The following is a 51925-nucleotide window of genomic DNA, read 5'->3' as shown; positions in this document are numbered from 1 at the left end:
CGCGACCGGCCTGGCGGTGTGCGCGGCGCTGGTGCTGCTGTCGGTGCGGCCGGTGCCCACGGGAACGGGCGCACCCGCGCGCCAGGTGGTGGTGGAGATGCCCACGCCGTCGACGGCGCCGCGACAGCTGTCACCGCGTGAGCAGGTGCAGGCGGCCGTGGTGGCTTCGGCGGATCTGCGCGCGGTCCCGGCCAATCTGTCCCCGGCACTGGACGCGATCGCGAAACCGGAGGCGTTCGTCAACGGCTGCGTGCTCTCCTGGCCGGACGTGCAGCAGCCCGAGTGCGCGTCGGGTGATCCGGCGTCACCGGTCGGGGTCGCACTCGTCGGTGACTCCCACGCGGCGATGTGGCAGCCCGGCATCGAAGACATTGCCAGGGAGCGGCATTGGCGGTTGTCGACCATGAGCAAGGTGACGTGCCCGCTGATGGAGTTGCCGATCAGCAGCCCCTATCTGGGCCGCGAGTTCACCGAGTGCGTGCAGTGGCGCCGGGACACTGTGCGCCGGCTGGAGCGGGAGCGTCCGCAGGTCATCGTGGTCGACATGTCACGGCGCTACGGCGCTGACTTCGGCTTCGTCGCCTACGACCCGGTGTGGCTCGACGCACTGACGCGGCTGGTGTCGCGGTTGCGGGCAACCGGTGCACAGGTGCTGGTGCTCGGACCGGTGCCCGACCCGAACGGCACGGTGCCGACGTGTCTGTCCGGGCACATGAACGACGTCGTCGCGTGCTCGCCCGACCGGCCGAAGGCCCTGAACGATGCGGGAATCGGGGCCGAGGCGGCGGCCGTCGCGGCGGGCGGCGGGTCCTACGCGGCGCTGTCGGACCTGTTCTGCACGGCCGAGCGCTGCCCGGTGATCGTCGGTGACACGCTGGTCTACCGCGACGACAACCACATCACGTCGGAGTACGCGACGGTGCTGGGGCCCCTGGTGGCCGGGATGGTGGAGCACCTGCTGGGCTGACGGCCGGCAGTCGAATGGAGAAAGCCCCGGAGCCATTTCGGCTCCGGGGCTTCGTCTGGGGGGTGCGGTCAGCTCGCCGCCTTGGCGTCCTTGCCGGCCTTGCTGTCTTTGTCGTCGGCCTTGTCTCCGCCGAGCGCCTTCTTCACATCGTCGCCCGCCCTCTTGATGCCTGTGCCGACCTTCTTCGCGGTGTCGTGGACGCCTTTCTGCGCGCCCTTCACCGTGTCGTTGATCTGCTTGCGGCCGTCTTTCGCGATGCGGTCGAGTTCGCTTCGAGCGCTCTTGAAATTCTTGTCCGTCTGCTCGAGGGCATCCTTTGCAGCCTTGCCAAACGGAATCTTGGTTCCATCATCGCCGTTCTGGAGATCCGCGCCCTCGTCGAGCAGGTCCTCGCCGCCTTCGTCGTCGGAGGCGGTGGGCAGATTCGGTGCCGCGTCGGTGGTCACAGCCTGCTTCATGCCGGGGTCGGCCGCGGCGACGGTTGTCTCCGGCTCGGCCAATGTGCTCGGTTGCAGGATGTCCGCGTCGGCTGTCGCTTCGTCATCGGCCGGCAGTTGCGCGGCGCCCGGCAGACCTTCCGATAGTTCTCGGATGATGTTGGTCACCTGCAGCGCGAAGTTCGAGGATCCGTCCGCGTACGACCCGATGTTCTCGTTCAAGAACTCGGTGATCAGTGCACCCAGCGGTGCCGCCGTGGCGTTGAAGACCGGGTTCACGAGTGCATCGATCGCGAGCTGTGGGCTGGGAACGTTCAGAACCCCGGTCACGCTGGTCAATTGGGTAGGTACGTTCAGGCCCGCGTTGAGCACGAGCGGAGGGATGACACCGTCCGGGGACTGTTGGTCCGGAGCAGTCCCGACCTGCAAATGGGGCAGCAGACCCACGCCGAACAGCGACGGCCCGGAGAATCCGAACCCGGTCGTGCCCGCGTTCACCCTGCCGAGGGAGTACACGATCGGTAGCACGCCGAACGGAGTCGTCAGCAGGCCGACGGTCTGCCCGCTGTTGTAGTTGATCCCGTTGGTGCCGAAATAGGTCGAGTTGAGTGTGTTGAGGCTGGTGTAACTCGTGCCTAGCAGGGGCATTGCGAACGACTGCAGATTCGTGCCGAGCAGCGTGGACACGCCCGTGGCGGTCGGGAACACCACGCCCGGAGTGGCGACCGTGCCGAAGGAGGCGAGCCCTAGAGGCAGGGTCAGACCGGCGCCGGCCAACGGCACCGCCACAACCGTTTCGGGCACCTCGATGCCGAGCACGTCCAGCGCACCGACGGCAAGTGTCGGCATGGTCGCCAGATAGCCGAACGAGCCTCCTAGCGGGAGCGTGTAATTGCCGGTTGCGGTCGGCAACCATGCCGTCACGGAGGGGGTTTCGAGGACGTCGAGGGGCGTGAGTATTCCCGCGATGGTCGCTCTGAGAGCAGCGGGCAACGGCTGCCCCAAGAGGGTCGTCTGGTCGAGAATCTCGGCGACGAGCGCGCTTCCTGTGAGCCCATCCAACTGGGCGAAGATGTTCGTGACGTTGCTCGAACCGTCGATGCCGAGCACCGGCCACAGGAAGGACGAGGTGAAGCTCGTCGTCTGAACCGTCAGGCCGAGCGCGTCGATGACGTCGTCCAACGTGGGCACGCTCAACAGCGGATTACCAGCGACTACGTCGAGCAGGCCGTCGACCACGGCGAGAACGCCGGCCGTCTCCAGCAGCAGAGGCGCCAGCGCACCGAGCCCGAGGTCGCCGGGGAGGTTGAGCGCTGCCGCCAGATCTGTGGCGGCATTCGGGGGCAGACCGGGGATCGCACCCAGATTCGGTACCGTTCCGACCGCATTCAGCACGAGGGACAGCGTCTCCACCAGGCTCGCCAGCGAGTTGACCTCGACCTGGTCCACGTCGGCATCGACGGACGGCAGCACGCCACCGGTGAGCGCCGCGAGCGGATTCAGCACAGCTCCGAGGGCGTTCGTGAAGTTCGCCTGGGTGTACAGGAGGTTGTTCAGGCTGTCCGAGCTGTTCTCGATGATCTGCGTGTAGTTGGGGCTGGCCGCCAACGAGACGGGGATGGTGACCGATCGATCGGTGTCGGGAGGCGGCGGTGCCATGCCCACCGTGAGGGCCGCCGACGTGACTGTCGCCGCCCCCGCCGCCGCGAACTTCTTTGCAGATCCGCTGCGCTTGCGATGCTTCGACTTCTTCGTCGTCGCGGCCATATGACAGTCCTCTCGACCGTTCTCAGGTTGCTCTCAGGCACCATAACAGGGCTTACGAGATCTGCGACACATTGCTGAAAAATTGTCGTCGCCATCAACAACAAACCGGCGGAGGGCCCCTACCGGCCGCCGGACGGGCGTCCCCGCTGTTCAGCCGCTGATTCGCGAGCGGGGCGGCCCCGGTGAGCAAATCTCGGACCCGAGACTGGCTAAGTTGCTGATCTCGACTGACGGCGTCGCTCACGACGTCGGTAGCCCGTGCGAACGCAAACATCTCCGGCATCAAGGCCACCCGGCTGTCATCGCAGCACGTCACCACATTCGGAAGCACTTCTGGCACTTGATGCAACAACGAAATCCGTCGTTAGCTGCAACCCCGCAGGATTCCGGCGAGCACCGCCTCGGTCTGGGCCGCATAACCGCCGCCGAACAGCACGACATGCGCGAGCAGCGGGTACAGCTGGTGCAGTCCGACGCGGTCGCGCCACCCGGCGCGCAGCGGATGCACGCCGTGGTACCCGGCGATCACGTCGTCGAGATGCGGACAGCCGAACAACGCCAACATCGCCAGATCGGTCTCCCGGTGGCCGCCGTGCGCGGCCGGATCGATCAGCACCACGCCGTCCGGCGTCCACATCACGTTGCCGCTCCACAGGTCACCGTGCAGACGCGCCGGCCGGTCGTCGTCGTCGAACCGCCCGGCCCGACACACGTCGGCCACGCCCTCGATCGCGGCGCGGCCCTCGGCGCTCATCCGCGGCGCCGCCGCCTCGGCCATCGGCCGCAGCCGCTCGAGGGCGTAGAACTCGCCCCAGGAATCATGGCCGGTCAGCGACATCGGCAGCGGACCGCTCAGCGGACCGAAGAAGCCGCCGCCTCGCCAACCCTGCGGGCCCGCGCCGAACGCGTCGGCTCCGGCATCGTGTGTCACCGCCAGTGCCGCACCGAACTCCCGCGCCGCCGCCCGCGCCGGCGCCGCCGTCACCAGGCGCTCCAGCGTCAACGACGTCGCGTCGTGGGACACCACCCGTGCGCAGCGGGCACCGCCTGCGGCGGCCAGCCACCGCAGACCTGCCGCCTCGAGGGCGAAGAAGCCATCGGGCGCCGCGGCGTTGCGTTTGACGAAGTCCGTCATCGCCGCCGCCGGCGCGGCACGCCGGCGATCAGTCCGATGATTCGATCCCGCACCGGCACCGGCACATTCGACATGAAGGCGACCTGCAGCCTCGGCCCGACACCGACGATGTAGCGGGCCTTCGGCCGCCGTGCCGTCAGTGCCCGCTCGACGACGGCGGCGACCTTCGCGGCCGGGACCGTCATCCTGCGCGCGGCGGGGACGAATTTCTTCATCCCCGCGATGTGGCCGGCGTACAACGCGGCGAACTCGGCGGACAGTCCCGCCTCGGTGTCGGTCACCATGGTGTCCGCCAGCCGCCACATGTCGGTGTCGGTCTGCGCCGGTTCCACGACGGCGACCGCGACGCCCCACGGCCGCAGCTCGACCCGCAGCGCGTCCGCGGCGCCTTCGAGCGCGAACTTGGAGGCGCTGTATGCGCCCAGCATCGGTACCGAGAGCCGCCCGTTGACACTCGAGACGAAGACCACCCGGCCCTGCGAGGCGCGCAGCTTCGGCAACACCGCTCGCGTGACGGCGAGCTGACCGAACACGTTGACCTCGAACTGTTCTCGCCACGCCGCCGGATGGATCGCCTCGACCGGCCCTGCGACGACGATGCCCGCGTTGTTCACCACCGCGTCCAATCGCGCAGGCAGCGCGCCGGCCAGCGCCGCAATCTGGGCCTCGTCGGTGACGTCGAGCAGCACCGCCGACACCCGATCGATCGCCGCCACCGCCTCGGCGTCCGCCGCGGTCCGCACGCCCGCGACGACGTCCCAGCCCGCCGCCGCCAGGTGCGCCACGAGTTGGCGGCCGATACCTCTCGAGGCCCCGGTGATCAGTACGGTCGGCATCGCCTGACCCTAGTGGCCTGCGGCGGGCGCGCGGCGGTGACGCAGGACGGCCGTCACCACCAGCACCACCACACCGACGAAGCTCAGGCCCGCCCCGGCGATCGCGCCGAAGACCCCACCGATGAACCCGCCGACGCCGACGTCGTCCCCGACCCCGAAGGAATCCGAGGGCAGTCCGGTGCAGGTGATCCGGTACTCGCCGGCATCCTGCGCGGTCACCGTGAAGATCGCCTCCCAGTCGTTGAGGGTCAGCGAGCCGTCGAAGCGCTCCATCCGCACGGAGTTACCCGGCCGGTTGGCGACGTCGCAGTTGACGTCGTGCGCCCCCGCCCCGCCGCTGTCGACGAACACCACCCTGGTGGCGCCCGCATCCATCTGCACCACGACGGCGTCACCGCTGGAGAAGGTGTCCGAGTCGCCGGGCGCCTTCCCGATCACGTCGACGATCATCGCCACGGCCACCGCAGCCCCGACCAGGCCGAGGAGCACCAGCACCGCACCGACCAGATACCAGGCCTTCCTCGGCGGGCGCTTGCCCGGTGGCGGCGGATGGAACCCGGGGGCCGGGCTCCACGGCTGTTCCGGGTGACTACCGGCGGGCGCCTGCGGGTATCCGAACTGAGCCGGATTCGGCCGGGGCGGCGGCACATTGGGGCCGGCGCCGGAGTTCCAGGCGGACGGATCATTCGACACTGACGGCTCCCCTCGATGCATGTCCCGCGATGACCCTAACCGTCCGCATCGGGCCCGAACCTGAAGATCGCCGCCGCGCCCGCCACGACCAGTGCCGCAAGGGCGATCACCGGCGCCACCGTCACCAGGGTCAGCGTCGCCCCCACCACCGCTCCCCCGCACATCGTCAACACCACCGCGTACCGAAGCTTCTCCCGCTCACCGGTGCCACCGGCCAGTCTGCTGTCGAAGCCGAGCCCGACGATCGTCGACGTCAGCACCGTGGTGCTGAGTTCCTGGATGCCGAACAACCGGGCCGTGGCGTTCTGGCTGCCGAACACCACCGCGAGGCCGGCGATCAGGACGAGTTTCCCGCCGTCGTGATACTCGAGGACACCGGTGCCCGCGAGCACCGAAAGGATGAGCAGAGCAACGACTTCCACGCCGAGCGCCACCGTCAGCCAGCGACGCACCGCACTGTCGAGGTGACGCGCCAGCCGGCCACCGACGACGGTGCCGGCCACGAAGCTCACGAACGCCACGATCGCCGCGGTCAGGTCCACCCCGGAATCGGGGACGAACCAGAAGCCCAGGAAGATGACGTTGCCGGTCATGTTGGCAACGAACACATGGCCGAGCACCAGGACGCTGACCGCGTCGACCAGTCCGGTGGCGAACGTCAACAGCAGGAGCGCGGCGACCGTCGCCCGCTGCGAGACAGGTGACGCGACGGCCATGGCGCCCAACCTCTGTCGGGCTAGATCTGAGGTGTCAGATCCAGCTTGGTGACGGCGTTCATCCGGGTGATCATCCAGTGCGCATCCTGGCGCTCCAGGGTGAGGCGGTAGGACAGGTACCGCAGCGACGGGATGTTCTTGCTCACCGGACTCGTCGACACCGAGTTGGTGTACACCAGCGCGGTCGCCTCCGTCGGGGTCAGCGTCTCCACCGCCGCGCCCATCACCTCGGTGGTGTTGGTGACCTGCGCCTGCTTGTTGGTGGCCACGATCGCGTCGATGTAGCGGCGGTACTCCGACGCGAATTCACCTGTGAGGTAACGCGACGACCGGTCCGGCAACGTCTCCATGTCGTCCGGCGTGTAGGTCCACAGCGTGGTGACCGCCTCGGTCGCGGTGCGGGCGATGTCGACCTTGATGTCCACCGACGCGCGGTCGGCCAGATAGGGCTGCAGCTGCGATGCCGCGAACGCCGTGGCGCCGACGAACAGTACGCCGGCAGCGGCGGCCGCCGCGATCAGCCGACGCCCGGCCGGCCGGTGCGGCACCAGGATCGGTTCCGGCTCGGGTTCCCGGGGCGCCTCGTCAGCATCGTCGGCTGCTGCCTCATCAGCGTCCTCGTCAGCGTTCTCGTCAGTGTCCTCGTCGCGCTCCTCGTCGGCATCGTCGTCGGACACACCGGCGGCCTCCTCCGCGGCCTCCTCGTCCGGCTCGACGGGATAGACCGGGCCCGTGGCGGCGGCCGGTTCGCCGGTCGCGACGGGCGGTTCAGCCGGCGGCGCGTCGGGCTCGGCGGCCACCCGCGTGCGCCGCGACTTCCCGACCGGGGTGCGCGGCGCAGCGGAATCTTCGGATTCCGTTGTGTCGACGGCGGTTTCGCCGGTGGACGGGTCCGTCTTGCGGCCACGGCCGAACGGCCACCACCGTCGTCGTCCCGTCGGCCCGGTGTCCGCCACGGTCTGCGTGCCGGTGTCGACGTCGCCGTCCCGGTCGGGATCCGTGGTCAGATCACCTGGATCAGGTTGCTGATCTTCCACTCTTGTCCTTCCTGGGATGCGGTCGCCACCCACCGGCTGCCGCTCTCGATCGTCGACTTGCCGTCCGGCGACTTGGTGCTGATCTTGGTGGCCACGAGGACGTCGGCGCTGCCGTCGGTGTTCCAGCGTTGCACGCCGGCCTCCAGCACCGAGCCCGTCGTGGGTTCGCCGCGGGCGACCTGGATGACGATCTCGTTGAGCTTCTGGCGGAACGTCTTGGCGAACTCGCCGGTGCCCTGGGCCAGGATGCGGTCCGCGTAGGCGTTGGCGTTGAAGGGATCGAGCGTCGTGTACGACGTCATGAAGCTGCGCACGTAGCCCAGCGCCGCGGCGTCATCGGTCTGCGCGCGGTGGCTCCGCTCGTGACTGACCAGCATCAGCGTGCTCGCCGTGATCGCTGCCGCGACGAGCAGCGTGGCGATCGCCGCCACGATCGGCAGCCCCCACCGGATCGGCGGCTTCGGTTCGATGCGGAAGAAGTAGTCGGGCTCCCCCGACTCCACCTTGCGCCGGGGACTCACTGGGTCGCCCCGTTGATGAGTGGCCGTTTGAGCACCGCGAGGTTGGACACCCGCCACTGGCCGCCCGACTTCTCGAAGTCGACCCGCAGGGTGGCGGTGATGAACTTCAGGTCCTTCGGGTCGGTGCCCCGCTGGCCCTGCATCGCGAGCAGCATCGCCGCCCGGTCCTTGGTCACGCCGGGGAGCACCGCGCTGCTGACGGCCCAGTACTCGTTGGTGCTGGCACCGGACTTCTTTGCCGCGTCCTGCTGCTCGGTGAGCTGCGCGCGGTACGAGTCGGTGGCCAGGCCCTGCGCCCTGGCGAAGTCGTCGGCCATGGTGTCCAGGCCGTAGCTCAGCATCTGCTCGACGATCCGCGGGCCCTGCTCGGCGATCTGCTGGTGCGCCTGGTCGACGGCCCGCTCCTGGCGGTACACCACGAGGTAGCTCAGTCCGACGGCGAGTGCGCAGACCACCACGGCGGCCAGCAGCACCTTTCCCGCGGTGCGGCGGACGTCGCGTTCGGGGCGATCGGACACCCGGACCTCGGTGCCCGTCAGCAGGTCGGCGAAGGTGCGGTTCCTGCCGTCCCACAGCGGCCACAACCAGCCGACCAGCAGCGCGGCCGTGTCCAGCAGGTGCGCGAGGTCGCGCACCAGCAGCCGCCACACCCCCGCGGCGGTGCCGTCCCGGCGTACGACGCGGATACCTGCCACCGCGCGCCCGACCGACCAGCCCGTCGTCGCGGGCAGCAGCCAGCGGTTGGCCATCGTCGCCAGCACCGCCGCGGCTCCGGCGACGGTGAAGACCCAGAACAGCCATCCCGTCTCGAGGGCGGTGAACGCGCACAGCGCCATCGTCGCCGCCACCGCGACCCCCGGCAGCACGTCCAGCGCGATCGCCGCCGCCCGCGCCTGCCACGACGCCGGCCTGCCGTCGGGAGTGCCGGCGGCGGTCGCTTCGTGCGGTGGGGCGTCGAGGACAGCCGTCACGATGCGACCGTGTCGAGCTTGGCCACCTTGTACGTGCCGTCGTCGGGGGCCATCTGCACACGCAGCCGGTAACCCTGCTCCTGATCGGAGGCCTCTGAGTTGGTCACCTTGGTCCGCACCGCGACGAGCACGTTGATCGAACCGTCGTCGTTGTGCTTCTCCACCGCGGCCCGGATGTCGGACACCTGCACCGCGACGTTCGCCGCCCGGTAGGCGTCGACGAGCATTCCGCCGTAGAGACCCGCCTGCACGGCGAAGTCCCCGGTCGAACACTCCAGGATCTTCGCCTGACTTGCGCTCATCGCGGCGGCGTCGGGCGCATGGGTGGCCGCCACGCACTCCTTGGCCGACTGCAGCGCGGTGGCCTCGTTGCGCGCCAGCGTCCGGCTCTCGTCGTTCGACCGGAGCGTGAGGTAGCCGCCGACGCCCGCGCCGACCGCCAGTACCACCAGCGCCGCGCAGATCCCGCCCACCCAGCCGCGGCCGAGCCGCGTCGGGCGACGATCGTCCACGGGGGTGGGCGGTGCCGTCTCCGCATCGACGGCTGCCTGGTCAGGGCCGTCCGCGGTGGTGTCTTCGATGGGTTCTTCGGTTGTCGTCTCGGTTGATACTGCTAACGACTCGTCCGGCGTTTGGTCAGCATCGGTGGGGTTCAGCTGGCGGGTGCCAGCATCTCCTTCCATCCGTCGTCTCCTGGGTTATTCGAGTTGCTGACGTTGTACCTGACGCCGTCAGGTCCGACCACCTCACCGCTGGACGGGTTGTACACCGCGGCACCGGGAGGTCCTGCTGCCGGAGTGTAGACGCAGGGGTTGGGCTGCTGTCCACTGCACTCGACGCGCCCCTGTCCGGGCGGGCTGATCGGATCGCTGATCGGCGCAGGTGGCGTCGGCAGCTGGTCGGCGGGCAGCGGGTTCATCCCGTTGTTGATCGACGGCGCCGGGATGACGCCCGGGCGGCCCGGGTGCACGGGCTGGTCGCATCGAGCGGCAGGCGCCGGGCAGCTGAGGATCTGGTTCGGGTCGCCGTACCACGGGTTGGTGCCCAGCGGCACGTACGGTTCGTCGCTGCGGCACTCCCGAGGCGTCGCGGCTCGCTTGCCCGGGACGTCGGCACACGGATAATTACGTGCGCCACGAACGGCGTTGGCCTGGAAGTCCTTCGGGATCTTGCAGTACGTGCCCGACGGCAGCGGCGCTGTCGACGTGTCGGCAGGCGATCGCCACTCCGAAGCCGGCAGGAAGCCGGTCAGACACCCCGGTGGCTGGTTGATCGACAGGCCGAAGTGCAGCAGGGCCTCACCCTCGAGGATGGTGCCTGCCTGGGCAATCGCCGCGCCCTGAGGCAGCACCACCAGCCCCTGCTCCAGGCCTTTGTTGTAGCGCTTGAGCATGTCGATGACGACGGCGAGGTTCGCGAGCGTCTGCGGCAGGGACTCGCGGACGTCGCCGAACACCGACTCGAGCTGCTGGGCGGTCGGCGCCGCCTGCTGCAGGCCGCTGCGCAGCGCCGCGTCCTGCTCAGCCGACTGCGCGGCCAGAGTGTTCAGGTTGCGCGACCACTGGGCGATGTTGTCTCGGGACTGCGCCTGGCTCTCCAGGATCGGCGCCGAGTTGGCGATGATGTCGTTCACCGGGTCGAGGTTGTCCTTGAAGCCCTGGGCGATGTTCGTCGTCGAGTCGACCAACCGTTGCAGCGCCGGGCCGAGTCCACCGACCGCCTCCGACGTCTCCGTCAGCAGCGAGTCGATCTTCTCTTTGGGCAGCACCTGAAGGCCGTTGTTCGCGGCGTCCAGGGCGGGGCCGACCTCACTGGGAACCGTGCTGTCGGTGATGGTCTGACCGTCGGCGAAGAACTGGTTCGACTCCCCTGCGGGCACCAGGTCCAGGTACTGCTCGCCGATCGCCGAGACCGAGTGCACGTTGGCCACTGTGTCGCGCGGGATTTTGTACCGGTTGTCGATGCTCATCGTCGCCCTGGCGCCGTCCTCGGTGGGCTCGACGGCGGTCACCTTGCCGATCGTGGTGCCGCGGTAGGTGACGTTCGCCGTCGAGTACAGCCCGCCCGACCGTGGCAGGTCGGCGTGCAGCGTGTACTGCCCGATGCCGGCCAGGCTCGGAATGCGCAGGTAATACCAGCCCAACGCCACCAATGCGAGCAGCGTCAGGATGGCGAAGAGCACCAACTGGATCTTGATGAAGCGAGTTAGCACAGCTCACTCACCCCTTTCGACCAGTGGTCCGTTCGGCGCGTTGTGCGCGTTCGGCGTGAACCGCACATCCGGGATCATCGTCGCCGGGTCGCGGCCCCATGACTGCTCGAGTGCGCGCAGCATGCCCGATACACCCGTACCCGTGAGGAAGCCGTTGTCGACCGCCGACAGCGTCAGGTCGACCAGCAGCGACACGTTGATGTAGTCACCGCGCACCACCTTCGGAACGTTGTCGATGCTGAACGGCGCGGTGAGCATCAGCTTCAGCGCTCCGATCAGGTACGGAGCCGACTTGGCGAGCTGCTTGAGCGGCCGCTGCAGGTTGTTCAGGTTGGTGTTCAGCGGATCACTGGCCTGACCGAGGTACGTGTCGGCCGCGCTGCTGATCCGGCCGACCGCCTGCACGGCGTCGGCGAACAGGTCCCTGGTGTCCGCGAAGTGCTGGATAAGCGGCGGGAACTCGGTGAGCACCCGGTCCAGCGTCTCGTTGCGGCTCGCGACGATGTTCAACAGCCGGTTGGTCGAGTCGATCGCCCTCGTCAGGTCCTCGCGCTGCTGGTTCAGCTCGTCGGTGAACACGTCGAGCCGGTTGAGGAACTCACGGATCTGATCGCCGCGACCGGTCAACACATTGTTGATCTCGGTCTGGATCACCTCGAGGTTCGGGATACCGCCGCCGGTGAGGATGTTGCCGATGCTGGCCAGCACGCGCTCGGTGGTGGGGAACGCCGAGGCGTTGCGGAGCTCGATGGTGTCGCCGCTGCGCAGCTCACCCTGCGGGTCCTCCGGCGCTGCCAGCTCCACGTGCTGCGAACCCAGCAGGCTGGTCTGGCCGATCTTCGCCGTCGCGTTGCGTGGAAGCTTGACGTCGGACTGGACCTTCAGCGTCAGCGTCGCGACCCAGTTCTTCAGCTCGATCGCCTGCACGCTGCCGACGTAGACGTCGGCCACCCGGACGCGACTGTTCACGTTGAGCGCCAGGGTGTCCGGCATCTGCACGTAGATCGTCATGCTGTCCCCGCTGGAGCCGGGACCACTGGGCAGCGGCACATTGGCGATGCCCTTCCACGACCCGCAGGACGTGAGCATCACAGCCGCGACGGCCAGCGCAGCCGTGCGGAATGCGACGCGGCGGGCCGAAACGGACCGACCCGGGAATCGCATACTGCGCATCCTCATCGCTTTCACTTATCCACCTGCCTCGGCGGGTAGGGGCGGACCGGCCGGTGCGGCCGGGGCGGGGCCGGGTGCCGGTCCCGCTGCGGGACCCGACATCGGCGACGGACCACCCGGATCACCCGGGATCACACCCGGCGCGGGGGCCGGCGGCGGGCCTGGCTGCGGGTACCACGGCGGCGGCAGCGGCTGGTTCTCCTGGTAGGCGTTCGGCGGCCCCGGCAGCTTGCCGTTCGCGCCGACACCGAAGGCGGGCGGCGCGGTAGGCGGTGGAATGTCAGGCCCACCGAGCAGTGCGGCCAGTGAGTCCGGCGTCAGCATGTTCGCGGTGAAGGGCTGCACGTCGACACCCTGCATCCCGGGCGCCACGACCCAACCGGGCTCGTGGTTGCCGTGCGAGAACAAGGTGTCGCGGGAGAAGATGCCGGGCACCGTCGTGTCCTTGTAGCCGGGCGGCGGCTGCAGCCGCGGCTCGGAGTAGGCGACCATCTTCGGCAGCGTCATCGCCGTGTTCACCTGGTTCAGGCCGAACGGCGGGGAGTTGAACTTGATCGCGTCGAGGATCGGTGCGAGGTATTGCGCGCACAGCTCGGCCGACTCCTGGTAACCCAGGCGGCTGCCCGCCTGGATCGCACTGCAAATGAACTGCATGGGGTTGGCCATGTTGTTGATCACCGGCAGACCCACGATGCCGCCGTTGACCGGCGAGCTGATGTTGACGATGTTCGCGCCGAGGTTCGGGAGCACGTGCAGACCGGTCTCGAGCCCGTCGAGCGGCTCCGGCTGCAGGATCGCGTTCGTCGCCTCGGCGAGGTTGTTCACGTCATGGGTCAGCACCTCGGCGTTCTCGTCGAGGAAGCCGCGGGTGGTGGATAGCAGCTGGTTCAGGTCCTGCAGCGCGTTGGCCAGTTCCCTGTCGGTGTTGGTGAACGCGTTCGTGAACTGCGCCAGGTCGTCGTTGAGCGCGACGAACTGCTGGTCGCTCTGATAAAGCGCGTTCACGAACATGGCTAGGCTCTTGACAATGCTGAAGAAGTCGTCGCGCCCTTCGTTGAGTGTGGTCAGCGCCTCCGACAGGCTGTTGAGCGTGGTGTTGATCTGCTTGCCCTTGCCCGCGAGGCCGTCGGCGAAGGATTCGATGACCTCACCGAACGGGCCCTTCGGGTCCTCCTTCGATGGACCGAGGTCGGTCAGGATCTTGTCGAGCGAGTCACGCAGTTCGTCCCACTCGACGGGCACCTGCGTCCGGTTGAGCGGGATGACCGCCCCGTCCTCCATCACGTCACCCCCGGTGTAAGCCGGGGTGAGCTGGATGGTGCGTGACGCGACCAGGCTCGGGTTCAGGATCGAGGCCGACGCGTCCTTCGGCACCTTGTACTTCGACTCGTAGGTGAAGGTGACCTTCATCTTGTCGCCGTCGGGGTCGATCGAGTCGATCCTGCCGACCTGGACACCCATGATCTGGACCTTGTCGCCGGGATACAGCGCCAGGGTGTCGGTGAAGTAGGCGGTGACGGTGTTGGTGGTCAGCTTCTTGTAGAGCTGCCAGCCCACGAACGCGGCCACCAACGCCACGATCACCAGAAGCGTTCCGATGATGACCGTGGCTCGGGACATCGCCGGCAACTTCATGTTGCGGATGTTGAAGATCGTCGACATCTGTCAGGCCCCCGTCATTCTTGTGCTCCGGGCGGGAGGAAGGGCGGGTTACCGGGCAGCGGCGCCGTGTTGACGGGCGGCAACTGCTGGCCGGGTCCCGGCGGTGGCGGCGGACCGTTCAGCGCAGGAGGCAGCGGCGACGTGCCGTCACCCTGCAGCGAACCGGGCGCGATGTACGGGTCGGCCGGACCAGTCGTCGGCGGGGCCAAGCGGGCTCCGGGCGGACCGGGCGCGAAGGGGCCTGGCGGTTCACCCGGGACCCCCGGCGAGAACTGACCGGGGAAGGCAGCGCCCGGCACCCCCGGCGCCGGAGCGGGGCCGTTCGGGTTCGGGTCCGACGTCGCCACGTTCGGCGGTCCGTAATTCGGGCCGTACGGGTTGTCCCCGAACGGTCCGACCGTCAGATCGGCACACGGCAGCGGGTTGCCCGGCGTGGGCAGGCCGTCGGCCGGCGGCGTGTACGAGCACGGGCTGCCCTTGACCACTGCGGGTCCAGGGAACTCCGGGGTGCCCTGCAGCGTCGCGGGCGCCGGCGGTGGAGCGCCGTTGTCCTGACGCTGGCCGTTCGGGTCCGGGAACTGGTAGGCGGGCAGGCCGGCGTCGCGCCAGAACTTCTGCGGATCGATGCCGCGCTTCTGGAAGGCGGCGTCCACCCACGGCTGCAGGATCCAGAACGGGGCCAGGTTGACCAGCATCACCTTGAAGTACGGACCGGACGCGAAGCCCTCGGCCAGCGATGCGGTGAACTTGCTCAGTGTGGTCAGCACGTCGACCAGGTCGAACTTGCGCTCCACCAGGATGTCGCTGATGGTGCGGAGCTGCTCGAGCACCTTGTTCAGGTTCGGGTTGTCGTCGATGAAGCCCTTCACCTGCTCGGAGAACGCCGACACCCGCTCCAGCAGCATGCTGACGGCGTACTGGCGCTCGTTGATCGCCCCCAGCAACGTCTGCGCGTTCACCAGCAGCTGGTTGACCTGCTCGCTGCGCGATCCGAGCACGCCGGCGATCTTGTTGGCGTTGGCCAGCAGTTCCTTGAGCTGGTCGTCGCGCTTGCCGAGGGTGTCGGAGAACCGGGCCACCCCGTCGAGTGCGGCACTCAGGTGCGGGTAGGTCTGGTCGATCGTCTCCGACAGCACGTTCAGCGACCGCTTCACCGTGTCGGTGTCCCAGCCGGACGCCGCCTTCGTGACGTCGAAGAACGCGTCGTACACCTGGTACGGCGTGGTGGTCTGTCCGAGCGGGAGGACGCCGTTGACCTGTAGCGCCTTCGAGCCGCGGGGAATGATCTCCAGGTTCTTGCGGCCCAGGATGGTGTCGGTGCGGATGGCGGCGCGGCTGTCGCTGCCGATCTCCACGCCGCCGAGGGTGTAGCCGATGCGGATCTTGTCGCCGTCGATCTCGGTCCTTTTGACCTCGCCGACGTCCACGCCGGCGATGCGGACCTTGTCACCGGGGGTCAGACCCGCGGTGTCGGTGAACTGCGCGTAGTACACCGGCTGCGCGAAGAGCATCGGCACGCTGGCGAAGCTCTGCCCGACCCCGATGACCAGGACCAGGATGACCATGCCCATCAGGCCGTTGCGGACCCGGTTGCTTCCTTCGAGCGTCCTCATTGCGGCGTGCACCTACCCGACGGCTGCGACCAGACCTTGACCGTGCGCACCGGGCCACCGGGCTGCAGGCCGTTGAGCTTGAGGGTCACGTCGCACGCATAGAAGTTGAAGAAGTCGCCGTAGACGCCGCCCGCGCGGCCGAGGATCTTCAACGCGTTCGGCAGCCGGACCAGGATGTCATTGAGCTGCTCCTTGTCATCGATCAGCGGCTGCTGGGTGGCCTCGAGATAACCGACGGTGTCCTGCAGCAGCGGCCGGTTGTCGGCCAGCAGGTCGGCGACCGTGCCCGCGGCGTCGCTGATGTCGCCGACCGACGTGGCGATCGGATCGGCGCGGTTCTTCAGGCCGGTAATGAGCTTCTCGAAGTTCACCAGCGTCTCGTCGAACTGCTTCTGGTGCTTGACCGTGGTGTCGAGGACCGTGTTGAGGTTTCGGATGACCTCGCCGATCGCCTGGTCGCGGTCGGCCAGCGCCGACGTCAGAGACGCCGTCTGGTCGAGGATGTCGTTGATGGTGCCGCCCTGTCCCTGGAAGATCGTGATGATCGATTGGGCGATGTTGTTGACCTTGTCCGGGTCGAGCGCCCGGAACAGCGGCCGGAATCCGCCGACCAGCGCGTCGAGGTCCAGTGCCGGTTCAGTCCGCTCGATCGGGATCGTGCCGCCCGACGGCATCCGCCGGTCGCTGTCGCCGCGCTTGAGCTCCAGGTACCGGTCACCGATCAGGTTTAGGTAGCGGACCGAGGCGGTGGAACCCTCGAACAGCGGCAGCGAGCGGTCGACGGCGAAGGCCACCTCGACGCGGCTGCCCTCGTCGATGATCTTGACGTCCTTGACCTTGCCGACCTCGACGCCGGAGGCCCGGACGAACTGGCCGGGGCGCAGGCCGCTGGCGTTGGAGAAGATCGCCGTGTATCCCGAGGTGCGGTCGAACCGCATCTGCCCGAACACCACGATGATGATCGCGGTGAACAGCAGCAGCACCAGGGAGAAGGCGCCCAGCTTGATGGCGGTACCGGTGATTTTCATGGGTTGATCGTGTTCTCCCCGATCTGGCGTCCCCAGACGTACTCGATGGCGATGGGCTGGCCGAGCTCAATGTGGTTGTAGGGAGCGATGGAGGCACCGGTGTCCATCACCAGGTACGGCGCGGGCCACAGGTCGCGGGTGACCGGCTGCCAGCAGCCCGGCCTGCCCTCGGGGCCGCCCTTGGCGTTCACCCGCGGCAGGTTGTCCGGGTACACGTAGGGGTTGCCGGCGCCGAGCACCTCGGAGTGGGTCTGCAGGGAGTAGCCGTTGCCGCCGAGCGAGGCGGCGATCTTCGGCTCGACGTCGTGGAAGTTGCGGATGGTGCAGAACAGCGCCGGGCTGTACTCGTCGAGGATCTCGCTCGTCGGGACCAGGTCCTCCGCGCCGCGCACCAGGTACGGGCCGCCGCGCTCGAAGACCTCGCCGCCGGTGTTGCCGAACCCGACCGCGGCCATCAGCGCCGCATCGAGGTTGCCGCGCTCTTGATTGAGCGTGCGCGCGGTGGTCACCGCGTTCTCCAGCCCGTCGAACAGGTCGGGCGACGCGTCGGCGTACACCTCACCCAGGTCGGCCAACCCTCGGACGTCGCGCCGGATCTCGGGCATCTGCGGGTTGATCTCGGCCAGGATCTCGTTGCCGTTGATCACCGACTCACCGAAGCGGTCGCCGAGCCCTTGGAGCGCCTCGGCCGCCGCGGTCAGCGTCTGGTTCAGCTTGATCGGGTCGACCTGCTGGGCGACGTCGACCACGGTCTCGAACAGCGTGTTGAACTCGGTGGTCACCTTCGTCACGTCGATCACGTCGGAGCTGCTGATCCGCTGCTTCGACGGATTCTCCGGCGTCGAGAACGACACGTACTTGTTGCCGAACACGGTGGTCGCGGAGATGTCGGCGTTGACGTTCTGCGGGATCAGGTCGATGTACTTGGGCTCGACCTCGAGCAGGATCTTGGCGCGGGGTTCCTCGCCGACGCTCTCGGCCTCGACCTCGGCGACCCGGCCGATCTCGACGCCGTTGTAGGTCACCTTGTTACCGGGGTCGAGGTTGAGGCCGGCGCGCGAGGACATCATGGTGAGCTGCTCGCGGGGGGCGAAGTCACCGCGGAACTGGAACCAGACCAGCGTGACCACCACCGCGGCGATCAGCACCAGCACCAGGCCGGCGAGCTTGTACGGCGGTGTCTTGGGCGTGTTGATGGGAGCGGTCATGGCTACACCGTCAGGTTGAAGTTCGGGTCGGTGCCGTACAGCGCCAACGAAGCAAACAGGACCACCAGCACGATCGCGATCAGGGAGGCCCGCATGGACCGGCCGACCGCCTCTCCGACGCCCACCGGGCCGCCGCTGGCGAAGTAGCCGTAGTAGCAGTGGTTCAGCATGACGATCACCGAGATGATGATCGCCTGCACGAACGACCACATCACGTCGTCCGGCCGCAGGAAGGTGCGGAAGTAGTGCTCGTAGGTGCCGGTCGACTGGCCGTAGAACAACGTCGTGGTGATCTGCGCGGACAGGAAGCTCATGATGATCGCCATCGCGTACAGCGGGATGATCACCACGAAGCCGGCCATGATCCGGGTGGACACCAGGTAGGAGATGGACTTGATGCCCATCACCTCGAGGGCGTCGATCTCCTCGGCGATGCGCATGGCGCCCAGTTCGGCGGTGGCGCCCGCGCCCACGGTCGCGGCCAGTGCCTGGCCGGACACCACGGGTGCGGCGATGCGGACGTTGACCAGTGCGGCGAAGAACCCGGTGAACGCCTCGACGCCGATGTTGCCGAGCGACGCGAAACCCTGGATGGCGATCAGCGAGCCGCCGGACAGGGTCACGAAACCGACGATCGCCACCGTTCCGCCGATCACGGCCATCGCGCCGGTGCCCATGCCGATCTCGGCGATCAGGCGCAGCATCTCCTTGCGGTAGAACCGCAGCGCGTGACCGATGGAGCCGACCGAGGTGACGACGAACCACGCGACGTGCCCGATGCTGTCGAGTCCGCGCGCCGGTGCGCTGGCGATCTTCTCGGCCCGGGCGACGCCCCGCGGGAAGCGCTGCCGCAGAACGGTTCCGGTCTCCGAATGTCCCTGAGTCTTGGTGGCCATGTCAGCGCCCCGTTCCAAAACGCACGCCGATGGTGGTCATCACGACGTTGACGGCGAAGAGGGCGATCACGCAGAGCACCAGCGTCTCGTTGACGGCCGTGCCCACGCCCTTGGCGCCGCCGGACACCGTGAGTCCGCGGTAGCAGCCCACCAGACCGGCGATCAGGCCGAAGGTAAGCGCCTTGACGATCGAGATGAGCACCTCGGGCAGTCCGGTGACCAGCGTCAGCGTCGACACGTAGGCGCCCGCCGAGATGTTCTGGATGTACACGCCGAAGATGAAGCCGCCCACCAGGCCGATGGTGATGACGGCGCCGTTGAGCAGGAACGCCACGAAGGTCGAGGCGAGCACCCGGGGCACGACGAGCCGGTGGATCGGGTCGATGCCGAGGACCTCGAGGGCGTCGATCTCCTCGCGGATGGTGCGGGCGCCGATGTCGGCGCAGATGGCCGTGGAACCCGCGCCCGCGACCACCAGCACGGTCACCAGCGGCCCGAGCTGCGTGACGGCGCCGAGCGCGGCGCCGGCACCCGAGATGTCCGCGGCGCCGAACTCGGCCAGCAGGATGTTCAGCGTGAAGATGATGAGCACGGTCAGCGGGATGGCGACCGCGATGGTGGGCAGGAACGCCACCCGCATCAGGAACCAGCCCTGCAGGACGAACTCGCGTCCCTGGAACGGCGTCTTGAAGGTTGCCCGGGCGGTGAGCACGCACATGCGGACGAAGCCGCCGACCGCTTCCAGAACCGGCCTGGCCTGGTCACGTACGTAACCCGTCAGACTGCCGGAACTGGCCGTCACCAGTGCACTCCCACGACGGAACCCGCTTCGTCATGGCGCAACGGCAATTCCTGTCGCACGCCCCCTCCTTGTCCCGTCCCCGCACGTGTGACGTCGATCTCCCTACCCAACGGTAGTAAGCAAGACCACCGGACTGTACCCGATGAATTCCTGGTCGCGGACCGCATCGGCCGGATTGAGCCTTCAACTGTTAGCAAACGCATCACCTTTGGCTAGCTCTCTCCAGAGGCGGCAGAAACTGTTGTCGCAGAAGAACTTTCGCCCGCGTCAGTAGATTGCTGGCCGGCGAACCGGGCGCGCAGTTCTGTCTTGAGCACTTTGCCGGCGGGGTTGCGAGGGAGCGCGTCGACGATCTCCAGGGCCTTCGGGTGCTTGTAACGCGCCAGCCGTTCGGTGAGGAAACCGTCGAGATCCGCGAGCGTGGGACCCTGCTCGGTCACCGCCGCCCCGACCGCCACGATGGCCACCGGCACCTCACCCCACTTCTCGTGTGCCCGCCCGATCACGGCCACCTCGGCGATGGCGGGGTGGGCGGCGAGCGCGTTCTCCACCTCGGCGCAGTAGATGTTCTCGCCGCCGGAGATGATCATGTCCTTCTTGCGGTCGACCACCCAGATGTAGCCCTCGTCGTCCTGGCGCACGAGATCGCCGGAGTGGAACCAGCCGCCCTCGAACGCCTCGGCGGTGGCCTTCGGGTTGTTCCAGTAGCCGGCCATCAGGGTCGGCGCGCGGTAGACGATCTCACCCACCTGCCCGGTCGGGACGTCGTTCATGTCCTCGTCGACCACGCGGGCGGCGACGGTGGGGATCACCTTGCCGACCGAACCGAGCTTGCGCAGCGCGTCCTGCGCCAGCAGCATGCACGTCACCGGCGACATCTCGGTCTGACCGAAAGCCGCGTAGATCTGGGTGCCCGGGAACATCTCTGACATGTCGCGCAGGAGAGTATCCGACGCCGGGGCGGCTCCCCAGGACAGCACCCGCAGCTTCACCGTCCGTGGCCTGGACCGCTGTTCGGCGCACACCGCCTGCCACTGGGCGGGCACCAGGAAGATGGACGTGACCTTCTCCGCCGCGAGCACGTCGAGCAGCGCGCCGGGATCGAAGGCGCCCAGCGGGTAGATCACGGTCGGCAGGCCGAGCAGCAGGCCGCTGCTCATGTTTCCCACCCCGGCGATGTGGAACAGCGGGACACCGATGAAGCCGACGTCGTTGTTGATGTCCGGGCTGACCGTGAAGAGGTTGGTCATCGCCTGGCCGGTGATGTTGTTGTGGGTCAGCACCGCGCCCTTCGGCCTGCCCGTGGTGCCCGAGGTGTACATGATCAGGGCGGGTGAATCGTTGGGGATGTCGACCGGCGCAGGCGGATCACCGGCGTCGTCGAGCAGGTCGTCGTAGCCGAGCACGGTGTCGGCGTCGGTGCTGCCGCCCGCCACGATCACCGTCGTCAGTGTCGGGTCGAGGTCGCGCACCGCGGTGGCGACCGGAGCGAGCACCGATTCGGTGACGACGACGCGGGCCTGGCAGTCGCCGACCAGGAACGCGATCTCGGGCGGCGTCATCCGGAAGTTGACCGGCACGGCGATCGCGCCGAGCTTGTTGGCCGCGAGCACCGACTCCATGAACTCGGTGCGGTTGAGCATCAGCACCAGCACCCGGTCGCCGAACCCGATGCCGCGGCGGCCGAGTGCGCCCGCGAGTGCGGTCACCCGCCGATCGAGCTCACTCCACGTCGTCGTGTGACCGAGGAACCGCAGCGCGGTCCCCTCCGGCTGCATGGCCGCATGCCGGGAGAGCTGGTTGACCCAGTTCTGCCGGCGGGCCAGATAGGGCTGCTCGGTGAGGGCGGGATGGTCGAGCTGGTTCAACGGCGGTGCTCCGGGGATCGTGGGTTGCGCACGGCTGATATTTGATCAAACATGGTGTAGCCCCGGTCACACTATGGCCTCGGTGGCTCGGGGACAACCCCATGCCAGACGGACACTCCCGCCATGGAGACCGACGTGAACGCACCTGCGACACCCCGGCTCGCGCCGACGCGACGGGTCCGCCGCGAACAACTCTCCGACGAGGTGGCCGCCCACCTGCGGTACGCGATCATGTCCGGTTCGCTGCGTCCTGGCGTGTTCATCCGGCTCGACGAGACGGCCGCTTCGCTGGGCGTCAGCATCACCCCGGTGCGCGAGGCGCTGCGGACGTTGCGGGGTGAGGGCATGGTGCAGCTGGAACCGCACCGCGGCCACGTGGTCGTCCCGCTCAGCCGTGCCGACGTCGAAGACATCTTCTGGCTGCAGTCCACGATCGCCAAGGAACTCGCGGCGAGTGCGGCGGCGCGCATCACCGACGCGCAGATCGACGAGCTGGACAGGCTCAACGACGCGCTGGCCTCGGCGGTCGACGAGCGCGAGCCCGAGCGGGTGGCGCAGGCCGTCTTCGACTTCCACCGGACGCTCAACCGGTCGACCGGACGGATCAAGCTGGCGTGGTTCCTGCTTCATGCGGCCCGCAATCTGCCGCCGCTGTTCTACGCCAACGACCCGCAGTGGGGCGAGCGGGCGGTGGCCAACCACCGGGCGGTGACCGCGGCGCTGCGCCGGCGCGACGCCGAGACCGTCGTGCGCCTGACCGACGCGCAGTTCACCGACGGCGCCCGGCGGCTGATGGCGCGGCTTGAGGAGATCGGGCTGTGGAGCTGAGCTGAGTCAGGCCGAGAGCTGCTCGGCGCGCGCCTTGAGGTTGTCGGCGAGGTAGTCGATGGTGTCGCCGATCGCCTTCTTCACCATCGGCTTCGGGATGGCGAGCTTGGTCTCCACGTCGAGGTCGACGGTGAGCAGCGACGTCGGCCCCATCGGCACCACGGAGAACTTCTGCTCCTGCTTGTCGAAGTGGTCGCCCTGCTGCAGCATCGTGAAGATCTCGTTCTCGCCGGGGTAGTAGACGGCGGTGATGAACGTGCCCGCCTGGCCCTGCACCTCGACGTCGAGGCGGAGCTGGCTCGGCCGCCCGTCGTCGTAGCGGGCCAGGATCCAGCAGCCCTTGATCTCGGGATTCCACTCGGGGTACTTCTCGAAGTCGCGGACGATCCCCAGGATCGCCTCAGCGGGGGCCGACACCTCGACGGTCTTGCTCACCAGCGGCATCGGGCGAGCATAGCGAGCGTCAGTCCGACGGCACGCGAGCAGTTTCGAGCAGATCCCGGATCGGATCGGGGATCGGGATCGGGCGGCGTGCCTCGCGGTCGACGTAGACGTGCACCCAGTGCCCGACGGCCGCGACCGGCACGTCGCCGCCCGCCGCGGGGAACAGCGAGAGCCGGTAGGTGACGCTGCTGGTGCCGATCCTCGTGACGGCCAGGCCGACGGTCAGCGGGTCGGGGAACTTGAGCTCCGCGAAGTACTGGCAGCCCGACTCGGCGACCACGCCCAGCCACGGCGCCTCGAGCGGATCGACCCCGATCGTGGTGGTGATCCACGCGTTGATCGCGGTGTCGAACAGCGCGTAGTACACCGCGTTGTTGAGGTGGCCGAACATGTCGTTGTCGGTCCAGCGGGTCAGCACCGGCCAGTGCACCGGGAAGTCGCGACTGGTGAGGTCGGTCGGCATGGGTAGCAGTCTCGCAGTCGGGCAGTCTGGTGGACATGACAGTGCGCATCCGCGGCGCGGTGCTCGAGGAGATCGGGCGTCCGAGGCCCTACACCGAGTCGACCCCACTGACCATCAGCGACCTCGACCTCGCGCCGCCGGGCCCCGACGAGCTGCTCATCGGCATCGAGGCCGCCGGGCTCTGCCACTCCGACCTGTCCGTGGTCGACGGGAACCGGGTGCGACCGGTGCCGATGCTGCTCGGTCACGAGGCGGCCGGTGTGGTGGAGCAGGTCGGTCCCGGCGGCTCGGACCTCGCCGTCGGCCAGCGGGTGGTGATGACGTTCCTGCCTCGCTGCGGACACTGCCCAGCCTGCGCGACCGACGGCCTCACCCCGTGCGAGCCGGGCAGCGCCGCCAACGCCGCGGGCACGCTGATGCACGGTGACATCCGGCTGAGCCGCGACGGCCGGCCGGTGCACCACCATCTCGGTGTCTCCGGCTTCGCCACCCACGCCGTCGTCGACCGGCACTCGGTGGTCCCCGTCGATGCCGACGTCCCGCCGGTCGTCGCGTCGCTGCTGGGCTGCGCCGTGCTCACCGGCGGCGGCGCCGTGCTGAACGTGGGACGGCCGCAGCCCGGCCAGACCGTCGCCGTGGTCGGCCTCGGCGGAGTGGGCATGGCCGCGGTGATCACCGCACTGGCCCACGACGACGTCCGCGTGGTCGGCATCGACCAACTCGACGACAAGCTGGACCGGGCCCGCGCAATGGGAATCCACGAGGCCTACACCCCTGAGCAGGCCGCCGAGCAGAACCTCAAGGCGACGGTGGTGGTCGAGGCGGTCGGCCACCCCGCTGCGCTGGAGACCGCGGTCGCGCTGACCGCGCCGGGCGGCCGCACCGTGACCGTCGGCCTGCCGCGGCCAGACGCGCGGATCACGTTGTCGCCGTTGGGGTTCGTCGCCGAGGGCAGGTCGCTCATCGGCAGCTACCTGGGTTCGGCGGTGCCCGCCCGCGACATCCCGGTGTTCGTCGACCTGTGGCGTTCGGGGCGGCTGCCGGTGGAGTCACTGGTGTCGTCCACCATCACCCTCGACGAGATCAACTCCGGCATGGACCGTCTCGCCGAGGGCGAAGCGGTGCGTCAGGTGATCAGTTTCGGCTAGCGCCCGCGCCGACCGGCGCCTTCGTCGCGATGCCCTCGCGGCGGAGTGCGTCCACGATCAGTGAGCGCAGCCTGCGGCTCACCTCGAACTGCTTGCCCGGCAGCGTGCGCGCCACCATCTGCAGGTTGACGGTGTCGAGTTCCATGCTCTCGACGCCCATCAGCGCGGGCTCGTCGAGCAGCAGGTCCGGGAGGCCGTCGTCCTTCATCGCGGCGCCCGAGACGTTGCGGAGCACCTCGTTGACGTGGTTGAGGTCCGCCGACGCCGGCACCGGGACGTCGACGACCGCGCGCGCCCAGTCCTTGGACAGGTTCAGCGCCTTGACGATCTGACCGTTGGGCACGGTGTACATCTCGCCGTCGGCTGTGCGCAGCTTCGTCACCCGCAGGGTGACGTCCTCGACCGTGCCCTGCGCGGTCCCGCCGCCGTTCACGGTGAGCTCCACCAGATCACCGAAGCCGTACTGCTTCTCGGTGATGACGAAGAAGCCGGAGAGGAGGTCCTGGACGATGCGCTGGGCGCCGAAACCGAGCGCCGCGCCGAGCACCGCGGCCGGCGCCACCAGCGATCCGACCGGAAGGCCCATCTGGTTGGCGATGTCGACCGCGACCATCACGTAGAGCACGGCGATCGCCACCGACGAGATCACCGAGGCGAGCGCCTGCCGGTGTTTGACGCTCTCCGAGCGCACCACGGCGTCGCTGTCGTCGATCCGGCTCAACCGGTTGCTGATCCGCTTTGCGACGTAGCGGATGACCCGGGTTGCGATCACCACGAACACCAGGACCAGCAGGATGTGCAGGCCCTTAGTGGCCAGCCAGTGGCCGAGGCTGTTCTGCCAGAAGCCGTGCCAGTGGTCGCCGAACGCCGCGAGGTTGCGGATGTCCGGGGTGTCGATGTCTGAGATGTCGATGTCTGAAGTCATCGCCCGGAAGCCTTCCCTCTGCCCGCGGGGGGCCAAACACCGCGACGCGGACCTGTTACCCGGCCCACACAACATGTATGATGAGTTGGCAACTCGTCATATGTCTACGCCTCCAGGAGTTCCTGATGTCCGACCGCATCCGCCACCTCACGCTCTCCCACGTCGTCCTGCCGCTCGACAACCCGGTCAGCGACGCCAAGGTGCTCACCGGGCGGCAGAAGCCGCTCACCGAGACCGTGCTGCTGTTCGTCGAGGTCGTCACCGAGGACGGCCACGAGGGCATGGGATTCAGCTATTCGAAGCGGGCGGGCGGCCGGGCGCAGTACGCCCACCTGGCCGAGATCGCCGACACCGCGCTCGGCCAGGACCCGTCCGACATCGACCGCATCTACCAGTCGCTGCTGTGGGCGGGCGCGTCGGTGGGCCGCTCGGGCGTCGCCACCCAGGCGATCGCGGCGCTCGACGTCGCGCTGTGGGACCTCAAGGCGCGCCGGGCCGGCCTGCCGCTGGCCAAGCTGCTCGGTGCGCACCGCGATTCCTGCCGGGTGTACAACACCTCCGGCGGCTTCCTGCAGGCCTCGGTCGACGAGATCAAGGAGAAGGCCACCGCGTCGCTCGAATCGGGCATCGGCGGCATCAAGATCAAGGTCGGTCAGCCCGACTGGCAGACCGACCTCGACCGGGTGGCCACCATGCGCGAACACCTCGGTGACGCCCCGCTGATGGTGGACGCCAACCAGCAGTGGGACCGGGCCCGCGCCCGCCGGATGTGCCGTGAGCTCGAGCGCTTCGACCTGATCTGGATCGAGGAGCCGCTGGACGCCTGGGACGCCGTCGGTCACGCCGACCTCAGCCACACCTTCGACACCCCGATCGCCACCGGCGAGATGCTCACCTCGGTGCCCGAGCACCTGGCGCTGCTCGACGCCGGGTACCGCGGCATCGTGCAGCCCGACGCCCCTCGGATCGGCGGCATCACGCCGTTCCTGCGCTTCGCGACGCTGGCCTCCCAGGCCGGGCTGGCCCTGGCGCCGCACTACGCGATGGAGATCCACCTGCACCTGGCCGCGGCGTACCCCACCGAGCCGTGGGTCGAGCACTTCGAATGGCTCAACCCGCTGTTCGACGAGCGCATCGAGATCCGCGACGGCCGGATGTGGCTGCCGGAGCGGCCCGGCCTCGGCTTCACCCTGAGCGACCGGATGCGGGCGCTGACCAAGGAGTCCGCGTCGTTCGGTACGCGATGATCTATCCGTGACGACGACATTGGCGGCCGGGGTGGTCGCCGGGCTGAAGGACAAGATCTTCACCGGCGCCCTCCTGCCCGGCCACAAGCTGCCCTCCGAAGCCGAGCTGATCGAGGAGTTCGGGGTGTCGCGCACGGTGGTTCGTGAGGCCGTCACCCGGCTGCGTGCCGAGGGTCTGGTCGAAACATTCCAGGGCCGTGGGTCGTTCGTGCTCGCCGTGCCCGAGCCCACGTCGTTCACCGTCGAGTCCGCAGCACTGCGCACCCACCGCGACGTGCTCGACATGGTGGACTTCCGGCTCGGCGTGGAGTCCGAGACGGCCGCACTGGCCGCCGCCCGCATCGACGACGCAGGCCGCGAGACCATCCGGTCGGCGCTGGCGGCCTTCGTCGCGGCTGCGCCCGAGGACGCCGTCGAGGCCGACTTCCGCTTCCACCGGGCCGTCGCGGCGGTCAGCGCGAACCGCTTCTGCCTGGAACTGCTCGACTCACTGGGCCCGATGATGATCATGCTGCCGCGCACCCGGCTCGGCGCCGAGTACTCGATCACCGACGCCGGCCATGCCGCGCGGGTGCAGCGCGAGCACGACGACATCGCGGCCGCGGTGCTGGCCGGCGAACCCGACACCGCCCGCGCCGCGATGCGGCTGCACCTGGGCAACACCCGAAGGCGGCTGGCCGCCGGACGGTAGCTCAGACGCCCACTTTGTCTGCGGGATGCGCGGATTCGACCTTGGCCTTCCGCGCCGACATCAGGTGCCGGATCACGGGCAGCGCGATCAGCAGGATGAAGATGGCCAGGATCACCCCGGAGATGGGCCGGGTGAAGAAGCCCGTCGCGTCGCCGCCGAAGATGAGCAGCGAACGGCGCGTGCTGGATTCGATGATGGATCCGAGCACGAACGCCAGCACCATCGGGCCTGGATCGAAGCCGGCCTTCTTCATCAGGTAGCCGATCACGCCGAAGGCCACCATCAGGTAGATGTCGAAGACCGAGTTGTTGATCGTGTAGACGCCGAGGATGGTGATGAGCGCGGTGATCGGCGCCAGGATCGCCGGGCGCACCCGCAGGATCCGCACGAAGAGCCCGACCAGCGGGATCGACAGGATCAACAGCAGGATGTTGCCGATGTACATCGAGTTGATGACGCCCCAGAACACGTCGGGGTGCTCGGTGACGAGCTGCGGGCCGGGCGAGACGCCGAGGATCAGCAAGGCGCCGAACAGCATCGCCATCGTCGCGTTGGCCGGCAGACCGATGGTCAGCAGTGGGATGAACGACGACGTCGCCGCCGCGTTGTTCGCGGTCTCGGGTGCGGCCACGCCTTCGATCGCGCCGCGACCGAACCGCTCGGGGGTCTTGGAGCGGCGCTTCTCCGTGGCATAGGCCACGATCGAGGACAACACCGCACCGCCGCCGGGCAGCACGCCCAGCACGAAGCCGATGATCGACCCGCGGCCGATGGCACCCGAGGACTGCTTGAGCTCCGCTTTCGACGGCCAGACGTTGCCGACCTTGGTCGGTGGCTGCACCTTGCGGTGACGTTGCTCGAGGTTGTAGAGGATCTCGCCGACACCGAACAGGCCCATGGCGACCACCACGAAGTCGATGCCGTCGGCGAGCTGCAGGCTGTCGAACGTGAAACGACTTGCGCCGCTGAAGCTGTCACGGCCGACGGTGGCCAGCAGCAGGCCGATCGTGCCCGCGATCAGTGCCTTGAGCTTGTTGCCGCTGCCGATCGTCGCGACGAGCAGGACGCCGAGCAGGGCGAGCGCCGCGTACTCCGGCGGCCCGAAATCCAGCGCGACGCTGGCGACCACCGGGGCCAGCAGGGTCAGGCCGACGATCGAGATGGTCGCGCCGACAAAGGATCCGATGGCCGCGATGCCCAGCGCGGTGCCTGCCTTGCCCTGTTTCGCCAGCGCGAACCCGTCGAACACGGTGACCACCGAGGACGCCTCACCGGGCAGCCGGAGCAGCACCGAGGTGATGGTGCCGCCGTACTGGGCGCCGTAGTAGATGCCGGCCAGCATGATGATCGCCGACACCGGGTCGATGGTGTAGGTGATCGGCAGCAGGATGGCGATCGTCGCCGCGGGGCCAAGGCCCGGCAGCACGCCGATGATCATCCCGATCAGCACGCCCGCCAGGCAGTACAGCAGGTTCTTCGGCTCGACGACGAGGGCGAACCCGTCGAGAAACGCGGTGAAGTCCATGGATTCGGTCGATTCTCAGAAGTTGATCAGGTGCGGCAACGGAATTCGCAGCCCGTAGAGGAACAGGAAGTAGAAGACGGTCACCGTCACCACACTGATCACCACGGTGTTGCGCCAGCTCTCCCCGCCGAGGAAGCGCAGCCAGATGACCGAAAGCACCAGCGCGGGGATCTCGAAGCCGGTGAGCGGCAACAGCAGACCGAACGCGACGAAGGTGACGATGCCCGCCACCGGCAGCCAGCTGCTGCGGGTGAACGCCTCGCTGTCGCCGAGGCCGCGGCCCACCACGAGCAGGATCGCCGACAGCACCGCGATCACGATGCTGACGAGGAACGGCCACAGGCCCGGACCCGGCTCGGCCGGCGATCCGAGTCCGTACCCCCAGGCCAGCACAGCACCGCCGACCCCGATCGCGATCCCGACCAGTGCGCCGACGGTCTGGTAGAGCGGACCGCCCTGCGGCGGGCGGTCCTCCTCCAGCTCGTGGGCGACCTCGGCCTCGATCTCGGCGAGGATGTCGCGGGTGTGCGGGTGATCGGGGTGCGGCGCCTCGACGGCGCCGCCGTCCTCGGCCGGTCCCTTGGCGGTGGAGTTCACGGGCTAGCCCTCGTTGCGGAGATTGATGTCGTACTGCTCGACCAGGTCGGCGTAGCGCTGCTGATCCTCCTTGAGCTGGGCGAGCACCTCGTCACCGGAGAGCTCCATCGGAGTCAGGCTGTTCTGCTTGTTGAAGTCCTTGTAGGCCTCGGTCTCGAAGGTGGCCTTCATGCCTTCGACGAGCTTGTCGCGGACGTCCTGCGGCGTCTCCTTGGGCACCGTCATGAACCGGTACTGCGTCACCTCGACGTCGAGGCCCTGCTCCTTGGCGGTCGGCACCTCGGGCAGGTACTCGATCCGGTCGGGCCCGAACACCGCCAGCGGGGTCAGCTTGCCGGACTGGATGTTCTCGATCGCCTCGCCGACCTGGATGCTCGCCACGTCGACCTGGTTGCCGAGCACCGCGGCCAGCGCCGGGGCGCCGCCGTCGAAGGGGACGGCCTGGGCATTGACGTTGGAGGTCTTGAACAGCAGCGCGGCCGACAGCTGGGCGCCGGTGCCGACGCCGGTGGTGCCGTAGCGGATGGTCTTGGTGGCCCGCTTGATGTCGTCGAGGTTGCGCAGGCCGCTCTGCGGGTTGGTGACCAGGACGTAGTCGTCGCGCGAGACGCCCTGCACGACGTCGAAGTCGTCGATCTTGGTGACCTCGTCGGGCGCCACCGCGAGCGGGGTGATGGTGAACAGCGAGGCGTTCTGGATGGCGATCTTCGAGCCGTCCGGCGTGGCCTTGGCGACCTCGGCGGCCGCGAGCGCGCCGTTGGCGCCCTCCCGGTTGATGACGGGGAAGGACGCGCCGAGGTCGTCGGACAGGCCCTTGGAGATGGCGCGGCTGATCAGGTCGCTGGAGCCGCCGGCCGAGGCGCCGACGTACATCTCGACGGTGCCCGACGGCCAGGAGTCCCCGGATCCACCGCCGGTCGAACTCTGCACACCGCTGCACGCGGTGAGCAGCAGGCCGGCGGCGGCGGTGACGGCCACACCGGCGCGGCGGGCGCGGCGGGTGCGGGAAGCGGTGGTGAGCGGCATGGCTATCACTCCTGTGTGATCTGTGGTCGACGCCGACGGTGAGTGTGGTCGCCGTCACGTACAAGGTAGAAACAATCAGTGATACCTGTCCAACGCCTTTCTGGCATCGTTTGATACTTTGCGTGCATGACAGTGACGTTGGACCAGGTCCGCTGCTTCATTGCGGTGGCTGAGGAGCTGCATTTCGGTCGCGCGGCGGACCGGCTGGCGATGACGCAGCCCCCGCTGAGCCGGCAGATCCAGAAACTCGAGCGCGCCGTCGGCGCGGGCCTGCTCGACCGGGACAACCGCCGGGTGCTGCTCACCCCGGCGGGCGCCGCGTTCCTGGAGGACTGCTACCGGATGCTCAACACGCTCGACGCGGCGACCGCGCACGCGCAGCGGGTGGAGCGCGGTTCGGCGGGCACGCTGCACCTCGGCTTCACCGCGGTGTCGGCGATCGCCATCCTCGGCCCGCTGCTCAACCTGCTGGGCAGCGAGCTGCCCGACATCGAGGTGGTGCTGCACGAGCGGGTGACCGGCGCCCAGGTCGACGGCATCCGCCGCGGTGAACTCGACCTGGGGCTGGCGCGGCCGCCGTTCGACACCGCGCTGCTCGCCTCACAGATCGTGGCGCGCGAACCGCTGCGCGCGGTGGTCCCCGTCGGCCATCCCCTCGCCGCGATCACGCGGCCACTGGAACCGCAGGACTTCGACGGCCTGCCGGTGATCAGCTACCACCCCATCCAGGCGCGCTACTTCCACGAGCTGACCGTGCGGTTCCTGTTCAACGGCCACCCCCGCATCACGCAGCGGGTGCAGCAGATCCTCACGGCGGTGCTGCTGGTGGCCGCGGGCGAGGGGGTGGCGCTCGTGCCGGCCAGCGCCACCGCGCTGAAGGTCGACGGCGTGGTCTACCGGGCGCTCACCGACGTATTCGGCGGTCACCCCGACAGCGATCCGGCCCGGCCGGTGGAACTGCACGCGATCTACCCGCGGCAGGGCCTGACGCCGCTGCTGCGGGAGGTGCTGCGGCTGGTGGCGCGCTCGGCCGAGCATCTCGACGAGTTGTTCGGCGCGCACTAGAACCAGCGACGGGAGCCTTGCGTCAGCCGGCGGCCAGTCCGAGCACCCGCTCGGCGTTGCCCGAGGCGATCTTGCGGAGGTCGGCCACCGCGACCGGTGCGGTCCGGAGCAGTTCGGCGCCCGCGGTGTTCGCACGGTAGGGGTAGTCCACCGAGTACAGCACCCGGTCGACGCCCATGACGTCGAGCGCACACCGCAGCGGCGGCGGGGTGAAGTAACCGCTCGTCGTCACCACGAAGTGGTCGAGGAAGTACTCCGCCACCGGCCGCTGCAGACCGGTGACCGCCGGGGACAACCCGTCCTGCGCACGGATCAACGAGAACGGCAGGTTCTCGCCCATGTGGCCGACGATGAAGCGGAGCCCGGGAAAGCGGTCGAAGACGCCGGCCAGGATCAGCCGCAGGCAGTGCATGCCCAGCTCCGCATGCCATCCCCACGCCGCCGTCGACAGGAAGTAGGCGCTGCGTTCGGGGAGCCCGCCGAAGTAGGCCTGCTGGACGGCGGGCGGCGGCGGTGTCGGGTGCAGGTACAGCGGCACGTCGAGGTGTTGCGCGGCTTCGAAGATCGGGGTGAAGCGCGGGTCGTCGAGGAAGGCGCCGCCCTCGGTGCCGTTCAGGAAACCGCCCACGCAGGCGAGTTCGCGCACGCCACGCTCCAATTCGGTCGCCGCGGCGTCCGCGTCCTTGAGCGCGAGGCTCGCGAACATGGCCAGCCGCCCGGGGTGGCGCCGGGTCGCGGCGAACGCCGCGTCGTTGGCGTCGCGGACCAGCGCGGTCGCATCCGCAGGCGCCAGCGACTCCTGCCCGCCCGCGGCCAGCGACATGACCTGCAGGTCGACTCCCCCGGCGTCCATCGCGCTAAACCGGCCGTCGTCCAGGTCGAGCAGCCGGCCCTCCAGCACGTCGGACCGCGCGACGTCCGGGGTGAACGCCGCAGTGGCAGCAAGGAACTCGGGCGTCGTGAAGTGCTCCTCGAGGGTGATCACGCGAAGCTCGGTGTGTCCGTCGCCGACGGGTGAGGCGGGTATCCGCAGCGTCATCAGGCGCGCACCCCGGCGGCGAGGGTCAGCGCCCTGACCACGCTGTGCCGCCCCAGGTCGACCTTGAACGCGTTCTGCGTCAGCGGCTGCGCGCCGTCCATCGCGACCGCGGCGGCGGCGTGGAACGCCTCGTCGCCGGGCGGATGCCCGATCAGACTCTGCTCGGCCGCGTGCAGCCGCCACGGTGTGGCGGCCACCGCACCGAGCGCGAGCGCGGCCGCGGTGATCACACCGTCGGTGACGTGCAGTCCGGCCGCCACGGACACCAGCGCGAACGCGTAGCTGTGCCGGTCGCGCACCTTCAGATACCAGGAGTGGTCGGCGAAGTCCGAGGGCGGCAGTTCGATACCGAGGATGAGTTCGCCCGGCAGTAGCACGTTGTCGACGTCCGGTGTGCTGCCCGGCAGGGCGAAGAAGCCGTCGAGCGGAATGGAGCGCCTGCCCTGCGGGGACTGGACGTGCACCGTTGCATCGAGGATCGCCAGTGCGACGGCCATGTCCGACGGATGGATCGCGACGCAGTGGTCGCTCGCGCCGAAGATGGCGTGCTCGCGGTGGAAGCCGTGCCGTGCGGCGCATCCGCTGCCGGGATCGCGCTTGTTGCACGACGTGAACGTCGTCTGCATGAAATACGGACACCGGGTGCGCTGCAACAGGTTCCCACCCGCGGTCGCCATGTTGCGCAGCTGTGTGGTGGCGCCGCTGAGGATCGCATGGGACAGCACCGGATAGCGGGTGCGGATCAGGGGATGGTTGGCGATCGCGCTGTTGGTCACGCCCGCGTCGATGAACACTCCGCCCCCGGCGGTGGGGGCGATCGTCGTCAGGCCGAGCCGCCGCAGATCGACCAGCGAGTCCGGTTCCTCGACCCCGCCCTTCATCAGGTCCAGCAGATTGGTGCCGCCGGCGAGGTACTTCGCGCCCGGCGCCGCACCGGCGGCGAGGGCGTCGTCGACGCTTGCGGCGTGCCGGAACGCGAAGGTCCTCATGCGGTCTCCCGCGCGACGGCTTCGATGGCGGCGACGATGTTGGCGTAGGCGCCGCACCGGCAGATGTTGCCCGCCATACGTTCCCGGATCTCCTCGGTGGTCAGTGGCAGCCGGCCGTTGACGACGTCGTCGCGGCTGCACTCGAAGGACGCGGTGCTCAGATCGCCGCGGGCGTGCTCGGCGAGCATCGCGTGTGCCGACGAGATCTGCCCGGGAGTGCAGTAGCCGCACTGGAATCCGTCGCAGTTCAGGAAGGACCGCTGAAGCGGATGCGGCTCCTCCCCGTCGGCGATGCCCTCGATGGTGAGGACGTCCGAGCCGTCGATCGACGCGGCGAGGGTCAGGCAGCTCAGCACCCGCTCACCGTCGACGGCCACGGTGCACGCGCCGCAGAGCCCGTGGTCGCAGCCCTTCTTGGTGCCGGTCATGTGCAGGCGCTCGCGGAGCAGGTCGAGCAGCGTGGTGCGGACGTCGGCTGCGACCCGGTGGTGCTTGCCGTTGATGCGGAGTTCCACCGCATGGTCGGTGCTCATCGCGTCTCCTGGGCGGTGGGAGGTGAATAGGGCGTCATCAGGTCCTCGAGGGTGATCGGCAGGTCGCGCAGCCGCTTCCCGGTGGCGTGGGAGACGGCGCCCGCGATCGCGGCCGGGACCCCGCAGGTACCGATCTCGCCGATCCCGCGCACCCCGATCGGGTCGAGCCCGAAGTCGGTGCTGTCGACGAACGAGATGTCGAACTCGGGCCGGTCGGCATGCGTGGGCAGGTAGTACTCGCCGATCATCTGCGCGGTGTCGGCGTCGTAGGGCACCTTTTCGAGCAGCGCCATGCCGAGGCCGAATGTGATGCCGCCCATCACCTGGTTGCGCGCGAGCTTCGGATTGAGCACGCGGCCGCAGTCCATCACCGCGACCCACCGGGTGACGGTCGCGCGGCCGATCTGCTCGTCGACCTCCACCTCGCAGAAGTGGGCGCCGAATGACTGGAAGGCGCTGCCGCTCTGGTCACCGGCGTCGCTGTCGGCGGTGAAGCTGAGCTGATCGGCGAGCCCGCTCAGGTCGACGCCCGCCGGGTCGGCGTGCGCGCCGGCGAGTTCGCCGAGCCGCCGTTTCCACTCGGTGGCCGCCGCATGGACGGCCGATCCGACCGTCGCGGTGGTCTGCGAGGCGCCGCTGTACGGGGCGGCGGGAAAGTCGGAGTCGCCGGAGTCGAAGGCGACCCGCGACAGTGGAAGCCCGGTGACGTCGGCAGCCACCTGCGTCATGACGGTCCGCACCCCGTTGCCGACTTCGTGTGTGGCCGAGGCGAACCGGACGGTCCCATCCACGGCGGTGACCACCCGGCAGCCCGCAGGCATGCGCCGGCCCGGATACGTCGCCGTCGCCATCCCCCAGCCGACCTGAACACCGTTGCGTCTCAGCGCCCGCGGCGTGAGGGGCCGTCCGTCCCAGCCGAAGCGCCGCGCGCCGATGCGGTAGCAGTCGAGGAGGTGCTTGCCCGACCAGGGCTTGCCGCTCGCCTGGTCGTCGGCCGCGTGGTTGCGTATCCGCATCTCCAGCGGATCGATCTCCAGCCGGTGGGCGAGTTCGTCGATCGCCGACTCGAGGGCGAACAGGCCGGGCGCCTCACCCGGGCCGCGCATGAAGCACGGGGTCGGTGCGTTGACCCGGGCGGTGCGGTGCGACACCTCGAGGTGGGGCGAGGAGTAGAGAAACCGGGTCGACAATCCGGCGGGCTCGCAGAAGTGCGCGACGGTGGACGTCTCGGTCAGCGTGTGGTGTTCGGTGCCGAGGAGGTGGCCCTCGCCGTCGGCGACGAGGACGAGGTCCTGGACGGTGCGGGGCCGGTGCCCGGTGGAGGAGAACATCTGATCGCGCGTCAGGACCAGCTTGACCGGCCGCCCCACCTCGCGGGCGGCGACCGCACACAGGACCACGTGCATCCACAGGAAGCTCTTGGACCCGAACGCGCCGCCGACCAGCGGGGATAGCACCCGCACCCGCTCCTCGGGGATGCCGAGGTAGGCCGCCAGTGCCGTCCGCTCGCCGGCGATCCACCGCGTGCTGTCGTGCACCGTCAGCTGATCTCCGGACCAGGATGCGACGGTGGCGGACAACTCGATCGGGTAGTGGGCATTGAGCGGCGTCGTGTATCGGGACGCCACCCGGTGGGCGCCGTCGGCCGGCGGCTCGCCGCGGCGGTCCTGCAGCTTCTCCTCCGAGAGCTTCACGAAGTGGTCGGGCCGGTAGCTCCCGTGCCGGACGGGGCCGTCCTGCCCGTCCGGTGCGGGTGGGACGTCGCGGGCGTCCAGTTGGGCAGGCAACCGCTCGTAGTCGAGATCGAACAGCGCTGCCGCGGCGGTGGCGTTCTCGAGCGTGTCGGCCACGACCAGCGCCATGTGCTGCCCGACGTGCTGCACGGTCAGGTCCGAAAGCGGTGGACGCCGCTCCAGCGGCAGGTCCCAGGACAGTTCCTCGGGCACCGTTCCCAGCTCCGGGCAGTTCAGCGGTGTCAGGACGTGCAGCACCCCCTGGGCCGCCGACGCGCGGTCGGCGCTCGCGCGCATCGATTCCCCGGTGACCCGGCCGTGCGGGATCTCCGACTGGACGAGCACGGCGTGCACCTGCCCCGGCAGCGCGACGTCGGCGGTGTAAAGCGCTGCGCCGGTGACCTTCTCGCCGCCTTCGACGCGATTGACCGACCGGTCCGTCCGATCCACGGTCGCCGTCATGTCGTCATGGTCCTTTCGCAGGGTGCGCCTCCAGCGTGCATGCCGTGGCGGTGCGCCGTCATCAGTCGGATGACTGATGGGCGCGGCGGGCGAACCACGCACACTGGTGACGAGTCCGAGAGCCAGGGGGAGGACGGACGTGACGGCGAACCCGCACCGCCTGAGCCTCGACCGCACCGTCGCGCGGTTCCTGGAGTCGGTCGAAGGCCGGATCACCACCACGAACCGCGATGTCCGCCTCGCGGGTCGCTTCGCGGGCCTCGGCGTCGACGAGCAGGTGAGCATTGTCGACGCCGGCGAGTTCGGATCGATCCGCACGTGCATCGTCCGGCCCGCAGGCAGCACGGCGGCACTGCCGACGGTGGTCTACCTGCACGGGGGCGGCTGGACGGCGGAGGGGCTCTACTCCCACGAGCGGCTGATCGCGGGACTGGCACTGGGTTCGGGTGTGGCGGTGGTCGTCCCGGAGTACTGCGTCGTAATGCCGGCGTGCCACCCGGCTGCCGTCGAGCAGGCCTACGCGACGGCCCGCTGGGTGGCCTCGGACGGCCCCCGGTGGCGGCTCGATCCCTCCCGCATCGCCGTCGTTGGTGACTCCTCGGGCGGCAACGCCGCGATCGGTGCGGTACTGCTCTCCCTGCGCCGCAGAGAGTTCCGCATCTCACAGCTGGTCGCGTTGACACCCATCACCGACACCGCGTGCGACGCGGGATCCTGCCTGCTGTTCGCCGAAGGGTACTTCCTGCGCCGCGAGGACCTCCGCGTGCGGCGCGCGCAGTACCTGCCCCGCGGACAGCACGCCGATCCGACGGTCGCCCCGCTGCGCGCAGATCGTTCGGAGCTGGCGAGATTCCCTGCGTCCCTGATCATCACCGCCGAAGCCGACGTGGTGCGCGACCAGGGCGAGGCGTTCGCCGCCCGGCTGCGCGAGGCGGGTGCGGCGACGACGGCCGTGCGGTACGAGGGCACCGTCCACGGTTTCGCCGTACTCGACGCGCTGCGTGACACCAGCGCGTCCCGCGCCGCGCTGGCCCAGGCCGTTCACGCACTGCGGAACTCGCTCGGCGCGGGGCCACGCACGCCGCTGTGAGGTCAGGACGTGAATGCCCGCAGTTCGTGGCGGCGGCTCACACCCAGCTTCGGATACACGTGATAGAGGTGCGAGGCAACGGTTCTCGGCGAGAGCTTCAGCCGCTCGGCGATCTCCCGGTTCGTCTGACCGGACGCGGCAAGCACCACGATCTGCCGCTCCTGGGCTGTCAGTGCCAGCAGTGCATCGTCGACGGGACCCGGGGCGACCGTCGTCACACCTGCCGCTCGCAGTTCCGAGCGGGCGATCGCGGCGAGCGGTTCCGCGCCGAACCGCTCGAAGACGTCCAGCGCCGCCGCCAGCAACGGCCTCGCCTCGGCCGGACGGCGCGCCCGCCGCAGCCACTCGCCGTAGTGCAGCCGGGCGCGGGCCCGCTCCAACGGCCATTGCTCACCAGCCGGGTCGAACACGGCGAGCTTGTGGTGCCGTTCGGCCGACTGGGTCTCGGCCGTCAGCGCGAGCGCCTGGTGGCGCAGCAGGCGCAGCCGCACCGGAGGCTTCGAGCCGAGTCTGCGGCTGACCGCTGCGATGAGCGGCTGCACCTCCTCGACGCGTCCGCTGCGCGCCGCCGCCCACGCCACGTCGGCGATCGCCCGGTAGGACACCACGAAGTGCGCGGGCTGCCCGTCGGCGGTGAACATCGTCCGGAACCGGCGGTATGCCTCGTCGAAGTCGCCGGAGGCCAGTGCAATCCAGCCGGCCGCGCCTTCGAGGTTGACCTCGGTGGCCCCCGGCGGCCCGCCGCCCGTGGCGGACAGGTCGCGTGCGTCGAGCACCGCCCGAGCCGCGGCGTCGACGTCTCCCCGCATCGCGCGAAGGCGTGCCCGGCAGGCGAGCGTCTCCCGCCGCACCAGCGTCGCGTCGCGCGCCACGGCGCACAGTGCTGCCGCCTCGTCGAGCACCGCCTCCAGCGTGGTCCACTGCCCGGTGTCGAGCAGCGTCCACGACAGCGGCGCGAATGCGAACGTGAATCCGCGCAACCCACCCCCGGCCGAAAGCCGTTCTATCGCAACGCTGAGTTCCCGCGCGGCCACCGCGGTGTCCTCACCGACGAACGCCATCACGCCCGCGACGAGCCGTCGGTACGGCTCCACCGCGGGTGACTGCGGCTCGAACCAGCGCCCGTCGGGCGGCGCGGGCCGGGAGTCCGCGGCGGCGGTGCCTGCGTACATCGCCGCGTACGCCCGCTGCAGTTTCATCGCCTCCGCCGGGAACGGCAGCGGGAACCTGCTCGGGGTCGCCGGGACGTCCGGCATCCGGTCGAGCCAGCGCCCCAGGTCCCGCCTGTGCTCCCACACCCCGGAGTAGTACGAGGACCCCGCAGCGGAGTACAGCAACGCGAGAACGAGTTGGGTGTCCCCGGGCCAGTCTCCGTCCAGTACGTCGCCGACAGCGGTGAACGCGTCGCCCGGCCGTCCACTCTGGAGCAGGATGGACGCCCGGGTCAGCGCCGCATAGCCCGAGACGTCCGGGTCGTCGGACTCGCGCAGCGGCACGTCGGCGAGTGACAACGCCCAGGCGACGTCGCCGGCGTAGTTGGCGGCGCCCGCAGCCAGCGCGTACCGGCGGGCCGCATCGGCGCGGTCAGGGCTCAGCTCGGCCGCACGCTGGAGCGCCCGGGCACGCTGCAGTTCCGACACCCGGCCGACCGACTGTGCTGACGTGTCCTCGAGTGCCGCGGCGATCGACTCGTCGGGTCCCGCCGCAGCCGATCCGAGATGCCAGGCCCGTGCACCCGCGTCGAGACCGGGCATCGCCGCCAGCGCGAGATGCGCTGCCCTCTGCTCACCGAAGTCGCATGCCGCATACGCCGCCGCCCGCAGCAGGGCGCCGGCGAACACCACCGTGCGGTCATCGGCGAACTCGACGAGCCGGGCCGCGCGGGCCGGCTCCCACCCGGAGAAGTCCTGCGCGAAACCCGCTGCGGCGGTGATCATGTCGACGGTCTCCTGGCCTGTCCCCGCCGCCGCGTGCGCCAGCAGCGTGCGGGTCGCCTGCGGCAGGGCGGCGATCTGGTCGGCGAACATCGGGTGGGCGCCTGCGGGATCACACATCGTCGCGCCGTGGAACGTCGTCGTGCGGTTGCGGGCGTAGGCGCGGGAGTACTCGATCAGCGCCAGCGGATTCCCGCGCGACCAGCGGATGATCTCCCCGCGCACGCTGGGGTCGGGTTGTTCGGGCTGGGCGTCGACGAGCTGCGCGGAGTGCTGCGGCGACAGCGGCGCCAGCTCGACGGTGCGGACCGTTCGGTCGGCGCCGCGCAGCACGTCGAGACGCCGCGAGGTCAGAACCGCGCGCACCCGGGTCGTCACGAGGTGCGCGGTGACGCCGAGCAGCAGATCCCGTACGTCGTCGTCGAACCTGTCGACGTCGTCGACGGCCAGCAGGACCGGCCGCTCGGCGGCGGCCGCCTCCAGCAGCGCCGCAACGGCGTCCCGCGTCAGCGACCACCGCGGTGAGGTCGCCGCCGGTTCCTCGACGAGCCCGGCGATGGCGTCGCGCAGGCCGGGCGGGAGAGCGCTCGCGAACGGCAGTACGGGCCACAGCATCCGCGCCAGTGGGCCGTGCCCGGGCGACCCACCGGCGCCGCCTGCCGCCGTCAGCACCCGCAGGTCGTCGCCTGCGGCGCGCACGGCGTGGCGAAGCACGGTCGTCTTGCCCGACCCGGCCTCACCGACGAGCAGTATCGCCGGCGGCGCGGTGCCCGTCCCGGTCACCACGGCGTCGGTGAGCGCGATGAGGTCGGCCCTGCCGATCAGCGGGAAGTTCTCCGTTGTGGTCACGGGTGCAGCGCCTCGGCGAGGAACCACGCACCCTGCTCGATGGCGGCCTTGGTGGGCGGGATGCCGGCCAGTGGACTGAGCACGACGAAGTCGTGCACCGTGCCCAGGTATCGCAGGGCCGTCACCTCGACCCCGGCGGCACGCAGGTTCCGCGCGAACAGGGCGCCCTCGTCACGCACGACGTCGGCCTCGGCGGTGACGAGCATCGTCGGCGGCAGGCCCGCCAGGTCCTCGCGGGCGGCCCGCATCGGCGACGCGGTCGGGTTCGTGCAGCCGGCGCCGCAGTAGTGATCCCAGTACCAGGCCTGCTCGTCGCTCGACAGCAGGTAGCCCTCGCCGAACTCGCGATGTGAGGCGGACGCGCAGGCGGCGTCGGTCGGCGGGTAGTACAGCAGCTGTGCCCGCAGCCGCGGCCCGCCGCGCGTCTTGGCGAGCATCGCGACGGCGATGGCGATGGTCGCCCCCGCGCAATCACCAGCCAAGGCAACGGCTTTCGCGTCCAGACCGAGGAGCTCGGCGTTGCCGTGCAGCCACAGCAGGGTGGCGTAGCACTCCTCCACCGCCACTGGGAAGCGGGCCTCCGGGGTCCGGCTGTACTCCGGCACCACCACGGCGACACCGGCCCGGACCGCCAGCTCCCCGACGATGTGGGCGTGGGTGTCGGCGTCGCCGAACATCCACCGGCCGCCGTGCAGGTAGAACACCGTTGCCAGGGCGCCGGACGCATCCCGGGGCCGCACCACCCAGAGCCCGGTCAGGCCGGCGGGTCCCACCTCCGCGGTGTGGAATCGGGCGTCGACGCCAACGTGTTCCGAGGTCGCCTGCTGCGCCTCCCGCAGCGCGGTGCGGCCGTCGTCGGGCCCGAGCTGACGCAGCGTCGGGGGTGTCGCCATGGCGTCGAGCAGCCGAGTGATCGCCGGATCCAGGACGACGGCCGGGCCGCCGCTTCCCGCGGGCCGAGATGTGCTCACCGGCGCGTCCTGTCTCTCGGGTGGCCGCCGACGCGGCCCGTCGTCGCCGAATGATAGGCGCGAATCCCGGCCGCGGCAGGGCGGCGGATCAGGACCCGAGCGGTCAGTCATCCGACTGATGACGAACGCGGCGCGGGTGTCGACACTCGATACCGGCCAGCCGTAATCCGGCGGTGCGCCGACCCCCACCACGGATGGGTGCAGGCGTCCATGACAAGCGGGCGCCGCCTGCACCAGAGTCGACGGCAGCACCATCCCGGCAGCAGGCCGGCCCGGCCACCCATCGCAGAGGAGCCCACCGTGACGACGTCGATCGCCCGAAGCAGCCACACCACCTCACTTCTCGACGGTGAGATCGTGGAGGAGTCCGCCCTGGGCTCGATGCGGCGGGTGACCGCCGACAACCTGCCGATCCTCGCGGGGCTGTCGATCAAGCGGGTGCTGCTCAACCCCGGCGCGATGCGGACCCCGCACTGGCATGCCAACGCCAACGAACTCACCTACTGCGTCTCCGGCACCGCCCTGGTCTCCATCCTCGACAGCGGGAGCAGGTTCTCCACGTTCCTCGTGACGGCCGGGCAGATGTTCCACGCGGAGTCCGGCTCCCTGCACCACATCGAGAACGTCGGCGACGACGTCGCGGAGTTCATCATCGCCTTCCGCCACGAGCGGCCAGAGGACTTCGGGTTCGGCGCCACGCTCGGTGCATTCAGCGACGCGGTGCTCGGCAACACCTACGACCTACCGGCCGCCGACTTCGCCACGATGCGTCGCACCGGGACCGATCGCAAGCTCGCCGCCCGCGTCGGCGACCCCGTCATCCCCGCCGCAGCGCACTTCGGCGACCCGCACAAGTTCGACATCGAAGCGCAGGCGCCGGGGCTGAACTACGCCAGCGGCAACGCCCGGTTCGCCCGCGACCAGTTCTGGCCCGCGCTCAAGGACATCTCGATGTACTCGCTGCGCGTCACCGAGGACGGCATGCGCGAACCCCACTGGCACCCGGTCACGGCGGAGATGGGGTACGTGCAACACGGCGACGCCCGCATGACCGTCATGAGCCCGGACGGCGCGCTGGACACCTGGAATCTCACGACCGGCGACATGTACTTCATCCCGCGCGCGTACCCGCACCACATCGAGAACGTCGGCCACGACGACTGGCACTTCCTGATCTTCTTCGACCAGCCGTTCCCCGCCGACGTCGGCTACCGCGCCTCGGCCAGTGCGTACTCGCGCGAGGTGCTGGCCGCCGCGTTCGACACCCACATCGACGAGCTCCCCCGATTCCCCTTCACCCCGGCGGATCCCCTGATCGTCACCCGCACCAATCCGCTCGACTGACTCCCCGGTCGCCGACATGCCCAACGCGTTCCGAGCAGTCGTCGTCGGAGGTTCCCTCGGTGGACTCGCCGCCGCGCACGAACTGGCGGCCGTGGGAGCCGACGTCGCCGTGTACGAGCGGTCCGTCGACCGCACCCAGCCCCGCGGCGCCGGCATCGTGATGCAACCCGAGGTCGAGTCGCTGTTGCGGCGGCTCGGCCGCACGGTGCCCTCGGTGAGCGTGGAATTGCACGAGCGACAACAACTCCACCGCCGCGGGGATCCCTCCCGGTACCGGGCACCGCAGTGGATGACCGCCTGGGACACATTGCACGACGCGCTGCGCTCGCCGCTGGAGTCCGTGTGCGTCCGCCTCGACAGCACGCTGGAATCGCTCCACCGCCACGACGGGAAGGTGACGGCGGCCTTCACGGACGGCTACGTGACGGGCGGTGACCTGGTGGTCGGCGCCGACGGGATCGGTTCAGCCACACGGCGATCACTCACCGGCCGTGACGACCTGCGCTATGCCGGGTACGTCGCGCTGCGGGGGCTCGAAGAGGAGTCGGCGCTGCCCGACGAGCTGCGGTCCCTGCTGGCCGAGCGGTTCACCATGTTCGCCGTTCCGGGGCTGCAGATGCTGTGCTACCTCGTCCCGGGCGCCCGCGGCGAGACCGCGCCGGGGCAGCGACGGGTCAACTGGGTCTGGTACGTCAACACCGCGGAATCACGGCTGCCGGACCTGCTCACCGGGCGTTCCGGGCGGCGGTTCGACCAGTTCCTGCCACCGGGTGAACTCAGCGCCGAGTCAGAGGGGTCGGTGCTGACGCTCGCCGACGGCGCGCTGCCCGCACCGTTCGCCGCGCTGGTCCGGCACTCGTCGGTGTTCCTGCAGCCGGTCTTCGACCTGATGCCGGCCCGGATGGTCGCCGATCACGTCGTGCTGCTGGGCGATGCGGTGGGAACAGTGCGGCCGCACACCGCTTCCGGGACGTCGAAAGCGCTCGGCGACGCCGCCGGGCTGGCCCGCGCGCTCGCCGGCTGGAACGCAGGCGATCCCCTGCCGCTGCCTGCCCTGCAAGCCTGGGAGGCGGGCAGGCTCGCGCACCTGCGAGCGGTGGCCGCCGCCGGGGTGCGACTGGCGGAAGGTTCGTCGCTGGGCGCCGGCACGGGTCCGCTGCTGTGACCCGCGCGCGCTAGAACCAGTCGGGGGACATCTCCAGCGTGGTGCGGTCCAGGCTCTCGAGGAGGTCGAGTTGCGGTGCGATGCGGGGCAGTTCGTACCGGAAGAAGTACCGCGCCGCCTGCCGCTTGCCGTCGTAGAATTCGCCGCACTCGCTGTGCGCCGCGACGAACTGCTCCAACCACATCCAGGCGATGACGAGGTGCCCGAACGCCTCGAGGTAGACCACGCTGTTGGCCATCGCCGCCTCGACATCACCCGAGGCGAACATGCCGGAGGTGACCTCGACCAGGCGCCGCCACATCCCGTTCAGTGCGGCGGCGAGCTCGGCGGCCTCGCCGCGGATGCTGTCGGCGGCCGCGACCGTCCCGGCGATCGCCTCGCCGAGCGCCGCCAGACTGGCACCGCCGCGCTGAGTCACCTTGCGGCCCAGCAGGTCCAGGCTCTGGATGCCGTGCGTGCCCTCGTGGATGGGGTTGAGCCGGTTGTCCCGGTAGTGCTGCTCGACGTCGTACTCGCGGGTGTAGCCGTAGCCGCCGTGCACCTGGATCGCCAAGCTGTTGGCCTCCAGGCACCACTGCGACGGCCAGCTCTTGGCGACCGGCGTGAGAATGTCGAGCAGCAGGGCGGCGGCGTCGCGCTCGCCGTCGGACTCCGCGCTGTGTGACACGTCGACCAGCCGCGCACAGTACAGCGCCAGCGCCAGGGCGCCCTCCGCATAGGCCTTCTGCGCCAACAGCATTCGCTTGACATCGGCGTGCTCGATGATCGGCACCTGCGGCGTCGACGGATCCTTGGCGGTCACCGGACGGCCCTGCGGCCGCTCCCTGGCGTACTGCACCGACTTCAGGTATCCCGTGTAGCCGAGCGCGACGGCGCCCATGCCGACACCGAGGCGCGCCTCGTTCATCATCCGGAACATGTAGGTGATCCCGCGGTGCGGCTCACCGACCAGGTAGCCGATCGCACCGTCAGCACCGCCGGGGCGGTGGGTGCCGTCGCCGAAGTTCAGCACGGTGTTGGTGATGCCGCGCTGGCCCATCTTGTGGTTGAGGCCCGCCAGCACGACGTCGTTGCGCTCGCCGATCGCGCCGTCGTCACCGACGAGGAACTTCGGCACGATGAACAGCGAGATGCCCTTGGTGCCGGGCGGCCCGCCGGGGATCTTGGCCAACACGAGATTGACGATGTTGTCGGTCATCTCGTGCTCGGCGCCCGAGATCCACATCTTCGAGCCGAACAACCGGTAGCTGCCGTCGGGCTGCGGCTCCGCGCGCATCGTGATGTCGGCCAGCGACGATCCGGCCTGGGTCTCCGACAGCGCCATGGTGCCCGAGAACCGGCCCGCCAGCATGGGTTTGACGAATGTCTCGATCTGTTCGGCGGTGCCGAACTCGGCGAGCAGGTTCGCGTTGGCGACCGTGAGCATCAGATAGCCGGAGGTGGCCAGGTTGGCCGCGGAGATCCAGGCGAACGCGGCCTGCGCGACGGTCGCGGGCAGCTGCGCGCCGCCGACCTCGGCGTCCATGCCCATGGCGAGCAGGTCCGCCGCGGCGAAGGCGTCCCACGCCTGCTTGACCTCGGGGATCAGGGTGACCCGCTGCCCGTCGAACGTCGGCTCGTTCGCGTCGCTCTTCTTGTTGTGTGGGGCGAAGTAGCGTTCGGCGAGCTGCTCGCACAGGTCGAGCACGCCGTCGAAGGTCTCCTTCGAGTGTTCGGCGAACCGGTCGCGCTTGGTCAGCTCCTCGACCTGCAGCCACTCGTAGAGCAGGAAGTCGAGGTCGCGCCGCGACAACAGGACGGACTTCATCTGATCGTGCTCACCCCGCCGTCCACGGGAATCACAGCGCCGGTGATGTACGAGCTCGCCCTGGCGGCCAGGAACACCGCGATGCCCGCCATGTCCTCGGGCGCCCCGATGCGGCCAAGCGGCAGCGCCCGTCCCACGGCGTCCGCGCCGGGGGCCAGCAGGACCTTGGTCATCCGCGACTCGAACAGCCCGGGCGCGATCGCGTTGACCAGGATCCGCGGCGCAAGCTCCGTGGCCAGGTGCTTGGTCAGCATGTGCACGGCCGCCTTGCTGGCCGCATACGAGAAGTTGTCGCGGCCCTTCTCCGGGGTGAAGTACCCGTCGATGCTGCCGGTGTTGACCACCCGGGCCGGGTCGTCGTCGGTCGAGCCCGCGGTGAGCAGCGGCACCAGCGCGCGGGTCAGCAGGAACACGCCCTTGACATTGACGTCGAAGACCCGGTCGAAGGCCGACTCGGGGAACTCGTCGAACGGCGCACCCCAGTTCGAGCCCGCGTTGTTGAACAGCGCGTGCACCGCGTCCTCGCGGTCGGTCAGCGCGGCGGTCAGCGTCTGCACCCCTTCGGCGGTGCCCAGGTCGGCGGGTACCGCCTCGACCGGGCCCAGTGACGAGAGTTCTGCGGTGGCCGAGGCGAGTTCGGCCTCCTTGCGGCTGGACAGGTACACCTTCGCGCCGGCCTGCAGCAGACCCCGCGCCATCATCACCCCGATGCCGCGGCCGCCGCCGGTGACGACGGCGACCTTGCCGTCGAGCCGGAACATGTCGGTCATGCGCCGCGACCGGTGGTGACGTCGAGGCCGAGGGGAGATTCGGCGCGGATGGTCTCGTCGCGGATCAGGCCGCGCAGCAGTGCGGTGCTGAATTCTTCGGCGATCTCCTGCGCGGTGCGGCGGCCCTGTGGGCGCAGCCAGCGGTAGGCGCCGAGGGTCATACCGATGTAGCCCAGCGCCAGCACGTGGGAGTCGCAGTCGTAGAACTCGCCGCTGGCGATCCCGCGGTCGATGACGTCGCGGACGTGTTCGTACACCTGGGTCTCCTTCTCCCGGATGTAGGCCACCTGGTCCTCGGTGAACCACTCCGTGATGTAGGGCCCCTCCTGGAAGTAGACCGCCGCGCGCTCGAGGTCGCCGGCGATGCCGACCAGCAGGCGCCGGGTGAAGTGGTAGATGGTCTCGCGCGCCGACGCGCTGGGGTCGTCGTGCAGTGCGTCGACGGTGAAGTCGGCGGCGCCCTTGTAAATGTCGTAGAGGATCAGCGACTTGCTGGCGTAGTAGTGGTACACCGTGGCCTTGTTCAGGCCGACCGCGTCGGCGACGTCGTCCATCCGGGTGCCGTGGTATCCCCGCGCCGCGAACAGCTTGGTGGCCACTGCCAGCAGTTCCTGGCGCCGGGACAGCCCGTTCGGCGAGGCTGCTGGGGACGTATCGGACATGGTGACTCGCTATCGAACGTGCCCGCTGGGGCGTCAACTAACCGGTAGGTCGATCAGTCTAGGCAATGCGGCCCCGAACCCCTGCCGGTGACGGGCCCGCCGGGGCTAGACTTCCATCAACGCCGCGTCTACTGGGAGGTACCGATGGATCCGAATCCGGACTACGACGCGAGCGACGAGATCGAGTACTTCTTCCAGTGGTTCCCCTGGGGGCTGCGCGGCGTGTACCCACCGCCGTCCTACCCGCCCGTCTAGACCCTCACAGTTCCCGCGCCTGCCGGGCGGTAGTGCGCTGAGCTGCAGTGACAGCATGTTGTGTTAGCTTCTCTAAGTAATGAGCCGACACACCGCACGCAATGACGACGACAGCTGGGATCTCGCCTCGAGCGTGGGCGCGACCGCGACCATGGTCGCCGCCTCGAGGGCACTGGCCACCCGCAGCGCCGACGCGCTGATCGACGACCCCTATGCCGAACCCCTGGTGCGCGCCGTCGGCCTCGAGTTCTTCGTCCACCTGCTCGACGGCAAGGTCCCCGACGCCTCGCCCCGCTACGACGCCGAACGCTCCGGTGAGCACATGGCCGTGCGGACGCGGTTCTACGACGACTTCTTCCTCAACGCCGTCCGAAGCGGCATCCGGCAGGTGGTGATCCTGGCGTCCGGACTCGACACCCGGGCCTACCGACTGCCATGGCCGAAGGACACCCTCGTCTTCGAGGTCGACCTGCCCGGCGTGCTGGAGTTCAAGTCGACGACGCTGCGGGCACTCGACGCCGAACCCGCCGCGAAGCACCGGACGGTGGCCGTCGACCTGCGTGACGACTGGCCGGCAGCGTTGCGCGCCGCGGGTTTCGACCCGGCGGCGCCGACGGCGTGGAGCGCCGAGGGACTGCTGGTGTACCTGCCCTCGGCCGCGCAGGACCGGCTCTTCGACGAGCTCACCGCGCTCAGCGCGCCGCGCAGCCAGTTCGCCTGCGAGTACGTCCCCGACATGTCGGTGTTCGGCCACGAGGCGCTGCGCGAGATGTTCGAGGAGTCGGCGGTGAACGTCCGCGACCTGGTGTACCAGGACGACCGCAGCCAGGTGCCGGAGTACCTGAGCCGGCTCGACTGGTGCAGCAGCGTGCGCACCGCCGAACAGCTCTACGCCGCCAACGGCCTGGACTATCCGGACGCCGCCGAGTTCGCGATGTTCTCCGACGTCACCTACCTGCGCGCCGAACTGGACTAGCCGGGCGCGCCGATCCGGATCCGGTCGCCCGGGTCCGGACAGGCCTGCGACAGCGCCATCAGGTTCGCGTTGAACTCCGCGCCGACGCGGCTGAAGTCCGCGGCGAAGTCCGCAGTCCGCTCCCGCAACACCAGCGCGGCCGTCCGGTCGGCCAGGCCGGCCACGTCGTGTGCCCGCCGGGCCAGTCCCTCATCGCGAATCGTGTTCGCCGCAGCGGTGATTCGCTCGATCCGGTCGTCATATTCGGTCGCCGGCGTTTCCGCCTCGCCGTTCACCTCCTTCGCGACGGCGTCGTGGAACCGCTCGGCCTCGTCGCCCACCGCCCGGACCGCGTCGCAGTCCGGCGACGACCGTTCGCCCGTCAGCACCACACCGAGCACGATCCCGATGGCCGCGACCACGACCACCACTCCGCCCGCAAGCCACCACCCGCGCCGCGTCATCCCTCGATTGTCGCCCGTGCGGGACGACCACGATGGCGCAGATCAGGCCGCGGCGGCCTTGACCGCCCGCCCCACCTCGGCCCGCAGCTCGGTGTACTCCGGTGAGCGGCGCAGCTCGTCGGCGTCGACACCGGAGCGGGGCAGGTCGACCGGCAGGTCGAGCGCGACCTGGCCGGGTCGCCGCGTCAGTACCACGATGCGCGACCCGAGGAACGCGGCCTCGTCGGCGCTGTGCGTGACGAACACCGTGGTGCGTCCGGACTCCGCGCTGACCTGCCGCACGTCCTCCTGCAGCCGTTCCCGGGTCAGCGCGTCGAGCGCCGCGAACGGCTCGTCGAGCAGGAACAGCGGCGTCTCGGCGGCCAGCGCCCTGGCGATCGCGACGCGCTGCTGCTGCCCGCCGCTGATCTCCCAGATCTTGCGGTCGGCGGTGCCCTCGAGCCCGACACGCTCCAGCAGCTGGTCGCGCCGCTCGGCCCGCCGCTCGCGCGGCACCTTCGCGTATTTCAGCGCCAGGTCGACGTTGCCGCCGACCGTGCGCCACGGGAACAGCCGCGGCTGCTGGAACACCACACCCGCCGTCACGCCGGGGTTGGGCGCGACCCCGGCGACCTGCACCGAACCCTCGCTCGGCGATTCGAAGCCGGCAAGCAGCCGCAGCAGGGTGCTCTTGCCGCAGCCCGACGCGCCGACCAGCACCAGGAACGAGCCCGGGTCGACCGTCAGGTCCACCGGTCCGACGGCCGTGACCTCGGCGCCTGCGCGCCCGTAGCGATGCGAGACGTTCCGCAGGCGGACACCGTGGTCCACCGCCGTCCGGACCGCGCCGTCACTGGGTGAGGGCACCGGGCAGACCCGTGGTGTACAGCGCGTCCTGGAACGTCTTCAGCGGCGCGGCGGCCTCGATCTGCTTCTGCTCGAACAGGAACTGCGAGGCGCTCTGCAGGTTCGCGGCGAGGTTGCCGGGGCTGCCGTCGGCGCCGAGCCACTCCGGCGACGCGATCTCCGCGGGTGTCAGGAAGCCGACCTGCTTCAGCTGGCCTTCGATTTCACCCGGGGTCAGGCCGCTCTCGGCGGCGATCGCCTTGGCGGCGGCCGCGGGATCGTCCTTGATCAGGTCGAGGGCCCGGGCCTGCTGCTGCCGCCAGGTGTCGACCACCTCGGGGTGGGCGGCGGCGAACTCGTCTGCCACCACGGCGAGGTCGAGGGTGGGCTTGCCGTCGGCGGCCAGCTGCCTGCTGGTGATCAGGTCCTTGCCGTTGCGGCGCAGCTGGTCCAATGTCGGCAGCCAGGAGTAGCCGGCGTCGATGTCACCGCGGTCGAACGCGGCGAGGATGGCCTGCGGCTGCAGGTCGACGAGCTGGACGTCGGCCGGTGAGAGGCCGTTTTGGTCGAGCGCGGCCAGCAGGCTGTAGTGCGCCGTCGAGGCGAACGGCGTGCCGACCCGCTTGCCCCTCAGATCGGCGATGGTGTTGACGCCGCTGCCGTTGCGGGCCACCAGTGCCTCGTTGTCGCCGGCGACGTCGAGGATGAACGCCACCCGGTAGGGGATGTTCAGCGGCGCCGAAAGGCCACGCGCGACGGGGCTCGACCCCAGCGCGCCGAAGTCGACCTCCTTGGCCACGAACGCGGTGTTGACGTCGGCGCCCGAGTCGAACTTCGTCCATTTGACGTTGTATTCGGGCAGCGCGTCCTCGAGCCAGCGGTTGTTCTTCACGATCAGATCGCCGCTCGGGAAGCTCTGGTAGGCGATGCGGATCGTCGGCTTCTCGGCGTCCCCGCCCGAGCGGTCCACCGAACACCCGGACAGTCCCAGTGCCGTGACCGCCAGCGCCGCGACGGCCGCTCCGAATGCCCTACGCCTCATATTTTTCCTCTCCAGGGGACCGCGCGCCGTTCGATGGCACGCAGCAGACCGTCGATGACCAGGCCTGAGAAGCCGATGGCGAAGATGCCGACCAGCACGACCGGGGTGTTGTTGTAGTTGCTCGCGTCCTTGACCAGGCCGCCGACGCCGGGCAGCCCGTTGAACAGTTCGGCCGCCACCACCGACGAGTACGCCATCCCGACGGCCAGGCGCACGCCGGTGAACGTCTCGGGCAGCGCCGACGGCACGACGACGTCGCGGATGACGTCGCGGCGCGACGCCCCAAGAGCCCGTGCGGCCTCGATCAGGCCGACCGGCGCGGCCATCACCGCCGCCGTGGTGGCGACCGCCGCGGGCGGCAGCGCGGCCAGCGCCAGCAGGGTGATCTTGGGGGCCTCGTCGATCCCCAGCCAGATCACCAGCAGGAAGAAGTAGGCCAGCGGCGGCAGCGCCCGCAGGAACGTCAACCACGGCTCCAGCACGCTGCGCACCCAGGACACCGACCCCATCACCACGCCGAGCGCCACCCCGAGCGTGACACCGACCACGACGCCGACGAGCACCCGCCGCAGCGTCATGTAGAGGTGCTCCCACAGCAGGTAGCCGGCGTAGCCGCGGACACCGTCGTGGGTGGTCGACACGTCGACCAGGGCATGCCACACGGTGCTCGGATACGGCACGAAGGTCTGGTTCCAGACACCGCTGACCGCGACGAGTTGCCAGACGCCGAAGAACACCGCCACCGACAGCAGCGGCAACGCCGCACGCGTCAGACGGCCGCGCCACCGGCCCGCGGGCGCGGCGACCACGGGCGCGTCGGCCTGCGGCTCGGCGGGCGCGATATCGGTGAACACAGACACCCGGTCACCTTGGCGGTTGTCTCAGCTCAGGCGAATAGCTGCGCTCACCGCGATTCGAATTCCGGCACGCTCAGCGCGATCTGGTCACCGCGACGGACGATGAGCTCCATCCGCTCGAACGCGTCCAGCCAGCCCGGCATCGGCCAGCGGTTCCATCGGCTGCGGAAGACCCGGGCGTTGTCCACGATCTGCGCGAGGTGTTCCACCGGTGGATCGGACACCGGGTGGTGCTGGTGGTAGGCGTGCGCTCCGCCGACCCACACCAGCGGAATGTCGTGGCGCCGGGCGACGGCCGCGAAGTCGGTGTCTTCCCCGCCGTAACCGACGTACTCCTCGCAGAAGCCGCCCAGGCGATGCCAGGTGTCCGCCGACACCGCGAACGACAACGACCAGAACAGGTCGTGGTTCGGTTCGGCGACAAGCACTCCGGCCGGAGGCGACGGCCGCGCTGGGTGGGGACGGGTGAGCGCGTCGAGGTCGTCGAGCAGATAGCCGTCGGGCCCCGGCGGCGACAGGTAGGTGACGGGACCGCTCAGCAGCGCACCGGTGCCGAGGGCACGGTGCGCGTCGACGTAACGGCCGACGAGCGAACGGCCGGGAATGCAGTCCACATCGAGGAAGATCAGCAGCTCGGCGCCGCGCTGCAACGCCCGCTCGGCGCCCGCGTTGCGCGCC

At 69.6% G+C, this 51925-nt stretch carries 48 protein-coding genes and 1 pseudogene; 11 read left to right on the top strand and 38 right to left on the bottom strand.

Annotation, left to right across the window (positions count from 1 at the left end; translation table 11 throughout):
- Positions 1-967: SGNH hydrolase domain-containing protein (locus Q2100_RS07565; protein WP_302913505.1), on the top strand; the 967-nt coding region annotated here is incomplete at its 5' end.
- A 68-nt stretch (positions 968-1035) separates the two neighbouring features.
- Here the strand turns inward: Q2100_RS07565 and Q2100_RS07560 are convergent.
- From Q2100_RS07560 to fadD5, 18 genes are all read right to left on the bottom strand, one after another.
- The gene (locus tag Q2100_RS07560) at positions 1036-3171 is read right to left on the bottom strand and encodes a hypothetical protein (protein ID WP_302913504.1); all 2136 of its coding nucleotides are present in this window, start codon (positions 3169-3171) and stop codon (positions 1036-1038) included.
- A gap of 364 nt (positions 3172-3535) precedes the next feature.
- Positions 3536-4306 carry a fructosamine kinase family protein gene (locus tag Q2100_RS07555; protein WP_302913503.1) on the bottom strand — a complete coding sequence of 257 codons (771 nt, stop codon included), beginning with the start codon at positions 4304-4306 and terminating at the stop codon, positions 3536-3538.
- Positions 4303-5142, bottom strand: coding sequence for an SDR family NAD(P)-dependent oxidoreductase (locus tag Q2100_RS07550; RefSeq protein WP_302913502.1), 840 nt, complete (start codon positions 5140-5142; stop codon positions 4303-4305). The genes Q2100_RS07555 and Q2100_RS07550 overlap by 4 nt, the downstream gene beginning before the upstream one ends.
- A 9-nt stretch (positions 5143-5151) precedes the next feature.
- Positions 5152-5835 carry a hypothetical protein gene (locus tag Q2100_RS07545; RefSeq protein WP_302913501.1) on the bottom strand — a complete coding sequence of 228 codons (684 nt, stop codon included), beginning with the start codon at positions 5833-5835 and terminating at the stop codon, positions 5152-5154.
- Positions 5836-5870: 35 nt separating this feature from the next.
- Positions 5871-6551 (bottom strand): YoaK family protein, encoded by a 681-nt coding sequence (locus Q2100_RS07540; protein WP_302913500.1) that lies wholly within the window; start codon positions 6549-6551, stop codon positions 5871-5873.
- A gap of 20 nt (positions 6552-6571) precedes the next feature.
- Positions 6572-7588, bottom strand: coding sequence for a mammalian cell entry protein (locus tag Q2100_RS07535; RefSeq protein WP_302913499.1), 1017 nt, complete (start codon positions 7586-7588; stop codon positions 6572-6574).
- Positions 7555-8109 (bottom strand): Rv1363c family protein, encoded by a 555-nt coding sequence (locus tag Q2100_RS07530; RefSeq protein WP_302913498.1) that lies wholly within the window; start codon positions 8107-8109, stop codon positions 7555-7557. The genes Q2100_RS07535 and Q2100_RS07530 overlap by 34 nt, the downstream gene beginning before the upstream one ends.
- Positions 8106-9080, bottom strand: coding sequence for an RDD family protein (locus Q2100_RS07525; protein WP_302913497.1), 975 nt, complete (start codon positions 9078-9080; stop codon positions 8106-8108). Before Q2100_RS07525 ends, Q2100_RS07530 begins: the two co-directional genes overlap by 4 nt.
- Positions 9077-9763, bottom strand: coding sequence for an Rv1363c family protein (locus tag Q2100_RS07520; RefSeq protein ID WP_302913496.1), 687 nt, complete (start codon positions 9761-9763; stop codon positions 9077-9079). Before Q2100_RS07520 ends, Q2100_RS07525 begins: the two co-directional genes overlap by 4 nt.
- A complete protein-coding gene (locus Q2100_RS07515; protein WP_302913495.1) occupies positions 9733-11292 on the bottom strand; it encodes an MCE family protein in 1560 nt (519 codons plus the stop codon). The genes Q2100_RS07520 and Q2100_RS07515 overlap by 31 nt, the downstream gene beginning before the upstream one ends.
- 3 nt (positions 11293-11295) lie before the next feature.
- Entirely contained in the window at positions 11296-12465 is a 1170-nt protein-coding gene (locus tag Q2100_RS07510) for a virulence factor Mce family protein (RefSeq protein WP_302913508.1), read from the bottom strand.
- Positions 12466-12480: 15 nt separating this feature from the next.
- A complete protein-coding gene (locus tag Q2100_RS07505) occupies positions 12481-14127 on the bottom strand; it encodes a virulence factor Mce family protein (protein ID WP_302913494.1) in 1647 nt (548 codons plus the stop codon).
- Between the two features lie 14 nt (positions 14128-14141).
- The gene (locus Q2100_RS07500; protein WP_302913493.1) at positions 14142-15740 is read right to left on the bottom strand and encodes a virulence factor Mce family protein; all 1599 of its coding nucleotides are present in this window, start codon (positions 15738-15740) and stop codon (positions 14142-14144) included.
- Entirely contained in the window at positions 15737-16768 is a 1032-nt protein-coding gene (locus Q2100_RS07495; RefSeq protein WP_302913492.1) for a virulence factor Mce family protein, read from the bottom strand. Before Q2100_RS07495 ends, Q2100_RS07500 begins: the two co-directional genes overlap by 4 nt.
- Positions 16765-17976 (bottom strand): MCE family protein, encoded by a 1212-nt coding sequence (locus Q2100_RS07490; RefSeq protein ID WP_302913491.1) that lies wholly within the window; start codon positions 17974-17976, stop codon positions 16765-16767. Before Q2100_RS07490 ends, Q2100_RS07495 begins: the two co-directional genes overlap by 4 nt.
- Positions 17977-17978: 2 nt before the next feature.
- Positions 17979-18872, bottom strand: a complete 894-nt coding sequence (locus Q2100_RS07485; RefSeq protein WP_302913490.1) for an MlaE family ABC transporter permease — start codon at positions 18870-18872, stop codon at positions 17979-17981.
- 1 nt (position 18873) lies between these two features.
- Positions 18874-19674 (bottom strand): MlaE family ABC transporter permease, encoded by an 801-nt coding sequence (locus tag Q2100_RS07480; RefSeq protein WP_264014610.1) that lies wholly within the window; start codon positions 19672-19674, stop codon positions 18874-18876.
- A 212-nt stretch (positions 19675-19886) separates the two neighbouring features.
- Positions 19887-21542: a fatty-acid--CoA ligase FadD5 gene (gene fadD5 / locus Q2100_RS07475; RefSeq protein WP_302913489.1), complete on the bottom strand. Its 1656-nt coding sequence runs from the start codon at positions 21540-21542 to the stop codon at positions 19887-19889.
- 123 nt (positions 21543-21665) lie between these two features.
- On the opposite strand from fadD5, the gene Q2100_RS07470 reads away from it, so the two are divergent.
- On the top strand, positions 21666-22370 hold the full coding sequence (locus tag Q2100_RS07470) for a GntR family transcriptional regulator (RefSeq protein WP_302913488.1): 705 nt from the start codon (positions 21666-21668) through the stop codon (positions 22368-22370).
- A gap of 6 nt (positions 22371-22376) precedes the next feature.
- Here the strand turns inward: Q2100_RS07470 and Q2100_RS07465 are convergent, their stop codons facing one another.
- A complete protein-coding gene (locus tag Q2100_RS07465; RefSeq protein ID WP_264014614.1) occupies positions 22377-22814 on the bottom strand; it encodes an SRPBCC family protein in 438 nt (145 codons plus the stop codon).
- A gap of 19 nt (positions 22815-22833) precedes the next feature.
- Entirely contained in the window at positions 22834-23277 is a 444-nt protein-coding gene (locus Q2100_RS07460) for an acyl-CoA thioesterase (RefSeq protein WP_302913487.1), read from the bottom strand.
- A gap of 35 nt (positions 23278-23312) precedes the next feature.
- Between Q2100_RS07460 and Q2100_RS07455 the strand changes: the two genes are divergently transcribed.
- Positions 23313-24425, top strand: coding sequence for an alcohol dehydrogenase catalytic domain-containing protein (locus tag Q2100_RS07455; RefSeq protein WP_302913486.1), 1113 nt, complete (start codon positions 23313-23315; stop codon positions 24423-24425).
- Here the strand turns inward: Q2100_RS07455 and Q2100_RS07450 are convergent.
- Complete coding sequence (locus Q2100_RS07450; RefSeq protein WP_302913485.1) at positions 24412-25350, bottom strand: mechanosensitive ion channel family protein; 939 nt, start codon at positions 25348-25350, stop codon at positions 24412-24414. The genes Q2100_RS07455 and Q2100_RS07450 overlap by 14 nt on opposite strands.
- A 125-nt stretch (positions 25351-25475) precedes the next feature.
- On the opposite strand from Q2100_RS07450, the gene Q2100_RS07445 reads away from it, so the two are divergent.
- Both Q2100_RS07445 and Q2100_RS07440 read left to right on the top strand, forming a co-directional pair.
- Positions 25476-26597, top strand: a complete 1122-nt coding sequence (locus Q2100_RS07445; RefSeq protein ID WP_302913484.1) for an L-talarate/galactarate dehydratase — start codon at positions 25476-25478, stop codon at positions 26595-26597.
- Positions 26598-26604: 7 nt separating this feature from the next.
- Complete coding sequence (locus Q2100_RS07440; RefSeq protein ID WP_264014619.1) at positions 26605-27288, top strand: FadR/GntR family transcriptional regulator; 684 nt, start codon at positions 26605-26607, stop codon at positions 27286-27288.
- Position 27289: 1 nt separating this feature from the next.
- On the opposite strand, the gene Q2100_RS07435 is transcribed toward Q2100_RS07440, so the two are convergent.
- The 3 genes from Q2100_RS07435 to Q2100_RS07425 are packed head-to-tail and all read right to left on the bottom strand — an operon-like array spanning position 27290 to position 30436.
- Entirely contained in the window at positions 27290-28813 is a 1524-nt protein-coding gene (locus tag Q2100_RS07435) for a tripartite tricarboxylate transporter permease (RefSeq protein WP_302913483.1), read from the bottom strand.
- Between the two features lie 15 nt (positions 28814-28828).
- A complete protein-coding gene (locus tag Q2100_RS07430) occupies positions 28829-29410 on the bottom strand; it encodes a tripartite tricarboxylate transporter TctB family protein (RefSeq protein WP_302913482.1) in 582 nt (193 codons plus the stop codon).
- A gap of 3 nt (positions 29411-29413) precedes the next feature.
- Positions 29414-30436, bottom strand: a complete 1023-nt coding sequence (locus Q2100_RS07425) for a tripartite tricarboxylate transporter substrate binding protein (protein ID WP_302913481.1) — start codon at positions 30434-30436, stop codon at positions 29414-29416.
- 126 nt (positions 30437-30562) lie between these two features.
- Between Q2100_RS07425 and Q2100_RS07420 the strand changes: the two genes are divergently transcribed.
- Complete coding sequence (locus tag Q2100_RS07420) at positions 30563-31501, top strand: LysR family transcriptional regulator (protein WP_264014623.1); 939 nt, start codon at positions 30563-30565, stop codon at positions 31499-31501.
- 22 nt (positions 31502-31523) lie between these two features.
- Here Q2100_RS07420 and Q2100_RS07415 read toward each other — a convergent pair whose 3' ends face one another.
- Genes Q2100_RS07415 through Q2100_RS07400 form a run of 4 tightly spaced genes read right to left on the bottom strand, consistent with a single transcriptional unit; the run spans position 31524 to position 36257 of the window.
- Positions 31524-32540, bottom strand: coding sequence for an amidohydrolase family protein (locus tag Q2100_RS07415; RefSeq protein ID WP_302913480.1), 1017 nt, complete (start codon positions 32538-32540; stop codon positions 31524-31526).
- Positions 32540-33529, bottom strand: a complete 990-nt coding sequence (locus Q2100_RS07410; RefSeq protein ID WP_302913479.1) for an FAD binding domain-containing protein — start codon at positions 33527-33529, stop codon at positions 32540-32542. The genes Q2100_RS07415 and Q2100_RS07410 overlap by 1 nt, the downstream gene beginning before the upstream one ends.
- Positions 33526-34062, bottom strand: coding sequence for a (2Fe-2S)-binding protein (locus tag Q2100_RS07405; RefSeq protein WP_302913478.1), 537 nt, complete (start codon positions 34060-34062; stop codon positions 33526-33528). The genes Q2100_RS07410 and Q2100_RS07405 overlap by 4 nt, the downstream gene beginning before the upstream one ends.
- Positions 34059-36257 (bottom strand): xanthine dehydrogenase family protein molybdopterin-binding subunit, encoded by a 2199-nt coding sequence (locus tag Q2100_RS07400; RefSeq protein ID WP_302913477.1) that lies wholly within the window; start codon positions 36255-36257, stop codon positions 34059-34061. The genes Q2100_RS07405 and Q2100_RS07400 overlap by 4 nt, the downstream gene beginning before the upstream one ends.
- Before the next feature lie 139 nt (positions 36258-36396).
- Between Q2100_RS07400 and Q2100_RS07395 the strand changes: the two genes are divergently transcribed.
- Positions 36397-37347, top strand: coding sequence for an alpha/beta hydrolase (locus Q2100_RS07395; RefSeq protein WP_302913476.1), 951 nt, complete (start codon positions 36397-36399; stop codon positions 37345-37347).
- A gap of 2 nt (positions 37348-37349) precedes the next feature.
- Here Q2100_RS07395 and Q2100_RS07390 read toward each other — a convergent pair whose 3' ends face one another.
- A complete protein-coding gene (locus tag Q2100_RS07390; RefSeq protein ID WP_302913475.1) occupies positions 37350-40130 on the bottom strand; it encodes a helix-turn-helix transcriptional regulator in 2781 nt (926 codons plus the stop codon).
- Complete coding sequence (locus tag Q2100_RS07385; protein WP_302913474.1) at positions 40127-41101, bottom strand: alpha/beta hydrolase; 975 nt, start codon at positions 41099-41101, stop codon at positions 40127-40129. Before Q2100_RS07385 ends, Q2100_RS07390 begins: the two co-directional genes overlap by 4 nt.
- A 300-nt stretch (positions 41102-41401) precedes the next feature.
- On the opposite strand from Q2100_RS07385, the gene Q2100_RS07380 reads away from it, so the two are divergent.
- Together Q2100_RS07380 and Q2100_RS07375 are read left to right on the top strand one after the other, a co-directional pair.
- On the top strand, positions 41402-42445 hold the full coding sequence (locus Q2100_RS07380; RefSeq protein WP_302913473.1) for a cupin domain-containing protein: 1044 nt from the start codon (positions 41402-41404) through the stop codon (positions 42443-42445).
- 16 nt (positions 42446-42461) lie between these two features.
- On the top strand, positions 42462-43610 hold the full coding sequence (locus tag Q2100_RS07375) for an FAD binding domain-containing protein (RefSeq protein ID WP_302913472.1): 1149 nt from the start codon (positions 42462-42464) through the stop codon (positions 43608-43610).
- A gap of 10 nt (positions 43611-43620) precedes the next feature.
- Here the strand turns inward: Q2100_RS07375 and Q2100_RS07370 are convergent, their stop codons facing one another.
- The 3 genes from Q2100_RS07370 to Q2100_RS07360 are packed head-to-tail and all read right to left on the bottom strand — an operon-like array spanning position 43621 to position 46849.
- Positions 43621-45417, bottom strand: coding sequence for an acyl-CoA dehydrogenase (locus Q2100_RS07370; RefSeq protein WP_302913471.1), 1797 nt, complete (start codon positions 45415-45417; stop codon positions 43621-43623).
- A complete protein-coding gene (locus tag Q2100_RS07365; RefSeq protein WP_264014630.1) occupies positions 45414-46187 on the bottom strand; it encodes an SDR family oxidoreductase in 774 nt (257 codons plus the stop codon). The genes Q2100_RS07370 and Q2100_RS07365 overlap by 4 nt, the downstream gene beginning before the upstream one ends.
- On the bottom strand, positions 46184-46849 hold the full coding sequence (locus tag Q2100_RS07360; RefSeq protein ID WP_264014631.1) for a TetR/AcrR family transcriptional regulator: 666 nt from the start codon (positions 46847-46849) through the stop codon (positions 46184-46186). Before Q2100_RS07360 ends, Q2100_RS07365 begins: the two co-directional genes overlap by 4 nt.
- Before the next feature lie 90 nt (positions 46850-46939).
- On the opposite strand from Q2100_RS07360, the pseudogene Q2100_RS07355 reads away from it, so the two are divergent.
- A pseudogene (locus tag Q2100_RS07355) lies at positions 46940-47104 on the top strand (CAP domain-containing protein); the annotation flags it as partial.
- A 79-nt stretch (positions 47105-47183) separates the two neighbouring features.
- Complete coding sequence (locus tag Q2100_RS07350; RefSeq protein WP_302913470.1) at positions 47184-48080, top strand: SAM-dependent methyltransferase; 897 nt, start codon at positions 47184-47186, stop codon at positions 48078-48080.
- Here Q2100_RS07350 and Q2100_RS07345 read toward each other — a convergent pair.
- The 5 genes from Q2100_RS07345 to Q2100_RS07325 all read right to left on the bottom strand — a co-directional run.
- Positions 48077-48523, bottom strand: a complete 447-nt coding sequence (locus Q2100_RS07345; protein ID WP_302913469.1) for a hypothetical protein — start codon at positions 48521-48523, stop codon at positions 48077-48079. The genes Q2100_RS07350 and Q2100_RS07345 overlap by 4 nt on opposite strands.
- Positions 48524-48565: 42 nt before the next feature.
- Positions 48566-49369, bottom strand: a complete 804-nt coding sequence (locus Q2100_RS07340) for an ABC transporter ATP-binding protein (protein WP_407667595.1) — start codon at positions 49367-49369, stop codon at positions 48566-48568.
- Positions 49353-50390: a taurine ABC transporter substrate-binding protein gene (locus tag Q2100_RS07335; protein ID WP_302913468.1), complete on the bottom strand. Its 1038-nt coding sequence runs from the start codon at positions 50388-50390 to the stop codon at positions 49353-49355. Before Q2100_RS07335 ends, Q2100_RS07340 begins: the two co-directional genes overlap by 17 nt.
- The gene (locus tag Q2100_RS07330) at positions 50387-51250 is read right to left on the bottom strand and encodes an ABC transporter permease (RefSeq protein ID WP_407667594.1); all 864 of its coding nucleotides are present in this window, start codon (positions 51248-51250) and stop codon (positions 50387-50389) included. The genes Q2100_RS07335 and Q2100_RS07330 overlap by 4 nt, the downstream gene beginning before the upstream one ends.
- Positions 51251-51294: 44 nt before the next feature.
- Positions 51295-51925: glycosyltransferase family 2 protein (locus tag Q2100_RS07325; RefSeq protein ID WP_302913467.1), on the bottom strand; the 631-nt coding region annotated here is incomplete at its 5' end.

Source organism: Mycolicibacterium arseniciresistens (assembly GCF_030519285.1).
GTDB lineage: Bacteria > Actinomycetota > Actinomycetes > Mycobacteriales > Mycobacteriaceae > Mycobacterium > Mycobacterium arseniciresistens.
The sequence above is the reverse complement of the archived record's forward strand: the minus strand, read 5'-3'. Positions and strand labels throughout refer to the sequence as shown.

Bases quoted from the DNA above. Each gene is read 5' to 3' on its own strand.
- Q2100_RS07510 (WP_302913508.1), bottom strand. From the start codon at position 12,465: ATGCGCAGTATGCGATTCCCGGGTCGGTCCGTTTCGGCCCGCCGCGTC.
- Q2100_RS07505 (WP_302913494.1), bottom strand. From the start codon at position 14,127: ATGTCGACGATCTTCAACATCCGCAACATGAAGTTGCCGGCGATGTCC.
- Q2100_RS07370 (WP_302913471.1), bottom strand. From the start codon at position 45,417: ATGAAGTCCGTCCTGTTGTCGCGGCGCGACCTCGACTTCCTGCTCTAC.
- Q2100_RS07410 (WP_302913479.1), bottom strand. From the start codon at position 33,529: ATGAGGACCTTCGCGTTCCGGCACGCCGCAAGCGTCGACGACGCCCTC.
- Q2100_RS07360 (WP_264014631.1), bottom strand. From the start codon at position 46,849: ATGTCCGATACGTCCCCAGCAGCCTCGCCGAACGGGCTGTCCCGGCGC.
- Q2100_RS07520 (WP_302913496.1), bottom strand. From the start codon at position 9,763: ATGGAAGGAGATGCTGGCACCCGCCAGCTGAACCCCACCGATGCTGAC.
- Q2100_RS07540 (WP_302913500.1), bottom strand. From the start codon at position 6,551: ATGGCCGTCGCGTCACCTGTCTCGCAGCGGGCGACGGTCGCCGCGCTC.
- Q2100_RS07450 (WP_302913485.1), bottom strand. From the start codon at position 25,350: ATGACTTCAGACATCGACATCTCAGACATCGACACCCCGGACATCCGC.
- Q2100_RS07550 (WP_302913502.1), bottom strand. From the start codon at position 5,142: ATGCCGACCGTACTGATCACCGGGGCCTCGAGAGGTATCGGCCGCCAA.
- Q2100_RS07415 (WP_302913480.1), bottom strand. From the start codon at position 32,540: ATGACGCTGCGGATACCCGCCTCACCCGTCGGCGACGGACACACCGAG.
- Q2100_RS07495 (WP_302913492.1), bottom strand. From the start codon at position 16,768: ATGAAAATCACCGGTACCGCCATCAAGCTGGGCGCCTTCTCCCTGGTG.
- Q2100_RS07425 (WP_302913481.1), bottom strand. From the start codon at position 30,436: ATGCCGCTCACCACCGCTTCCCGCACCCGCCGCGCCCGCCGCGCCGGT.
- Q2100_RS07455 (WP_302913486.1), top strand. From the start codon at position 23,313: ATGACAGTGCGCATCCGCGGCGCGGTGCTCGAGGAGATCGGGCGTCCG.
- Q2100_RS07435 (WP_302913483.1), bottom strand. From the start codon at position 28,813: ATGGACTTCACCGCGTTTCTCGACGGGTTCGCCCTCGTCGTCGAGCCG.
- Q2100_RS07490 (WP_302913491.1), bottom strand. From the start codon at position 17,976: ATGACCGCTCCCATCAACACGCCCAAGACACCGCCGTACAAGCTCGCC.
- Q2100_RS07420 (WP_264014623.1), top strand. From the start codon at position 30,563: ATGACAGTGACGTTGGACCAGGTCCGCTGCTTCATTGCGGTGGCTGAG.
- Q2100_RS07555 (WP_302913503.1), bottom strand. From the start codon at position 4,306: ATGACGGACTTCGTCAAACGCAACGCCGCGGCGCCCGATGGCTTCTTC.
- Q2100_RS07400 (WP_302913477.1), bottom strand. From the start codon at position 36,257: ATGACGGCGACCGTGGATCGGACGGACCGGTCGGTCAATCGCGTCGAA.
- Q2100_RS07560 (WP_302913504.1), bottom strand. From the start codon at position 3,171: ATGGCCGCGACGACGAAGAAGTCGAAGCATCGCAAGCGCAGCGGATCT.
- Q2100_RS07460 (WP_302913487.1), bottom strand. From the start codon at position 23,277: ATGCCGACCGACCTCACCAGTCGCGACTTCCCGGTGCACTGGCCGGTG.
- Q2100_RS07350 (WP_302913470.1), top strand. From the start codon at position 47,184: ATGAGCCGACACACCGCACGCAATGACGACGACAGCTGGGATCTCGCC.
- Q2100_RS07465 (WP_264014614.1), bottom strand. From the start codon at position 22,814: ATGCCGCTGGTGAGCAAGACCGTCGAGGTGTCGGCCCCCGCTGAGGCG.
- Q2100_RS07405 (WP_302913478.1), bottom strand. From the start codon at position 34,062: ATGAGCACCGACCATGCGGTGGAACTCCGCATCAACGGCAAGCACCAC.
- Q2100_RS07375 (WP_302913472.1), top strand. From the start codon at position 42,462: ATGCCCAACGCGTTCCGAGCAGTCGTCGTCGGAGGTTCCCTCGGTGGA.
- Q2100_RS07365 (WP_264014630.1), bottom strand. From the start codon at position 46,187: ATGACCGACATGTTCCGGCTCGACGGCAAGGTCGCCGTCGTCACCGGC.
- Q2100_RS07485 (WP_302913490.1), bottom strand. From the start codon at position 18,872: ATGGCCACCAAGACTCAGGGACATTCGGAGACCGGAACCGTTCTGCGG.
- Q2100_RS07470 (WP_302913488.1), top strand. From the start codon at position 21,666: ATGGAGACCGACGTGAACGCACCTGCGACACCCCGGCTCGCGCCGACG.
- Q2100_RS07500 (WP_302913493.1), bottom strand. From the start codon at position 15,740: ATGAGGACGCTCGAAGGAAGCAACCGGGTCCGCAACGGCCTGATGGGC.
- Q2100_RS07445 (WP_302913484.1), top strand. From the start codon at position 25,476: ATGTCCGACCGCATCCGCCACCTCACGCTCTCCCACGTCGTCCTGCCG.
- Q2100_RS07335 (WP_302913468.1), bottom strand. From the start codon at position 50,390: ATGAGGCGTAGGGCATTCGGAGCGGCCGTCGCGGCGCTGGCGGTCACG.
- Q2100_RS07345 (WP_302913469.1), bottom strand. From the start codon at position 48,523: ATGACGCGGCGCGGGTGGTGGCTTGCGGGCGGAGTGGTGGTCGTGGTC.